At 73.0% G+C, this 57,671-nt stretch carries 44 protein-coding genes, 2 tRNA genes, 2 pseudogenes and 1 riboswitch; of the genes and pseudogenes, 32 read left to right on the forward strand and 16 right to left on the reverse strand.

The window, feature by feature from the left end; translation table 11 throughout:
• Together DEH69_RS23090 and DEH69_RS23095 are read left to right on the forward strand one after the other, a co-directional pair.
• Positions 1-134, forward strand: a pseudogene (locus tag DEH69_RS23090) (ABC transporter ATP-binding protein); the annotation flags it as partial.
• Entirely contained in the window at positions 131-2,719 is a 2,589-nt protein-coding gene (locus DEH69_RS23095) for an FtsX family ABC transporter permease (RefSeq protein ID WP_113688919.1), read from the forward strand. The pseudogene DEH69_RS23090 and the gene DEH69_RS23095, both read left to right, overlap by 4 nt.
• 104 nt (positions 2,720-2,823) lie before the next feature.
• Here DEH69_RS23095 and DEH69_RS23100 read toward each other — a convergent pair whose 3' ends face one another.
• The gene (locus DEH69_RS23100) at positions 2,824-5,085 is read right to left on the reverse strand and encodes a glycosyl hydrolase (RefSeq protein WP_113688920.1); all 2,262 of its coding nucleotides are present in this window, start codon (positions 5,083-5,085) and stop codon (positions 2,824-2,826) included.
• A 596-nt stretch (positions 5,086-5,681) separates the two neighbouring features.
• Here DEH69_RS23100 and DEH69_RS33685 point away from each other — a divergent pair.
• The 4 genes and pseudogenes from DEH69_RS33685 to DEH69_RS31735 form a co-directional block, all read left to right on the forward strand.
• Positions 5,682-6,264, forward strand: a pseudogene (locus DEH69_RS33685) (ATP-binding cassette domain-containing protein); the annotation flags it as partial.
• Positions 6,265-6,331: 67 nt separating this feature from the next.
• Positions 6,332-6,853 (forward strand): hypothetical protein, encoded by a 522-nt coding sequence (locus tag DEH69_RS23110; protein WP_113688921.1) that lies wholly within the window; start codon positions 6,332-6,334, stop codon positions 6,851-6,853.
• Positions 6,854-6,866: 13 nt separating this feature from the next.
• A complete protein-coding gene (locus DEH69_RS23115) occupies positions 6,867-7,139 on the forward strand; it encodes a hypothetical protein (RefSeq protein ID WP_113688922.1) in 273 nt (90 codons plus the stop codon).
• Between the two features lie 339 nt (positions 7,140-7,478).
• Positions 7,479-7,763: a hypothetical protein gene (locus DEH69_RS31735; RefSeq protein WP_181727569.1), complete on the forward strand. Its 285-nt coding sequence runs from the start codon at positions 7,479-7,481 to the stop codon at positions 7,761-7,763.
• A 105-nt stretch (positions 7,764-7,868) separates the two neighbouring features.
• Here the strand turns inward: DEH69_RS31735 and DEH69_RS23125 are convergent, their stop codons facing one another.
• The gene (locus DEH69_RS23125; RefSeq protein ID WP_258534896.1) at positions 7,869-8,939 is read right to left on the reverse strand and encodes a LacI family DNA-binding transcriptional regulator; all 1,071 of its coding nucleotides are present in this window, start codon (positions 8,937-8,939) and stop codon (positions 7,869-7,871) included.
• Positions 8,940-9,030: 91 nt separating this feature from the next.
• Between DEH69_RS23125 and DEH69_RS23130 the strand changes: the two genes are divergently transcribed.
• The 3 genes from DEH69_RS23130 to DEH69_RS23140 all read left to right on the forward strand — a co-directional run bounded on the left by DEH69_RS23130 (position 9,031) and on the right by DEH69_RS23140 (position 13,364).
• Positions 9,031-10,986, forward strand: coding sequence for a cellulase family glycosylhydrolase (locus tag DEH69_RS23130; protein WP_113688925.1), 1,956 nt, complete (start codon positions 9,031-9,033; stop codon positions 10,984-10,986).
• Positions 10,987-11,041: 55 nt separating this feature from the next.
• Positions 11,042-12,271, forward strand: coding sequence for a D-mannonate dehydratase ManD (gene manD, locus DEH69_RS23135; protein WP_113688926.1), 1,230 nt, complete (start codon positions 11,042-11,044; stop codon positions 12,269-12,271).
• Positions 12,272-12,392: 121 nt separating this feature from the next.
• Positions 12,393-13,364: a C45 family autoproteolytic acyltransferase/hydolase gene (locus DEH69_RS23140; RefSeq protein ID WP_113688927.1), complete on the forward strand. Its 972-nt coding sequence runs from the start codon at positions 12,393-12,395 to the stop codon at positions 13,362-13,364.
• Between the two features lie 87 nt (positions 13,365-13,451).
• On the opposite strand, the gene DEH69_RS23145 is transcribed toward DEH69_RS23140, so the two are convergent.
• Positions 13,452-14,123 (reverse strand): HNH endonuclease family protein, encoded by a 672-nt coding sequence (locus tag DEH69_RS23145; protein ID WP_258534897.1) that lies wholly within the window; start codon positions 14,121-14,123, stop codon positions 13,452-13,454.
• 204 nt (positions 14,124-14,327) lie between these two features.
• Here DEH69_RS23145 and DEH69_RS23150 point away from each other — a divergent pair, with 204 nt between their 5' ends.
• Positions 14,328-14,855: an OsmC family protein gene (locus tag DEH69_RS23150; RefSeq protein WP_113688929.1), complete on the forward strand. Its 528-nt coding sequence runs from the start codon at positions 14,328-14,330 to the stop codon at positions 14,853-14,855.
• Between the two features lie 113 nt (positions 14,856-14,968).
• Here DEH69_RS23150 and DEH69_RS23155 read toward each other — a convergent pair whose 3' ends face one another.
• Positions 14,969-16,411 carry an OFA family MFS transporter gene (locus DEH69_RS23155; RefSeq protein ID WP_113688930.1) on the reverse strand — a complete coding sequence of 481 codons (1,443 nt, stop codon included), beginning with the start codon at positions 16,409-16,411 and terminating at the stop codon, positions 14,969-14,971.
• A 428-nt stretch (positions 16,412-16,839) separates the two neighbouring features.
• On the opposite strand from DEH69_RS23155, the gene mfd reads away from it, so the two are divergent.
• Positions 16,840-20,397 carry a transcription-repair coupling factor gene (mfd, locus tag DEH69_RS23160; protein WP_113688931.1) on the forward strand — a complete coding sequence of 1,186 codons (3,558 nt, stop codon included), beginning with the start codon at positions 16,840-16,842 and terminating at the stop codon, positions 20,395-20,397.
• 35 nt (positions 20,398-20,432) lie between these two features.
• Here the strand turns inward: mfd and DEH69_RS23165 are convergent, their stop codons facing one another.
• Positions 20,433-20,681, reverse strand: a complete 249-nt coding sequence (locus tag DEH69_RS23165) for a hypothetical protein (RefSeq protein WP_113688932.1) — start codon at positions 20,679-20,681, stop codon at positions 20,433-20,435.
• Positions 20,682-21,331: 650 nt separating this feature from the next.
• Here DEH69_RS23165 and DEH69_RS23175 point away from each other — a divergent pair.
• On the forward strand, positions 21,332-21,679 hold the full coding sequence (locus DEH69_RS23175) for a hypothetical protein (RefSeq protein WP_113688934.1): 348 nt from the start codon (positions 21,332-21,334) through the stop codon (positions 21,677-21,679).
• 4 nt (positions 21,680-21,683) lie between these two features.
• Here the strand turns inward: DEH69_RS23175 and DEH69_RS23180 are convergent.
• Positions 21,684-21,755, reverse strand: a tRNA-Gln gene (locus DEH69_RS23180).
• Positions 21,756-21,900: 145 nt separating this feature from the next.
• On the opposite strand from DEH69_RS23180, the gene DEH69_RS23185 reads away from it, so the two are divergent.
• The 10 genes from DEH69_RS23185 to DEH69_RS23230 all read left to right on the forward strand — a co-directional run bounded on the left by DEH69_RS23185 (position 21,901) and on the right by DEH69_RS23230 (position 34,111).
• Entirely contained in the window at positions 21,901-23,229 is a 1,329-nt protein-coding gene (locus tag DEH69_RS23185; RefSeq protein ID WP_113688935.1) for a sensor histidine kinase, read from the forward strand.
• Positions 23,230-23,253: 24 nt separating this feature from the next.
• A complete protein-coding gene (locus DEH69_RS23190; RefSeq protein WP_113688936.1) occupies positions 23,254-24,528 on the forward strand; it encodes a cytochrome P450 in 1,275 nt (424 codons plus the stop codon).
• Between the two features lie 97 nt (positions 24,529-24,625).
• Positions 24,626-25,621, forward strand: coding sequence for a transglycosylase family protein (locus DEH69_RS23195; RefSeq protein WP_113688937.1), 996 nt, complete (start codon positions 24,626-24,628; stop codon positions 25,619-25,621).
• A gap of 332 nt (positions 25,622-25,953) precedes the next feature.
• Positions 25,954-26,087, forward strand: a riboswitch (cyclic di-AMP (ydaO/yuaA leader).
• 3 nt (positions 26,088-26,090) lie between these two features.
• A complete protein-coding gene (locus DEH69_RS23200; protein ID WP_113688938.1) occupies positions 26,091-26,759 on the forward strand; it encodes a transglycosylase family protein in 669 nt (222 codons plus the stop codon).
• Positions 26,760-26,997: 238 nt separating this feature from the next.
• A complete protein-coding gene (gene eno / locus DEH69_RS23205; RefSeq protein ID WP_113688939.1) occupies positions 26,998-28,278 on the forward strand; it encodes a phosphopyruvate hydratase in 1,281 nt (426 codons plus the stop codon).
• Between the two features lie 82 nt (positions 28,279-28,360).
• Positions 28,361-28,855, forward strand: coding sequence for a septum formation initiator family protein (locus DEH69_RS23210; RefSeq protein ID WP_113688940.1), 495 nt, complete (start codon positions 28,361-28,363; stop codon positions 28,853-28,855).
• Positions 28,856-28,954: 99 nt separating this feature from the next.
• Positions 28,955-29,476, forward strand: coding sequence for a DUF501 domain-containing protein (locus DEH69_RS23215; protein WP_113688941.1), 522 nt, complete (start codon positions 28,955-28,957; stop codon positions 29,474-29,476).
• Positions 29,473-30,447 (forward strand): Ppx/GppA phosphatase family protein, encoded by a 975-nt coding sequence (locus DEH69_RS23220; protein WP_113688942.1) that lies wholly within the window; start codon positions 29,473-29,475, stop codon positions 30,445-30,447. The genes DEH69_RS23215 and DEH69_RS23220 overlap by 4 nt, the downstream gene beginning before the upstream one ends.
• 751 nt (positions 30,448-31,198) lie before the next feature.
• The gene (locus tag DEH69_RS23225) at positions 31,199-32,626 is read left to right on the forward strand and encodes an NAD(P)/FAD-dependent oxidoreductase (protein WP_113688943.1); all 1,428 of its coding nucleotides are present in this window, start codon (positions 31,199-31,201) and stop codon (positions 32,624-32,626) included.
• A gap of 195 nt (positions 32,627-32,821) precedes the next feature.
• The gene (locus DEH69_RS23230) at positions 32,822-34,111 is read left to right on the forward strand and encodes a cyclopropane-fatty-acyl-phospholipid synthase family protein (RefSeq protein ID WP_113688944.1); all 1,290 of its coding nucleotides are present in this window, start codon (positions 32,822-32,824) and stop codon (positions 34,109-34,111) included.
• A 91-nt stretch (positions 34,112-34,202) separates the two neighbouring features.
• Here DEH69_RS23230 and DEH69_RS23235 read toward each other — a convergent pair whose 3' ends face one another.
• Positions 34,203-36,749: an ABC transporter permease gene (locus tag DEH69_RS23235; protein ID WP_113688945.1), complete on the reverse strand. Its 2,547-nt coding sequence runs from the start codon at positions 36,747-36,749 to the stop codon at positions 34,203-34,205.
• Between the two features lie 77 nt (positions 36,750-36,826).
• Positions 36,827-37,606, reverse strand: a complete 780-nt coding sequence (locus DEH69_RS23240) for an ABC transporter ATP-binding protein (RefSeq protein ID WP_113688946.1) — start codon at positions 37,604-37,606, stop codon at positions 36,827-36,829.
• Positions 37,607-38,035: 429 nt separating this feature from the next.
• Between DEH69_RS23240 and DEH69_RS23245 the strand changes: the two genes are divergently transcribed.
• Both DEH69_RS23245 and DEH69_RS23250 read left to right on the forward strand, forming a co-directional pair.
• Positions 38,036-38,117 (forward strand) — tRNA-Leu (locus DEH69_RS23245).
• Positions 38,118-38,621: 504 nt separating this feature from the next.
• The gene (locus DEH69_RS23250; protein ID WP_113688947.1) at positions 38,622-39,479 is read left to right on the forward strand and encodes a Bax inhibitor-1/YccA family protein; all 858 of its coding nucleotides are present in this window, start codon (positions 38,622-38,624) and stop codon (positions 39,477-39,479) included.
• A 92-nt stretch (positions 39,480-39,571) separates the two neighbouring features.
• Here DEH69_RS23250 and DEH69_RS23255 read toward each other — a convergent pair whose 3' ends face one another.
• The 4 genes from DEH69_RS23255 to DEH69_RS23270 form a co-directional block, all read right to left on the reverse strand.
• Entirely contained in the window at positions 39,572-39,874 is a 303-nt protein-coding gene (locus DEH69_RS23255) for a hypothetical protein (protein ID WP_113689004.1), read from the reverse strand.
• A 101-nt stretch (positions 39,875-39,975) separates the two neighbouring features.
• Positions 39,976-40,806 carry a hypothetical protein gene (locus tag DEH69_RS23260; protein WP_113688948.1) on the reverse strand — a complete coding sequence of 277 codons (831 nt, stop codon included), beginning with the start codon at positions 40,804-40,806 and terminating at the stop codon, positions 39,976-39,978.
• Positions 40,807-41,053: 247 nt separating this feature from the next.
• Complete coding sequence (locus DEH69_RS23265; RefSeq protein WP_113688949.1) at positions 41,054-42,274, reverse strand: acetyl-CoA C-acetyltransferase; 1,221 nt, start codon at positions 42,272-42,274, stop codon at positions 41,054-41,056.
• 66 nt (positions 42,275-42,340) lie between these two features.
• Complete coding sequence (locus tag DEH69_RS23270; protein WP_113688950.1) at positions 42,341-43,405, reverse strand: SGNH/GDSL hydrolase family protein; 1,065 nt, start codon at positions 43,403-43,405, stop codon at positions 42,341-42,343.
• A gap of 150 nt (positions 43,406-43,555) precedes the next feature.
• On the opposite strand from DEH69_RS23270, the gene DEH69_RS23275 reads away from it, so the two are divergent.
• Entirely contained in the window at positions 43,556-44,938 is a 1,383-nt protein-coding gene (locus tag DEH69_RS23275) for a cystathionine beta-synthase (protein WP_113688951.1), read from the forward strand.
• Positions 44,939-45,257: 319 nt separating this feature from the next.
• On the opposite strand, the gene DEH69_RS23280 is transcribed toward DEH69_RS23275, so the two are convergent.
• The gene (locus DEH69_RS23280) at positions 45,258-45,698 is read right to left on the reverse strand and encodes a hypothetical protein (RefSeq protein ID WP_113689005.1); all 441 of its coding nucleotides are present in this window, start codon (positions 45,696-45,698) and stop codon (positions 45,258-45,260) included.
• A 79-nt stretch (positions 45,699-45,777) separates the two neighbouring features.
• Here DEH69_RS23280 and DEH69_RS23285 point away from each other — a divergent pair, with 79 nt between their 5' ends.
• Positions 45,778-46,638 (forward strand): MurR/RpiR family transcriptional regulator, encoded by an 861-nt coding sequence (locus DEH69_RS23285; protein WP_113688952.1) that lies wholly within the window; start codon positions 45,778-45,780, stop codon positions 46,636-46,638.
• A 293-nt stretch (positions 46,639-46,931) separates the two neighbouring features.
• Here the strand turns inward: DEH69_RS23285 and DEH69_RS23290 are convergent, their stop codons facing one another.
• Positions 46,932-48,230 carry a diaminopimelate decarboxylase gene (locus tag DEH69_RS23290; RefSeq protein WP_113688953.1) on the reverse strand — a complete coding sequence of 433 codons (1,299 nt, stop codon included), beginning with the start codon at positions 48,228-48,230 and terminating at the stop codon, positions 46,932-46,934.
• Positions 48,231-48,359: 129 nt separating this feature from the next.
• Here DEH69_RS23290 and hutU point away from each other — a divergent pair, with 129 nt between their 5' ends.
• The 6 genes from hutU to DEH69_RS23325 all read left to right on the forward strand — a co-directional run bounded on the left by hutU (position 48,360) and on the right by DEH69_RS23325 (position 55,761).
• The gene (gene hutU / locus DEH69_RS23295; protein ID WP_113688954.1) at positions 48,360-50,018 is read left to right on the forward strand and encodes a urocanate hydratase; all 1,659 of its coding nucleotides are present in this window, start codon (positions 48,360-48,362) and stop codon (positions 50,016-50,018) included.
• 123 nt (positions 50,019-50,141) lie between these two features.
• Positions 50,142-51,338 (forward strand): allantoate amidohydrolase, encoded by a 1,197-nt coding sequence (locus tag DEH69_RS23305; protein WP_113689006.1) that lies wholly within the window; start codon positions 50,142-50,144, stop codon positions 51,336-51,338.
• Positions 51,329-52,681, forward strand: coding sequence for a formimidoylglutamate deiminase (locus tag DEH69_RS23310; protein WP_113688955.1), 1,353 nt, complete (start codon positions 51,329-51,331; stop codon positions 52,679-52,681). Before DEH69_RS23305 ends, DEH69_RS23310 begins: the two co-directional genes overlap by 10 nt.
• 10 nt (positions 52,682-52,691) lie before the next feature.
• Positions 52,692-53,939, forward strand: a complete 1,248-nt coding sequence (gene hutI, locus DEH69_RS23315; RefSeq protein WP_113688956.1) for an imidazolonepropionase — start codon at positions 52,692-52,694, stop codon at positions 53,937-53,939.
• 87 nt (positions 53,940-54,026) lie between these two features.
• A complete protein-coding gene (locus DEH69_RS23320) occupies positions 54,027-55,403 on the forward strand; it encodes an MFS transporter (RefSeq protein WP_181727570.1) in 1,377 nt (458 codons plus the stop codon).
• Positions 55,404-55,407: 4 nt separating this feature from the next.
• Complete coding sequence (locus DEH69_RS23325) at positions 55,408-55,761, forward strand: hypothetical protein (protein WP_220131332.1); 354 nt, start codon at positions 55,408-55,410, stop codon at positions 55,759-55,761.
• Between the two features lie 27 nt (positions 55,762-55,788).
• On the opposite strand, the gene DEH69_RS23330 is transcribed toward DEH69_RS23325, so the two are convergent.
• Positions 55,789-56,553 carry an MOSC domain-containing protein gene (locus DEH69_RS23330; RefSeq protein WP_258534898.1) on the reverse strand — a complete coding sequence of 255 codons (765 nt, stop codon included), beginning with the start codon at positions 56,551-56,553 and terminating at the stop codon, positions 55,789-55,791.
• 107 nt (positions 56,554-56,660) lie between these two features.
• Entirely contained in the window at positions 56,661-57,440 is a 780-nt protein-coding gene (locus tag DEH69_RS23335) for a zinc-binding dehydrogenase (protein WP_309302896.1), read from the reverse strand.
• Positions 57,441-57,671: the final 231 nt, after the last annotated feature.

A 57,671-nucleotide genomic window follows, 5' to 3' on the forward strand; every position in this document is an offset into this window, starting at 1 on the left:
CCGTCGCCGCCGCCCACGCGGACCGCATCGTCTTCCTGGCCGACGGCCGGATCGTGGACGAGATGCGGGAGCCCACGGCCGACCGCGTGCTGGACCGGATGCGGGGCTTCGACGCCCAGGGACGCACGTCGTGAGCGTTCTCAAGACATCGCTGCGCAGCTTCTTCGCGCACAAGTGGCGCATGGTGCTCTCCGGGATGGCGGTGGTCCTCTCGGTGGCGTTCGTGTGCGGCACGCTGGTGTTCACCGCCACGATGAACACCACGTTCAACGCGCTCTTCTCGGTCACCGCCTCGAATGTCATGGTCGCGCCAGCGGGCCAGGACGGCGACATGGACATGGAGGGCGCGGGCGCGGCCACCGGCCGACCCGAGACCATACCCGGTGACCTCGTCGACGACGTCTCCGCGATCGACGGCGTCGACGAGGTCACCGGCGTCGTCGCCTCCACCAGCGCGGTCGTCGTCGACGACCGGAACGAAAGCATCAGCCCCAGCACCGGGGCGCCCACCATCGTCTCCAACTGGTCGCGGATCGACGCCCGTTCCATGGAGGTCGTCGAGGGCTCGCCCCCCGAGGGCGCGGCACAGGTGATGGTCGACCTCGACACCGCCGACAACAGCGACCTGGCGCTCGGCGACGAGCTGCGCCTGGTCACCGCGTTCGGCGACTTCCCCGTGACGGTCTCCGGCATAGCCGAGTTCGAGGTCACCAACCCCGGCGCGGCCATCTTCTTCACCGACCTGCCCCGCGCCCAGGAGTATCTGCTCGGCGGCGCCGACGAGTTGACCAACATCTACGTCGACTCTGACGGCCGGATCACCGACGAGGCGCTCAAGGGCGACATCGCCGCCGCCATCGGCGCCGACACCTACAAGCTCCAGACCGCCGACGAGTACATCGAGGAGAACCAGGACGCCATCGGCGAGGTGCTGTCCATCCTCGAGTACATCCTGCTCGGCTTCGCCGGGCTCGCGCTGCTCGTCGGGATCTTCCTCATCGTCAACACCTTCTCGATGCTGGTCGCCCAACGCACCCGCGAGATCGGCCTGATGCGGGCCATCGGCTCAAGCCGCCGCCAGGTCAACCGCTCGGTGCTCATCGAGGCGCTGCTGCTCGGCACGATCGCCTCCCTCGTCGGCTTCGGCGTCGGCATCGGCCTGGCGGTCGGGCTGATGGCCGTGATGAGCGCGCTCGGCCTCAATCTCAGCACCGAGGACCTCACCATCGACTGGTGGGTGCCGCTCGTCGGCGTCGCGCTCGGCGTCCTGGTCACCGTGATCGCCGCCTACATACCCGCGCGCCGGGCCGGGAAGATCAGCCCGATGGCCGCGCTGCGCGATCCGGGCATGCCGGGCGACATCCGCGCGGGCCGGATCCGCGCGGGCATCGGGGCCACCCTCACCGTGATCGGCCTCGCCTCCCTGCTCGGCACCGCGATCACCGACGACTCCGTGGGCGCGTCGGGGCTCCTGGCGCTCGGCATCCTGGCCAGCCTCCTCGGCCTGGTCCTCGTGGGCCCCGCGCTGGTCGGCCTGGTGGTCCGCGCGATCAGCGTGGTGCTGCTGCGGATGTTCGGGCCCGTGGGCCGCCTGGCCGAGCGCAACGCCCTGCGGAACCCCAGGCGCACCGGCGCCACCGCCTCCGCCCTGATGATCGGCCTCGCGCTCGTCGCGGGCCTCTCGGTGGTCGGCTCCTCGATGGTGGCCTCCGCCACCGACGAGATAGACAACGCCCTGGGCGCCGACTACATCATCCAGACCGGGAACTTCACCCCGGTCCTCCCCGAGGTCTCCCGGGCCATCGACGAGGCGCTCGAAGGGCTCGGCGAGGTCTCCCCCGTCCACCAGATGGAGGGCGAGATCGAGGCGGCCGACGGGTCGAGCGAGGAGATCTGGCTCGGCGCCTCCCCCTCGACCTACGCGGACGCCGTCGAGATGAACGTCGCCGAGGGCGACTTCGCCGACGTCTACGAGGGCGACACCGTCTCGGTCGCCGCCGACTGGGCGGAGACCGCGGGCGTCGGCGTGGGCGACGAGGTGACTCTGACGTTCGACGGGGGCGACGCCGCCACCCTCACCGTCGCGGCCGTGGTGAACACCGGCTCCACCATGTCATTCCCGTGGAACGTCAGCCTCGACACCATGGAGAGCCATGTCCCCGAGGAGCGGCGCGCGCTGCCGTTCGTCGTCTTCGCCACCGCCGGGGACGGGCAGCAGGAGGCGGCCCGCGCCGCCCTCGAGACGGCGATGGAGCCGTATCCACAGATGGAGGTCAGGGACCAGGCCGAGTACAAGGACCTGATCCAGAGCCAGGTCGGCATCCTGCTCAACATGGTCTACGGCCTGCTCGCGCTGGCGATCATCGTGGCCATCCTCGGCGTGGTCAACACCCTGGCCCTGTCCGTCATCGAGCGCACCAGGGAGATCGGCCTGACCCGTGCGATCGGCCTCTCCCGGCTCCAGCTGCGCGCGATGATCTGCATGGAGTCCATCGTCATCGCCCTGTTCGGCGCCCTCGTCGGCCTCGGGCTCGGCATGCTCTGGGGGCTCTCTGGCCAGCAGATCCTCGCCATGGAGGGCATGAAGGTCCTGGAGATCCCCTGGGGGACGATCATCTTCGTCTTCTTCGGCGCGGCGGTGGTCGGCCTGTTCGCGGCGCTCATCCCGGCGTTCCGCGCCGGCCGGATGAACGTCCTGAACGCCATCGCCACCGAGTGACCCCGACGCCCGGGCCGCGCCGGGCCCGGGACGGCGACCGCCCGCCCACCCCGCACGGGGGTGGGCGGGCGGCGTCGCGCCGTGCGCCGTCTGTGCCGTGCTCGTCAGCCGGTCCGGCTGGCCGACGAGTTGGGGGGCACGGTGAGCTGGGCGCCGTCGGAGAAGGTCACCGTTCGCTCGGCGTCGCCGTAGTTGTGCGCGGCATAGGTGACGGTGCCGCCCTGGGAGAACGCCGCCGCCGTCGGGCTGTCCGCCGTGATCGCGGTGTCAGGGGCGCCGATGGAGTCCAGGGTGTGGATCCAGTGGTAGACGTGCGCCCATGACTCACCCGCCTCGGGCGAGCCCACGCCCCCGCCGTCCCCGTCGTAGGCCGCCCTGGCCGCGGCCGGGTCGGCGAGCGCCTGGAACTCCCACAGGATCTCCTTCCACTCCACCGGCGGGCCGCCGTTCTCCTCGACCAGCTCCTCCAGGTTGCGGACGATGGCGTCCTTGTCGCGCGCCAGGTGCAGCGAACCCCCGGTCACCGGGAGGACGTTGATGCCGTGGATCTCCTCGGGGTTGCCGGTCCACCAGGTGGAGTGCGCGCCGCCGTTGCTCCACACCATGCCGAGCGTGTTGTGCTGGTAGTCCGCGGGGAAGTTCTGCTCGTCGCCGTCGAACCAGTACTGCCTGATCGCCTCCGACTCGGTGGTCAGCAGGTAGACGCCCAGGTCGCGCAGCGAGGTGTCACCCGTCGCCGAGCCCCACAGGACGAGGCCCGCGCTGAGGTTGATCGACTCGGACGAGGACTCCTGGTTGTTCCCGGCGGCGAAGCCCTGGTGCCCCGAGGCCCAGCTGTGCCCCGCGTACACGTCGAAGCCGCGCAGGAACGGGTAGCGGTCGTCGCCGCGCACGGGGTTGGCCGCGTCCCCGATCAGCTCCTTGACCATCCCGCCCCACGCGGAGTCCGCCGCCCAGGCCGGGTCGTACTGCGCGACGATCGCCGCGGCCATCACATAGTAGGAGTAGTGGAAGTGGTGATCGTTCAGCTCGACGTCGCTGCCGTAGGAGGCCGGGTAGCCGGTGAGCGTCTTCCACTCGGAGTCATAGACGAACTGCGTGTCGCCGCCCGCCGTGAACCACTCCTCCAGGCGGGACTTGATCGCGGCGATCAGCTGGTCGCGCGCGGCCGTCGCGCCGATCTGGTCGGCGATCGGCACCAGCTGGGCGAGCCTGCCGAACTCCTTGCCGCTCCAGTAGGTGTCGGCCACCGGGACGTCGGCGGACGAGGCGACGTCGTTCACCAGGCTGGTGAGGTGCCCGGTGTCCACGCCCGAGGACTCGGGCAGCCCGGGCAGCACGCCGGTGACGTCCTGGGTGGTGGTGAACGACGCGCCCTCCCGCACCCGCATCGTGCCGCGCGGCGAGACGTACTCGTGGGCGGTCAGCTCGTCGTTCGTGTACTGCCACTGGTGCGGGTAGAGCGCCATGACGCTGCCCGTCTCCGAGCCCTCGCGCGCCTCGGTCTCCAGGGCGTAGGTGGCGCTGACGCTGCCGCCCGCCTCGTCGTAGTCCCACGTGACGGTGGAGCCGGTGACGAAGCTGTAGGCGTAACGGGCGTAGAGGTCGAGGGCGTCGCGGCTGGGCAGCACCGCGAGCGAGTAGTAGTCCTGGCCGCCCAGGTCGGCGGTGATCTGCGAGCCGGAGACGGTCCAGTCGCTGCCGCTCGGGGCGAAGAGGGCGTAGTCGTGGCCGTTGACGGAGATGCCGAGCAGGCTGCCCTCGTCGGCGAACACCTCGGGCGCCGACGCCGCGGTGACCTGCGCGGCTCCGCCGGTGGTTTCGGCGTACACATACGGGCTGCCGTGCCCGATGGTGGCGCGGAGGGTGGCGCCGCCGCCCTCCCAGTAGGGGCTGACGGTCCAGTCGGACCAGCCGTCGGCCTTGGTGTCGGGGGAGTTGAGCCCGGCCACGCCGACGGTGAGATCGGCCTGGTGCGGGAAGTGGTAGGAGACGCCGCTGACATCGGGCTGGGTCGGATAGCCGACCTCGAGCCCGGAGTCGACCGCCTGGTAGCTCAGCGGGTGGCCGAACATGGGCTGGGAGTGGGGCTGGTCCGCGTAGCGCTTGAAGACCAGCGATGACCACCAGTCGTTCGTGGGTATGGGCTGACCGGCCATGGCCTCGGTCACCTGGGGCGTGACCGCGGCGCCCTGGGAGTTCTGCGGGCCGTTCGCGCCCGCGGGCCTTTCGTCCGAGTAGCTGCCGCTGCCGACGGGCACCTCCGCGGCGTTCGCGGAGCCCGGCACCAGCGCCAGCCCCGCCACGGCGGTGGCCGCGGCGGTCAGCGTCAAGGCGGTGCGTCGAAGAGGAATGTGGGGCCGCATGTGCTGGGGTACCTCGCAACCGGTGGGGGGCGGATACGGCTGAGAGCGCTCTCATGCTGTGCGTTGAACTTAGAGATGCGGGGTTTTTGTGTCAATGCTTCGCACGCGAACCGGGACTTCTCCCCGTTCGGCCCGCGACAGCCGTCCGGGCGAGGGGAGTTGGGCGGGGGAGCTCGGCGCGTTGGGAGTCGGTGTGGTGGGCGTTGGACGCGGGTGCGGTTTGGGGGCGGGGGAGCTGGGCGCGGTGCCCTTCGGCTCGGCGCGCGCTGTCCTGGTGGGCCGTTACCCTGCGAGGGACGGGCGTTCCGCGCTCAGCGTGGCCCGTTGATCCGTTGCGGAGGGAGACCCAGCGTGGCAGGTGACGACGACATCTCCGGGTGAGATCCGGAGCTGGCCGGTGGTGGGTGCGCGTGTGCGCGCCGCCGTTCCGGCTGCCTTGTCGTCCCCCTGTTCCCGCCCCCCGCCGGGCGCCTCAGGCGCGCCCGCGTCCGCAGCGAGGTCTCATCGATGTCCGACGCCCTCATCGTCTGTTCCGGCCTGTCCTTCTCCTAGCCCGACGACACCCCCGTCTTCGCGGGCCTGTCGTTCACCGCGGGCCGGGCCGCACCGGGCTCGTCGTGCCCAACGGCGCAGGGAAGAGCACCCTGCTCAAGCTGATCGCCGGGGAGCTGCGGCCCACCCGCGGCGCCGTGACCGTGCACGGCGAGGTGGGGTATCTGCCCCAGACCCTGCCGCTGACGGGCGGGGGGACGCTCGCCGACGTGCTCGGCGTCGCGCTCCGCGAGGCCCGCGCCGAACTCGCCGAACTCGCCGAACTCGACCGGCTCACCGAGGCGTTGGCTGCCATCCCCGAGGGCGCGCCCGGCCACGCCGAGACGCTTGACGCGTATGGGCGCTGCCTCGAACGCGCCGCGGCGCGTTCGAGGCGTGGGACGCCGACCGGCGCGCGGAGCTGGTGCTCGACGGCCTTGGGCTCGGGGGCGTGGCCCACGGCCGCGCCCGGGGTCGCTCTCCGGTGGGCAGCGCGGGCGGCTGGCGCTGGCGGCACTGCTGGTCCGGCGCTCCACCGCGCTGCTCCTCGACGATCCCACCAACCACCTCTCGCCCCGGCTCGCCGACGAGCTCGAGGAGGCCCTTGGCACCGGGCCTGGCGCGGTGGTCGTCGCCACCCACGACCGCTGGCTCCGCACTCGCTGGCCGGGCCGCGTACGACGGCTGTGAACCTCCTTTGCCATCATGCTCCTTCATGGATGCCCCGACGGAACCGAGCCCGCCCGGCGAGGACGGCGCCGACGAGTGGACCGAGGACATCACCCTCCCCACGGTCGACCGCGACGGGGCCGCGGCCCGCGACGTCACCATCCGCGTCGGCGCCCCGGCCCTGGCCGTGATCCTGCTGATCGACGGCGGGACCGAGACGCGCATCGGCGGCAACGACTACCTCGCCTGCCTGACCCGCGCCCGTGACCAGCTGGAGCTCCAAGGCCGCCTGCTCTGCTGCCAGGGCGCCGGGCCCGAGGTGCAACCCTCCGGGCTGCTGCGGCAGTTCTCCCACGGTCGGGAGGCATACGTCCGCGGCTCGGGCTGGCCCGGTCGCCCCGACGATGTGGTCGACATCTTCGCCCCGGCACCGGAGGGGTCGGTGGTCGGCCTCGCCGAACAACGCGACACTGCCATGGCCTTCTTGACGGCCCTCCGCGACGCGAGACGCGACCGCGACGCCAGACCGGACCGGGGCGCCAGACGGGACCGGGGCGCGCGGCCGTGATGGGGTGCGTGCCATGGCGCGCGTCCACCTCGACACCGACCGGGGCAGTGACCCGGACGGCGCCTGTGCCCTGGCCATGCTGCTCGGTCGGCCGGACGCCGGACTCGTCGGCATCACCACCACCCTCGACCCCGAAGGGCGCCGCACCGGATGCGCCGAGCCGGATATGCCGAGCATGTGCTCCGGCTGGCGGGCCGCGACGACACCCCCCATGGTGGCCGGGGCCGCGACGCCGCTGGGCAGGCGGGAGGATGCAGAGCCCGCCACCGGCGACCTACGGCACTGACCCCCTCGACCTGCCCGCCAGGCCCGCCCCCGCAGGAGCGGCCTTCGACGTCCTTGGGTGCGCGATCGACCTCTGCGGGGCCCTGGTGACCATCGGCCCTTTGGCCAACCTCGCCGTGCTCAAGGCCATCCGCCCCGGGGCACTCGCCCGTGCCAGCGTGGTCACCATGGGCGGCTGGGGGCACCGCCCGAGGAGGGGCTGCCGCTCTGGTGAACCCGCGCGGGACGGGAACATCCAGTGGGACACCCACACCGCCGCGACCGTCGTCGCGGCGCCCGGACACCTGACGCTGGTCACCCTCTCCCCGCCACGCTCTCCACCTGGCTCACCCGGCGCGACATGCCCCGGCTGCGCCGCGCGAGCGCGGTGGGCCACCTCCTGGCGCGGCAGGCGGGGGCTCGCGCCATCGATGCCGATATGTCCACCCTGGGCCGTGACCACCCGGGTCCGCCCGATGACCTCCTCAACTTCCCCTATGGCCCGGTGACATATGCGATCGCAGCGGAATGGCCCGGCGCCGAGCGCCCCGTCACCGTGGTCACCCGGATCGACGGGCGGGCGTTCGGCCCTCTGTGGCTTGACGCCGTCGAGGCAGCCGCAACGGCACGCGGCGCCCGGTGGTGAACGCTCCAGGTCGGCCAGCCGCCCGCCGATCAACGGGCGGTCGCTCCACGCGGTCGCGTCCGACGGAGGTGCCCCCACGGAGGTGCCTCACGGAGTCGCCCCGCCTCAACTCCCGTCCGCCACGGGCCCCGTGGACTCCCGCGGGATCAATGTGGGTGGGCGTATCGCCGGGGGCGGCGAGTGCGGGAGGTCGAGCTGCCGGAACATTTCGACCGCCGCCGCCCGGCCCAGGGCCTCCACGTCCTGGGCAACGGTGGTCAGCTGCGGAAACACCAGCTCACCCAGCGGCAGATCGTCATGGCCGAGCACCGACAGATCCCCCGGCACGTCGAACCCCAGGCGCCTGGCGGCGTTCATCCCGGCGACGGCCATCGTGTCGTTGGCGAAGAGGATCGCCGTGGGCCTCTCGGCCGCGTCCGCCGCCAGCAGCTCCCGCGTCGCCGCCACCGCGTCCTGGGCCGAGAAGTCCGAGACCAGCACCCGGAACGGCCGCAACCCCCGCTCGGCCAGCGCCGACGTGAACACCCGCCGCCGATATACCGTGTGCACCCGATCCTCGGGCCCGGACACATAGGCGATCCGGCGATGCCCCCACTCCAGCAGGTGGCGCACGGCCTCCCGTAGGCCCGCCTCCTGGTCGTCGGCCCCCACCGAGGCCACCGGATCCTCCTGCCAGGGCTCGCCCACCAGGACGGCGGGCAGCCGCAGCTGGCGCAGCAGCTCGAACCTGGGGTCCCCTATCCGGGACTCCGTGAGGATCACCCCGTCCACCCGCCGTTCCTCGGCCAGGCGCCGGTATGCGCGCTCCTCCGCCCCCGGCTCCTCGCCCACGATGTGCAGCAGGAGCCCGAAGTCGGCCGGGGCCAGCTCTCGCTCGATGCCGGAGATCAGCAGCGTGAAGTGGGGGTCGGTTGCCAGGACATCGGCCGACCGGCCCGCGACCATCCCGATCGCCCGGGTGCGGGCGCCCCGCAGCGCCACCGCCGTCGCCGAGGGCGACCACCGCAGCTTGGCGGCGGCGTCCAGCACTCTCTTGCGCGTCGGCGCCGAGATCCCGCCCCGGTCGTTGACCACCTTGGAGACGGCCGACACGGACACCCCGGCGAGCGCCGCGACATCGGCGATCGTCGGCTTGGCCGCCTTGCCGGGCTTGCGCCGCTCCATCCGTCCCGCCACGGAGGAGAGCGTAGCCACCGGTGGCACATCTGCCTCCACCCCCACCTCCCGACTGTCGACAATGAGTTGGTAAAACGATATACCTGGGCCTATGAAGCGCAACGCGGCGAAGATCGACGGCTCGACGGTCTGGGTCGGGGTCAACTACTGGTCCCGCACAGGCGGCCCCCTCATGTGGCGGGACTACCAGCCCGATGTCATCGACGAGGAACTGCGTGTCATGCGGGATCACGGCATCACGCTGACCCGCTCCTTCTTCTACTGGCCTGACTTCATGCCCGCCGAGAACACCCTCGACCCGGACATGCTCGCCCGCTACGACGACTTCCTCGACCGGCACCACGCCCTGGGCATGACCACCATCCCGACCTTTCTCGTCGGCCACATGTCCGGCCAGAACTGGGATCCGGCCTGGCGCCGAGGCCGCGACATCTTCGGCGACGCCTCCTTCGTCGCCCAGCAGGAGTGGTATGTCCGCGAACTGGCCGGGCGCTGGAAGGACCACCCGGCCGTCGCCGCCTGGCTCCTCACCAACGAGATCCCGATCTATGGCCACTGGCAGTCCCGCGGCATCGGCACGCTCGACCCGGCGGCCGTCACCGCCTGGGCCGCCACCCTGATCAACGCCCTGCGCGAGGCCGGAGCCCGGCAGCCCGTCTCCATCGGGGACGGCGCCTGGGGCGTCGAGGTCACCGGCGCGGACAACGGCTTCCGCATCCGCGACCTGGAGCCGCTGATCGACTTCCACGGGCCGCATGTCTACCGCATGGAGACCGACCCCGTCCGCCAGCACCTCGGCGCGGCCTTCATCTGCGAACTGCTCGGCCCCATCGGCGGCAAGCCGGTGATCATGGAGGAGTTCGGGGTGACCTCGGACTATGTCTCCGAGCAGAACGCCGCCCACTACTACCGCCAGGTCCTCCACAACACCCTGCTGGCCGGGGCCACCGGCTGGATGCCATGGAACAACACGGACTACGACGCCCTGTGGAACCAGGAGCCGTACAGCCACCATCCGTTCGAGATGCACTTCGGCCTCACCGACGACCAGGGACGGCCCAAGGAGCAGCTGCGCGAGGTGCGGCGCTTCACCGATGTGCTGCGCGCCGTGGACGCCCCCGGCCTGCGCCGCCCCGACACACAGGTGGCGCTGGTCGTCTCGTCCTACCTCGAGAAGCCCTATCCCTTCACTCAACCCGAGGATCACACCAGTGTCTTCGCCCACACCCGGCAGGCATATGTCGCCGCCAGGGAGGCCGATCTGCCGGTCGGGGTGGCGCGCGAGGCCGACGGGCTGCCCGACGACTGCGCGCTCTATCTGCTGCCCTCGGCCAAGCAGCTGACCGCTCCCGGCTGGCGGCACCTCGTCGAGCGGGCGCACGCGGGGGCCACCGTCTACGCCTCCTACTTCGTCGGCGAACACGGCGTGCAGCGCGGACCGTGGTGGCCCAAGCTTGACGAGACCTTCGGCGTGGTCAAACAGCTCCGCTACGGGCTGGTCGACCCCATCGAGGACGACGAGGTGCGCGTCACCTTCCACCGGGACTTCGGCACGATCCGGGCCGGTGAGGAACTCGTCTTCCCCGTCGCCGGGACGGAGAACTCCCGCTCCTACCTGCCCGTCGAGCCCAGGGAGGCCGAGGTCGTCGCCACCGACGCGCATGGCCGCCCCTTCCTGCTGGAGAACGCGGCGGGCAGCGGACGCCTGGTGCTGTGCACCTACCCGATCGAGCACATGGCGGCCCTCACGCCCCGGGTGAACCCGGAGCCGACCTGGCGGCTGTACGCGGCACTCGCCGAAGTAGCGGGCGTCGCGCCCGAGGTGACCGTGGACGATCCACGGGTGCTGGTGGGGAGGATGGAACATGAGGACGGACGCTCCTTCGTCTGGTTCGTCAGTCAGCACCCCGAACCCCTGACCGTGCGGCCGAGGATCGCGGAGAAAGCGGGCTCGCTCCGTGACCTGACCGGCCAGAGCTTCCCCGCCATCGAGCTGTTCCACTATGGCGTCGTCGTCACCGAGCTCACTACTGACGAAAGTCAATGACCTTCCTTACGAAGGTCAGTACCGAAGATCACAGGACTCCTGGAAGCTGGATGCCATGAAGATCGAGTCAGCGGAGACGGTTGTCACCAGCCCCGGCCGGAATTTCGTGACCCTCCGGATCACCACCGCGGACGGCGTCACCGGCCTCGGCGACGCCACGCTCAACGGCCGGGAGCTGGCCGTCGAGTCGTATCTCCGCGAGCATGTCGTCCCGTTGCTGATCGGCCGCGACGCCCACCGCATCGAGGACACCTGGCAGTACCTCTACCGCGGCGCGTACTGGCGTCGCGGCCCCGTCACCATGGCCGCCTCGGCCGCCGTGGACATGGCCCTGTGGGACATCAAGGCCAAGGCCGCGGGCATGCCGCTGTACCAGCTGCTCGGCGGTGCCTCCCGCACCGGCGCGCTGGCCTACGGGCACGCCTCGGGGCGCGACATCCCCGAGCTGCTCGACTCCGTCCGCGCCCACCAGGAGGCCGGGTACCGCGCGATCCGCGTCCAGACCGGCATCCCCGGCCTCGACTCGGTCTACGGCGTTGCCTCCTCCTCCGCGGGCGGGGGACAGCGCTATGACTACGAGCCCGCACGCCCCACCGCGCTGCCCGTCGAGGAGACCTGGGACACCCGCGCCTACCTGCGCCACATCCCCGCGGTCTTCGAGGCCGTGCGGCACGAGTTCGGCCCCGAGCTGCCCCTGCTCCACGACGGCCACCACCGCATGACACCCATCCAGGCCGCCAAGCTCGGCAAGGCCCTTGAGCCCTATGACCTGTTCTGGCTCGAGGACGCCACCCCGGGCGAGGACCAGTCCGCCCTGCGCCTGATCCGCCAGCACACCACCACGCCGCTGGCCATCGGCGAAGTGTTCAACTCCCCGCATGACTACACCCTGCTCCTTCAAGAGCGGTTGATCGACTATGTCCGCTCCGCTGTCACGCACACCGGCGGCATCACCGCGATGAAGAAGCTGCTCGACCTCGCGGCGCACTATGGCGCCAAGTCCGGCATCCACGGACCCACCGACATATCGCCGGTCGGCATGGCCGCGGCCCTCCATCTCGACATAGCCATCCACAACTTCGGCATACAGGAGTACATGCGACACTCGCCCGAGACGCTGGAGGTCTTCCGCACCAGCTACACCTTCACCGACGGCCTGCTCCATCCCTCCGACACCCCGGGGCTCGGCGTCGAGCTGGACGACGCGGCGGCCGCCCGCTTCCCATACCGACCCGCCTACCTCCCGGTGAACCGCCTCACCGACGGCACCGTGCACGACTGGTGACACCGACCGGATGTCACCGGTGATCGGCCGACAGAGCCACCCCGGAATCACCAGGAGGAGGACTACGGTGGCGCGCAGTTGGGCCCTCAGCGGCCCATGACGAAGAGGGGGAGGGTGGAGCATGAGCCACTCCTTGATCTTTCACGCCGTCGAGGTTGGTGACGGCAGCGACGGCCGCTGGAGCGGCAGGCTGTATGGCGAGCTGCCTGCACTGATCGACCGCTGGGCGACCGACGAGGCCCGCACACCCGAGGGGGCCGCGGCGGCCCGGGAGCAATTCGGCGCGTACATGCCGGAGTTGCTGCCCGCGCTGGACATGTTCGCCGACCAGGGAGGCCACCAGCCCGGCCTGGTCCCGCTGTTGGCGATGATCGGCCTCAAGAGCCCGTTCGCCAGCTGCACCCAGATAGGCGGCGTCGGGGGGACGCTCCTGCGGAACTACGACTGGGGTCTCCAGGACACCGAGCACCTCATCCTCTCCTCCACCCTGCTCCGGCCGGTGATCGGCAAGGCGGAGGGACTGTGGGGGCTGCTCGACGGGATGAACGACGCGGGCCTTGCCGTCTCGCTCACCTTCGGCGGGCGACTCGTCCAAGGCCCCGGGCTCGGCATACCCATGGTGGTGCGCTACCTGCTGGAGACCTGCGAGACGATCGAGCAGGCGATGGCCCTGCTGGGCCACCTGCCCGTCGCCACCGCACAGAACCTCACACTGGTCGACCGGGAGCGGGCCGTGACCGTTCATCTCGGACCCGACATCGCGCCGATCGTCTCCACCGACGCCAGCGCGGCCAACCACCAGCACTGCCCCGTCCCCGCGGAGCAGGAGCGCGGCAGCCGCACCCAGGAGCGGCTGGCGGCCATCAGGACCGTGGGAGCCGAGGGCGATCCGGACGCGGTGGTCGAGGCGTTGCTGCGGCCCCCGCTCTACCAGACGGGCTACGAGGACGGCCTCGGCACGTTGTACACGGCCGCCTACCGGCCAGCGGAGGGCCGGGTGACCTATCACTGGCCGGGGGAGGAGCCGTGGGGGCAGTCGTTCGGGGCGTTCGCGCCGGGCAGCCGGAAGGTCGTTCTCGGCGGCCGAGCCTGACCCCGTGACGGGTGACCCCTCCTCCGGCGCCCACGAGTTGTGAGCACGGAAGGGCGGCGGAGGAGGGGAGTCTTCCCGAAGGGGGGATCAGCAGCCGTTGAGGATGCTGGTCAGGGCGCTCTTCTCGGCCGAGTCGACCGACAGGCCGTAGTGGTACTTCACCTGCACCCACGCGCGGGCGTAGACGCAGTGGTAGCCGCTCAGCGGCGGCAGCCACTCGGCGGGGTCCTGGTCGCCCTTGGACTGGTTGACGTTGTCGGTGACGGCGAGCAGTTGGGGCCTGGTCAGGTCGTTGGCGAACGCCTCGCGCTGGCTCGTCGACCACGAGTCGGCGCCCGAGTCCCAGGCTTCGGCGAGCGGGACCAGGTGGTCGATATCCACGTCGGAGGCGGCCGACCAGGTCGCGCCGTCGTACACGGAATACCAGCTGCCGCTCACCGCAGCGCAGCTGGAGTCGGTCTCGACGTTGTCGCCGTCGCGCTGGAGGACGACCTCACGGGTGTTGCAGCTGCCGCTCTGGGTGCTCCAGTGGGGGAAGAGGTCGCGGTCGTAGCCGGTGCGGTCCTCCGTTGCGACCGAGAGAGAGGCGAGATAGGAACGGGCCGTTGCCGCGCTGACCGGCGTCGGCAGCGCCGCCTGCGCCGCGGGACCGGTGAACAGGGCGGCCAGGGATATGAGACCGGTGAGGGCGGCGAGGACACCCAGACGTCGACGCGCGTAGACTGAACGCGCGCGGCTGGCGTTGCGCAACTGGATCACGCGAACTCCCTGTGTGTGGGGGTGGGGTTCGGCTCGGCAGAGCCGCGTGCCATGCGTCCGCCATGCTTCCGGCGGAACGTTTCTTCGCGGCATGCGGCAGGTAACGGTTTGACGGCATGCCCACGTCATTCCTGCCGAAATCGGGCGTTGCCGGTCGTGGCCGCGGAACCGGTAGCGTCACGGGCGGACGAGAGGGAGCGTGAGATGGCCAGGAGCCGAGAGCACGAGTACGACGTCAGCGTGCGCTGGACGGGCAACGCCGGGGCGGGGACGGCCGGTTACCGGGGTTACGGTCGGCAGAACGAGGTGGTGGCGCCCGGTAAGACGGTGACGATCCCGGGCAGTGCGGACCCGGCGTTCGTCGGCACCCCCGACCGTTGGAACCCCGAGGAACTGCTGGTCGCTTCCCTCTCCCAGTGCCACATGCTCAGCTATCTGGCGCTCTGTTCGCTCCAGCGGATCGTCGTCACCGCCTACGAGGACGACGCCCATGGCGCGATGCGGGAGACGCCGGGCGGCGGGGGCCGGTTCACGGAGGTGGTGCTGCGCCCCGTCGTGACCGTTGCCGAGGAGGGCATGGTCGCCAAGGCCACCGAGCTGCACACGCGGGCGCACGAGATCTGTTTCGTCGCCTCCTCGGTCAACTTCCCCGTGCGCAACGAGCCCACCGTCCGCGTGGCGGGCGCGAACACGGAAACGAGCGCGAACACGGAAACGGACGCGGGTGCCTGAGGGGAGTCAGCCGGTGAACAGCTGGGTCGCCTTGCGGATCAGTTCGACCAGTCCGTAGGCCAGCGGCAGCCCGGCCCAGAGCCAGACGAGGACGAGCAGGGTGCGTCGGTTGTTCATCGCCGGGCCGCTCCTTCGTGTCCCTCGCGACCTTCGTGTCCCTCGCGACCTTCGTGTCCCTCGTGCCGTTCGTGCCCTTCGTGGCCCTCACGTTCCGCCCGCGGCCGCGGCGGCGGGGGTTCGTGGTGCTTGGCGTTCACCGGTCGCACCAGCTCGTTGGCGATGAAGCCGACCACCAGCAGCGCGATCATCGTGACAAACGACAGCACATACAGGTCGGGCCCGGTCCGCCCCGCCTCCTCCTGGCTGTCCGCGATCGCGTTGACGATCAGCGGCCCGAGGACGCCCGCGACCGACCAGGCCGTCAGCAGCCTCCCGTGGATCGCGCCCACCTGGTAGGTGCCGAAGAGGTCCTTGAGATACGCGGGGATGGTCGCGAAGCCGCCGCCGTAGAAGGACAGCAGGAGCAGCGTCGCCGCGATGAACAGCGGCCGCGACGTGTCCCCGGCCAGCGCGAGCGTGAGATAGAGGAGCGCGCCCGCGCCGAGGTAGAGGCGGTAGACGTGTCTGCGCCCGACCAGGTCGGAGGTGGAGGACCAGACGATGCGGCCGACCATGTTGGCGAGCGACAGCAGCGCGACGAACCCCGCCGCCGCGGTCGCCGTGACCGGGGCGGCGGTGTCGGCGAAGAAGTCCTGGATCATGGGCGCGGCCTTCTCCAGGATGCCGATGCCCGCAGTGACGTTGCAGCAGAGCACGATCCACAGGCACCAGAACTGCGGGGTGCGGATGGCGTTCCGCGCCGAGACCTGCCCGGTGGTGACCATCCGGTCCGCTGAGGCGGCGGGCGGCTCCCATCCGGCGGGGCGCCAGCCGGGTGCGGGGACGCGCACCAGCCACACGCCGAGCGACATGAACGCCGCGTACCCGGCGCCGTGCACGGCCATCGTCGTGGCGATGCCCCCGGTGTCGGTGCCGAACGCGTCCAGCATCTCGCTCGACCACGGCGAGGCGATCAGCGCGCCGCCCCCGAAGCCCATGATCGCGATGCCGGTGGCCATGCCGGGCCGGTCGGGGAACCACTTGATCAACGTGGACACCGGCGAGATGTACCCGATGCTGAGCCCGACGCCGCCGACGAAGCCGTAGCCGAGCACGATCAGCCAGAACTGCTCGGTCCACACGCCGAGCGCCGAGATCAGAAAGCCGCTGGAGAAGCAGACGGCCGAGACGAACATCGCCCAGCGCGGCCCCCTGCGCTCCACGAGCGTCCCGCCGAACGCCGCCGAGAGGCCCAGCATGACGATGGCGAGCTGGAACGGCAGCGCGCTCTGGGTGCCGCTGAGGTTGAGCGTCTCCTCGAGCGGCGGCTTGAAGACGCTCCACGCGTACGCCTGCCCGATGGCCAGGTGCACCGAGAGCGCCGCGGGCGGGACCAGCCAGCGGCTCCAGCCGGGCGGGGCGACGATCCGTGAACGGTCCAACAGGCCAGGCCCCATGGGCCACCTCCGGGCTGCGGCGATGTCGGCGTCCCGCGAATGTAGTTGAGGGTTCACGGGGAGACACCCGGGGCGCCTGGGGAGGTCTTTGGGAGGTTGTGGAGTTCTGGGGACTCCCGGTCGATCCCGCCCCCGACCCACGGGTCTCCTCGCCCCTACCCCCGACCCCGCCCCCGCGACCCCCGCGTCCACCCCGCGCGCCCGGCGCCCCGGGCACCGGCCAGGGCGCGTGACGGAGCGCCCGGCGCGTACCCTGGAACCCCCGGCCCGCGGCGCGTGCCGGGCGCTTCGCGTTGCCTCCCCGCCCTCACCCGCCACCCCCGCCCCCGTTCACCCGCCCCCGTTCACCCACCACCCGCCGGAACCCAAGCCCGCCCCCGGCCCTCCGCACCCGCCCCCGTCGACCCCCCCCGGATGGAAAGCCCGCCATGAGTCTGTACGGCCTCCTCGACGCCGTCACCCACGAGCCCGCCCTCGCCGAGGCGGTCGCCGCCGCCGCCGAAGGCAGGCGGCGCCAGGTGGACCTGGTCGGCCCGCCCGCGGCCCGCCCGTTCGCCATCGCCGCGCTCGCCCGCGCCGCGGGCCGCCCGGTGCTCGCCATCACCGCGACGGGCCGTGAGGCCGAGGACCTGGCCGCCGCGCTGCGCTCGCTGCTGCCCGCGGACGGCGTCGTGGAGTATCCGGCGTGGGAGACCCTGCCCCACGAGCGGCTCTCGCCCCGCGCCGACACGGTGGGCCGCCGCCTCGCCGTGCTGCGGCGGCTGGCGCACCCCACCGCCGACGACCCGGGCGCCGGGCCCGTCTCCGTCGTGGTCGCCCCGGTCCGCTCGGTGCTCCAGCCGCAGGTCGCTGGCCTCGGCGACCTCGAGCCCGTGGCGCTGCGCAACGGGCAGACCGCCGATCTCGCCGACGTGACCGAGCGGCTTGCCGCCGCGGCCTACGCCCGCGTCGAGCTGGTCGAGAAGCGCGGCGAGTTCGCCGTGCGCGGCGGCATCCTCGACGTCTTCCCGCCCACCGAAGAGCACCCCCTGCGGGTGGAGTTCTGGGGGGACGACGTGGAGGAGATCCGTTACTTCAAGGTCGCCGACCAGCGTTCCCTCGAGGTCGCCGAGCACGGCCTGTGGGCGCCGCCGTGCCGCGAGCTGCTGCTGACCGAGGACGTGCGGGCGCGCGCCGCCGCGCTGCGCCGCGAGCACCCCGGCCTCGACGAGCTGCTCGGCAAGATCGCCGAGGGCATCGCCGTCGAGGGCATGGAGTCGCTGGCCCCCGTTCTGGTGGACGACATGGAGCTACTGCTCGACGTGCTGCCCGCGGGCAGCATGGCCGTGGTGTGCGACCCCGAACGCGTCAGGTCGCGGGCGGCCGATCTGGTCGCCACCAGCCAGGAGTTCCTTCAGGCGTCGTGGGCCGCCGCCGCGATGGCCGACACGGGCCAGGCCCCGATCGACGTCGGCGCGGCCTCGCTGCGCGGCCTGGCCGACATCCGCGAGCACGCCGCCGAGCTGGGGATGCTGTGGTGGTCGGTCTCGCCGTTCTCCCAGGACGCGGCCGACGACTCCGATGACGACACGGTCCGCCTCGGCCTGCGCGCCCCCGAGACCTACCGCGGCGACACCGCCCGCGCGCTCGCCGACACCAAGGGCTGGCTCGCCAACGGCTGGCGCGTCGTCTATCTCACCGAGGCCCAGGGCCCGGCCGCCCGCACCGCCGAGGTGCTTGGCGGCGAGGGCATCGCGGCGCGCCTGACCACCCCGCTCGACGGCGAGATCACGCCGTCGGTCGTCCAGGTGGCGTGCGGCGCGGTCGAGCACGGCTTCCTCGCGCCCGCGCTCAGGCTCGCGGTGCTCACCGAGACCGACCTGACGGGCCAGAAGGCGGCGGGCCGCGAGGGCGGGCGGATGCCCGCGAGGCGCCGCAAGACGCTCGACCCGCTGACCCTGGAGCCCGGCGACTTCATCGTCCACGAGCAGCACGGCGTCGGCCGCTATGTCGAGATGGTGCAGCGGACCGTGCAGGGCGCCACGCGCGAGTACCTGGTGGTCGAGTACGCCCCGGCGAAACGCGGGCAGCCCGGCGACCGGTTGTTCGTGCCGACCGACCAGCTCGACCAGGTCACCAAGTACGTCGGCGGCGAGGCGCCCTCGCTGCACCGGCTCGGCGGCGCGGACTGGACGAAGACGAAGGCGCGGGCGCGCAAGGCGGTCAAGGAGATCGCGGCCGACCTGATCAAGCTGTACTCCGCGCGCATGGCGGCGCCAGGCCACGCGTTCGCGCCTGACACGCCGTGGCAGCGGGAGCTCGAGGACGCGTTCCCCTATCTGGAGACGCCCGACCAGCTCACCACGATCTCCGAGGTCAAGGAGGACATGGAGAAGTCCGTGCCGATGGACCGCCTGGTGTGCGGGGATGTCGGCTACGGCAAGACGGAGATCGCGGTGCGCGCGGCGTTCAAGGCCGTGCAGGACGGCAAGCAGGTCGCGGTCCTGGTGCCGACGACGCTGCTGGTGCAGCAGCACTTCGGGACGTTCTCGGAGCGGTACGCGCAGTTCCCCGTCGAGGTGCGCCCGCTGTCGCGCTTCCAGTCGGATGCCGAGGCCAGGGCCGTGACCGACGGGCTGCGCGAGGGCACGGTGGACATCGTGATCGGCACGCACCGGCTGTTCTCGTCCGAGGTGAAGTTCAAGGACCTCGGCCTGGTCATCGTGGACGAGGAGCAGCGGTTCGGCGTCGAGCACAAGGAGCAGCTGAAGAAGCTGCGCGCCAACGTGGACGTGCTGACCATGTCGGCCACGCCCATCCCGCGCACCCTGGAGATGGCGGTGACGGGCATCCGTGAGATGTCCACGATCACGACGCCGCCCGAGGAGCGCCACCCGGTGCTGACGTTCGTCGGCCCGTATGAGGAGCGGCAGATCGGGGCGGCCGTGCGGCGCGAGCTGCTGCGCGAGGGCCAGGTCTTCTACATCCACAACCGCGTGGACTCCATCGACCGGGTCGCGGCGCGGCTGCGGCAGGTCGTTCCCGAGGCGCGGATCGCCACGGCGCACGGGCAGATGAGCGAGTCGGCCCTCGAGCAGGTGGTCGTGGACTTCTGGGAGAGGCGCTTCGATGTGCTGGTCTCCACGACGATCGTGGAGTCGGGGATCGACATCTCCAACGCGAACACCCTGATCGTCGAGCGCGGCGACACGTTCGGCCTGTCGCAGCTGCACCAGCTGCGCGGGCGGGTGGGGCGCGGGCGGGAGCGCGGGTACGCGTACTTCCTCTATCCGCCGGAGAAGCCGCTGACCGAGACCGCGCACGAGCGCCTCGCGACGATCGCGCAGCACACGGAGATGGGGGCTGGCATGTATGTCGCGATGAAGGACCTGGAGATCCGCGGCGCCGGGAACCTGCTGGGCGGCGAGCAGTCGGGGCACATCGCGGGCGTCGGGTTCGACCTGTATGTCCGGATGGTGGGGGAGGCCGTCGCCGACTTCCGCTCGACGCTCGACGCGGGCGGGGGCGGGGGCGAGCCGGACGAGTCGCTGCTCGAGGTCAAGATCGAGCTGCCGGTGGACGCGCATGTCCCGCACGACTACGCGCCGGGCGAGCGGCTGCGGCTCCAGGCGTACCGGGCGATCGCCGCGGCGAACACCGAGGACGACATCCGCGCGGTCCGCGAGGAGCTGGCCGACCGCTACGGCCCGCTGCCCGAGCCGGTGGAGAACCTTCTGCTGGTCGCGGGCCTGCGGATGCTGGCCCGCTCGTGCGGCGTGACCGATGTGACGCTCCAGGGCAGCCGCGTCCGGTTCTCGCCGGTCGAGCTGCGCGAGTCGCAGGAGCTGCGGCTGAACCGGGTCTACCCGGGCTCGGTGGTCAAACGCGCCACGCGCCAGGTCCTGGTGCCCCGGCCGACGACGGGCCGGATCGGCGGCAAGCCGCTGACCGGGCGCGAACTGCTGGCGTGGACGGGGGAGTTCCTGACGACGATCCCGGGGGCCTGAGGGGTGACGGCCCGCCCCTCGGACCGGTCGGTCGGTCAGCGCCGGGCCCGCCCGGCCGCCTTGACCTCGCGCGCATAGCGGTTGGTCGCAGGCAGCCAGCAGGCGATCAGGCTGGCCAGGCTGGCCAGGGCGCCGAACGCCGCCGACGCCACCAGGGTGCCGCGCGTGTCCCCCGCTGTGATGGCGAGGAACGCCAGGAGCGTGACCGAGGCCGTCAGGGTGACGAGCACCCGCGCCCAGGTCACGGCCTTCAGGCTCAGCAGCACGCAGATGGGCAGCGGCACGGCGACGATGATCAGGACGACGCCGAGCGCGGCCAGCTTGGACTGGCGCTCGTCGACGAGCAGCGCGGTCAGGGCGTCGAGCTCTCCCTCGGCGGGCAGCGCGGTGCCGAGCGCCCACGCCGCGATGCTCGACGACGCCCCGACCGCCCCCGAGCCCGTTCCGCACCCGGCGCCGCGGCCGACCGGCTACGCCGCCCCGCACGGCTACGGCTACCCCCCGCCCGCCGCCACCCTCCCCCGGCACCGGCACCGGCACCGGCACCCGCACCGGCACGCTGCTCGGCACCCCCGTCTACATGGCGCACAGGCCGTCGGCGACCCGCCCGTCGGCCCGTCCGCCGACCTCTACGCGCTGGGCGCCATCGGGTACGAGCTGCTCACCGGGCAGGCGCCGTTCACCGCGCCCAACGCCGCGGGGCTCCTCTACAAGAAGCTGCACGAGGACCCCGTTGCGCTGACCAGCCTGCGGCCCGACGCCTCGCCCCGGCTCGCCCCGGCTCGCCGCGCTGATCCACCGGCTCATCGCCCGCGACCCGGGCGACCGGCCCGCCGACGCGCACGAGCTGTTTGCGGCGCTGATCCCGCTGCTGCCCGCGAACCCCGCGGGCACCACCGCGCCGCTCGACCCCACCCGCCCGTTCTGGCACCCGATGGCGCCCTGGCCGCCCGCCAGGCCCGCCGAGCCCGACCTCACCACCGTGCTCGACGAGGTCAGACACCTGGTCGCGCTCGGGCGGTACCCCAGCGCCGCCGACCTGCTCAGCCGCACCCTGCCGCTGGCCACGAGGCGCTACGGCGAGGCGTCCCCCATCGTGCGAGGTCTGCGCAAGCCGTACGCGGCGACGCTCATGCACATCGGCGACTACGCGCACGCCCTGCCGGAGATACGGCGGCTCGCCCATGAGTTCACGCTGGAATGCGGCCCCTACGACTCCGTCGTCCTCCAGCTGCGGGCCGATGAGCAGCTTTGCCTGCGTCACCTCGGCCACGCCTCGTGAGAGGCTCCCCCGCCAGGACTTGAACCTGGACAATACGATCCAAAGTCGTATGTGCTGCCGATTACACCACGGGGGACTGCCTGTCGGGCGAAACGGCTGGCGGACCAGGCCCCTGCCGACCGGCACCCCACACTATGCCAGGCGATCCGCCACCGGTGCGACGGTACAACGGAGCGGTACCGGACTGAAAAGCTGTGGATCCCGCCCTTAGTCTGGTCAATATGAAAGCGACGGGGGCCGCGGAGACGAGTGAGCGGGGGTTCAGACTGCTCTGGTGGACGCGGCGGCGCAGCGTCCTGCTCGACGGCGCGCTCGCCCTGGCCTCGGCCGCCGAGTGCGGGGGGCAGGGCGTCGTGTTCGCGGGCCGCACGGGCCTGCCCGTCTGGCTGGTCGTCGTCCCCTGCGCGCTCGCCGGGCTGGCCCTCATCGTCAGACGGCGCTGGCCGCTGGCCGTGATCCTCCTCTCCATCGGCCTCCTCCCGGCCAACATGGGCGCCATGCTCGCCCTGGTCGGCCTCTACACCCTGGCCAGCACCGAGGCGCCCCGCCGGATCATCGGCACGCTCGCCGCGATGCAGGGCGTGGGCTCGGTGATCGTGGTGGCCCTGCTCATGGAGAGCGACGAGGGCCTCAAGCAGCAGGCGCTCCCGGCGTGGTTCACGCCGCTGGTCTCCGTGCTGTTCGGCGTGGCCTCCGTCGTTCCCCCGGTGCTGCTCGGCATGTATGTGCGGGCCAGGCGGCGGCTCGTGGAGTCGCTGCGCGACCGGGCGCACGGCCTGGAGCGCGAGCTCGCGCTGCTCGCCGAGCGCGCGGAGGAGCGCGCCGAGTGGGCCAGGGGGGAGGAGCGCCGCCGCATCGCCCGCGAGATGCACGACGTGGTCGCGCACCGGGTGAGCCTGATGGTCGTGCACGCGGCGGCGTTGCAGGCCGTGACCGCCAAGGACCCGGAGAAGGCCGCGAAGAACGCCGCGCTCATCGGCGACATGGGCCGCCAGGCCCTCACCGAGCTGCGCACCATGCTGGGCGTGCTGCGCGCGCACGAGAAGAACAGCCGCCAGGACGCGCCGTCCCGGCTCGCGGAGATCGCCGCGTCCGCCCGCGCCCAGGCACCGGCCCCCGGCGCCGAGCACGCCGGCGCCCAGGAGCGCGGGCCCTCGCTCACCCAGCTCGCCGCGCTCGTCGACCAGTCGCGGGCGGCCGGGATGACGGTGGACCTCAGCGTCGAGGGCGAGCCGCGCGGCTATGCCGAGCAGGTCGAGTCGACGGCGTACCGGGTGGTCCAGGAGGCGCTGACCAATGTCCACAAGCACGCGGCGGGGGCCTCGGCCGAGGTGCGCCTGGCGCACCGGGACGGCGAGGTCGCCGTCCTCGTGCAGAACGCCCCGCCGAGCGGCGGCGGCGGGGCGCGGCTGCCCAGCGGCGGCAACGGCCTGATCGGCATGAAGGAGCGCGTCACGGCCCTGGGCGGCGGCTTCGTCTCGGGCCCCACGGACGCGGGCGGCTTCCGCGTCTCGGCGGTGATCCCCGACCGGCGGCCCGCCCCCGACTGAGAACGCCCATGACTGAGAACGCCCATGACTGAGAACGCGGCGAACGCCGCGGCCGCGCCCGCGCCCGCCCTGTTCGGCGACGGCTTCGCGGCCGACCCCTACCCCGCGTACGCGTGGCTGCGCGAGCACGCGCCCGTGCGCCGCGAGGTGCTGCCGAGCGGCGTCGCGGCCTGGCTCGTCACGCGCTACGCCGACGCCCGCCGCGCGCTCGCCGACCCGCGGCTGAGCAAGGACCCCGGGCGCCACCGCGCCGCCGACCACGCGTCGGGCCGCGTGGGCATCCCAGGCGAGCGCGGCGCGAGGGTCATGACCCACCTCCTCAACATCGACCCGCCCGACCACACGCGGCTGCGGCGCCTGGTGTCCACGGCGTTCACGCCGCGCAGGGTGGCCGCGTTCGAGCCCCGCGTGCGCGCGCTCGCCGACCGGCTCGCCGACGGGTTCGCGGGGCGCGGAAGCGCCGACCTCATCGACGAGTTCGCGTTCCCGCTGCCCATCTACGCGATCTGCGACATGCTCGGCGTCCCGCCCGAGGACCAGGACGACTTCCGCGACTGGGCCGGGATGATGCTGCACACCGCGGGCAAGCGCGGGGGAGTAGGGCGCGCGGTCAGGCGCATGCGCGGCTACCTGGGGGAGTTGATCCACCGCAAGCGCGGCGCGCTGGGCGACGACCTGATCTCCGGGCTGATCCGCGCCTCCGACCACGGCGAGCAGCTGACGGAGGAGGAGGCCGCGGCGATGGCGTTCATCCTCCTCTTCGCGGGCTTCGAGACCACGGTCAACCTGATCGGCAACGGCATGCTCGCCCTGCTCCGCGACCCCGCCCAACTGGTCCGGCTGCGGCGGGCGTCGGACGAGGGCGACGGGAGCCTGCTCGACGCGGCCGTGGAGGAGCTGCTGCGCTACGACGGCCCGGTGGAGCTGGCGACCTGGCGGTTCGCCACCGAGCCGCTGACCCTGGGCGGGCAACGCGTCGCGCCGGGCGACCCGGTGCTCGTGGTCCTCGCGGCGGCGAACCGCGACCCGGCGCGATTCGCCGACCCCGACGCCCTCGACCTCGGCCGCGGCGACAACCCCCATCTCGGCTTCGGCCACGGCATCCACTACTGCCTGGGCGCGCCACTGGCCAGGATCGAGGGCAGGACGGCGCTCGAAACGTTGCTGCGCAGGCTTCCTGACGTCCGGTTGGCCGCCGACCCCGGAGCGCTGCGCTGGCGGGGCGGGCTGATCATGCGCGGGCTGCGGTCACTGCCCGTCGAGTTCACCCCCGAAGGTGACGCCCCGTCACGGGTGTGATCTACGTGTGATCTGGGCGGGATCGGCTTGTGATCGTGTGTGGGGAGGGCTAGGTTCCCCCTCAACCGCATCACTGTTCGCATGGGAGGCCCATCAGATGCGCTCCGGGACTGGTCGTCATCGTCGTCCGCGACAGGCTCCGGCCTTTCTTGTCGCCGCCGGCGTCACGGGCGCGGGCATCGCCCTGCCGCTGCTGAGCGGGGGGCCCGCCCAGGCCGTGTCGGACGACACATGGGATCTGGCCGCCGAGTGCGAGAGCGGCGGCGTGTGGAGCGCCAACACGGGCAACGGGTACTTCGGCGGCCTCCAGTTGACCATCGGCATGTGGGAGGAGTACGGCGGCCTCGAGTTCGCGGGCAGGCCCGACCTCGCCAGCCGCGCCCAGCAGATCACCGTGGCCGAGCGGATGCTGCTGGCCCAGGGCAAGGAGGCGTTCCCCTCGTGCGGCGTGCTCTCGGGGCTGTGGCCCGAGTTCCGCGAGGAGCGCGACGACCCCGACCGCGCGGAGGAGGCCGAGGAGGCGCAGGCCGAGGAGGAGATGGGCGGGCCCGAGGAGTCGGCCGCCCCCGAACGCACGCCGGGCGCGGACGAGGAGAGCGCGTCCCCCGACGGCGAAGCCGAGGACGGCGCCGAAGGCGAGGCGGAGGTGGGGGCAGGGGAGGAGCCCAGCACCTCGTCCCCCTCGCCGCGGCCGCCGTCGGGCGAGGCGACGGACGGCGGCGCCGACGACGCGAACGGCACGGACGACGCGAACGGCGCGGGCGACGCGAACGGCACGGACGGCGCCGACGGCGACGCGAACGGCACGGACGGCGCCGACGGCGACACGGACGGCACCGACCGCACGGGAAGCGGCCGCCACCGCGGCGACCCCGATCCCGCGGAGGCGGATCGCGCGGGCGAGGCGGGCTCGGGGCGCCACGCGGAACGGCATGAGGTCCGCAGGGGGGACACGCTGTCCGCCATCGCGGTGGACTACGGGGTACCCGGCGGCTGGCCCGCCCTCTATGCCGAGAACGAAACGGTCATTGGTGATGATCCGGACTACATACTCCCGGGGCAGCGCCTCGACTTGACGGTCACGGGGCGTTAGTTCGCCGTTCGCCAGAGCAATGTCGCGGTCGGATAAGTGTGACCATCATCTCCCTTCATTTCTGGAGTGTCCGACTCGTCCGGCCTGTCCGTGGCCCCGCTGACCTGCGTAGATAGGGCACTTGGCGCGTCAAGCCCCGCCACGCCGACGATCTTCATCGTTCTTGAACCGTTAGCTGGCGTGTGTTTAGTGTCCCTCCGCCCGGCGCCTCGTCGGGTGCCGAGGCCGTCAACGCCGAATCCTGCCGTCGGCCCGGGAGACCACCATCGCGCACCACCGTAGGCAGGAGCGGGGGACCCGAACCCGCGACCCGGAGCGCACCGCACCGGGCCTCGGACGCCGCGCCGGACCCACAGGTCCGAGGGCGGCTTGGGGTGAAGTCCCGGGGGCACAGGCGCCCTTGGGGCCGGGCACTCACCTGGCCCGAACCCGACAGCTCACCTCGCAGGCGTCGGTGAGAAGGAACGACATGCTGTTCACGGGCAAGGGCCGTCATCGCCGTCCGTCCAAGCCGACCCGTCTCGCCGCGGCGGCCTCCGTCACCGGCGCCGCGGTCGCCATCCCGCTGCTGAGCGCCACCGGCGCGAGCGCCGCCTCCGTCGACACTTGGGACTCCGTCGCCCAGTGCGAGTCGGGCGGCGACTGGTCCATCAACACGGGCAACGGCTACTACGGCGGGCTCCAGTTCTCGCAGTCCAGCTGGGAGGCCGCGGGCGGCACCCAGTACGCGGAGCGCGCCGACCTGGCGAGCAAGGACCAGCAGATCGCCGCCGCCGAGGAGCTGCTGAGCATGCAGGGCCCGGGCGCCTGGCCCGTCTGCGGCGCGCAGGCCGGACTGTCCGCGGGCGGCCCCGCCGCCGACGTGGACACCGGCGGCGCCGCCGAGGAGCCCGCCCCGGCCCCCGAGCCGGAGCCCGCTCCCGAGCCCGAGCCCGCCCCGGCCCCCGAGCCGAGCGTTGAGGCGCCCACCGGCTCGGCCGAGTCCTCGGGCGACCTGTACACGGTCGTGCGCGGCGACACGCTCTCCGCCATCGCCGACGCGTTCGGCACCACGTGGTACCAGCTGTACGCCGACAACACCGGTGTGGTCGGGGACGACCCCGACCTGATCATCCCCGGTCAGGAACTCACCCTCTGACGCGAGGCCGCGGTGGGCTGACCCACCCTCACCCGGTGCGGGGCGCCGCCCCGCACCGGGTTTTCTTCACCTTGTAAACAAAAAGATCGCACCGCCTCTGAGCTGCGGCGAAGGGGCGTCCCCCGCGGGATCGCCACGACCGTGCGCGAGCGCCGGTCCGCGGGGCGGTTAGGCTCAGAGGGCTTCACGACGCCAACGACAACAGCCACCCAAGCCACCTGGACCTAAGGAGAACTCCGTGCCGTCCATCGACGTCGTCGTCGCCCGCGAGATCCTTGACTCGCGAGGCAATCCCACGGTCGAGGTCGAGGTCGGCCTCGACGACGGCAGCACCGGCCGCGCCGCGGTGCCCTCCGGGGCCTCCACCGGGGCGTTCGAGGCGCTGGAGCTGCGCGACGGGATCGAGGACCGCTACCTCGGCAAGGGCGTGGAGAAGGCCGTGCTCGCCGTCATCGAGCAGATCGGCCCCGAGCTGGTCGGCTACGACGCCACCGAGCAGCGCCTCATCGACCAGGCGATGTTCGACCTGGACGCCACCGCGGACAAGTCCTCACTTGGCGCCAACGCCATCCTCGGCGTCTCCCTCGCCGTCGCGCACGCCGCGTCCGAGTCCCGCGACCTCCCGCTGTTCCGCTACCTCGGCGGGCCGAACGCGCACCTGCTGCCCGTCCCCATGATGAACATCCTCAACGGCGGGGCGCACGCCGACTCCAACGTGGACATCCAGGAGTTCATGATCGCCCCCATCGGCGCGGAGTCGTTCTCCGAGGCCGTCCGCTGGGGCGCCGAGACGTACCACACGCTCAAGAAGGTCCTCAAGGAGCGCGGCCTGTCCACGGGCCTGGGCGACGAGGGCGGCTTCGCCCCCGACCTCGCGTCGAACCGCGACGCGCTCGACCTCATCGTCGAGGCCATCCAGAAGGCCGGTTACACCCCGGGCCAGGACATCGCGCTCGCGCTCGACGTGGCCGCCACCGAGTTCCACTCCGACGGCGCCTACACCTTCGAGGGCAAGTCCCTGTCCGCCGACGAACTCATCGCGTACTACGCGGGGTTGGTCGAGTCCTACCCGCTGGTCTCGATCGAGGACCCGCTGAGCGAGGAGGACTGGGACGGCTGGGCGGCCGTCACCGCGAAGCTCGGCGGCAAGGTCCAGATCGTCGGCGACGACCTCTTCGTCACCAACCCCGAGCGGCTCCAGCGCGGCATCGACTCGTCCGCCGCCAACGCCCTGCTGGTCAAGGTCAACCAGATCGGCTCCCTGACCGAGACCCTTGACGCGGTCGAGCTGGCCCAGCGCAACGGGTTCAAGTGCATGATGTCCCACCGCTCGGGCGAGACCGAGGACGTCACCATCGCCGACCTGGCCGTCGCCACCAACTGCGGCCAGATCAAGACCGGCGCCCCGGCCCGCTCCGAGCGCGTCGCCAAGTACAACCAGCTGATGCGGATCGAGGAGATCCTGGACGACGCGGCGGTCTACGCCGGGCGTTCCGCGTTCCCCCGCTTCCGCGACTGACCGCGGCCCTATCGCCGTGTCCCCGCCATCCGTCCCGTACGGTGGCGGGGACAGGCACTCGGGCGGGCGAACAGGAGGCGTCGTGGCCGCGGACCGGGACCGTTTCTCGACCGCCACCAGGATCAGGGCACTGGGCGAGCAGGCGGCGGCGCGCGTCTACCGCGCGCAGACGCGGCGCCTGCGCCGCCCGCCCCGCCGCAGCCGCCTCACCGGCAGGGCCGCCGTTCTCGCCCTGGTCGTCTGCTCGTTGATCGTCGCCCTCGCCTACCCCCTGCGCCAGTACGTGCAGCAGCGCGCCGAGGTGGACGACCTGCGGCGCCAGGCGGAGGAGGAGCGGCAGCGCGTCGAGGAGCTGCGCGACGCCAAGGCCCGCTGGCAGGACCCGGCCTATGTCGAGCGGCAGGCCCGCGAGCGGCTGAACTTCGTGCGTCCCGGCGAGACCGGTTACATCCTGCCGGGCGCCGCGGAGGACGACAGCGGCGACCGCCTGTCCACCCGAGGCGCCCCGGCCGCCCGCCCCTGGTACGAGAACCTCTGGGAGGGCCTCGACGCGGCGGACGGCGCCGACCAACGCTAGAGCGGGGGCACACCAGTGCCACGGTCCGGCACCACGGGCCCGGCACCACGGGCCCGGGGCCGTTCCCAGGGCCGACGATTCGACAGAGAGCACCCTTCCGTGAACATCCCCACCCCGCGGGACGCCGCGGCCGTCGAGGCCCAGCTCGGCCGCTCGCCCCGCGGCCTCAACGCCGTGGCGCACCGCTGCCCTTGCGGCAACCCCGACGTGGTCGAGACGCTTCCGCGGCTGCCCGACGGCACCCCGTTCCCGACGACGTACTACCTCACCTGCCCGCGCGCCGCCTCCGCGATCGGCACCCTCGAGGCGGACGGCGTGATGAAGGAGATGACGGTCCGCCTCGGCGATGACCCCGAGCTGGCCGCCGCCTACCGCGCCGCGCACGAGGACTACCTCGCGCGCCGCGACGCCCTCGGGCCGCTGCCCGGCTTCCCCAGCGCGGGCGGCATGCCCGACCGCGTCAAGTGCCTGCACGTCCTGGTCGCCCACGCCCTCGCTGCGGGCCCGGGCGTCAACCCCCTGGGCGACGAGGCGCTGGCGATGCTGCCCGAGTGGTGGCGCAAGGGGCCGTGTGTGAGCGCGGATGTGAACGCGGACGGGCCTTCCGAGGTGACCCGGTGACCCGGGTCGCCGCGATCGACTGCGGCACCAACTCGATCCGCCTGCTGATCGCCGAAGCGGACCCGGCGACCGGGCGGCTGGCCGACCTCGACCGGCGGATGGAGATCGTGCGGCTGGGGCAGGGCGTGGACCGCACGGGCCGCCTGGCGCCCGAGGCGCTGGAGCGGACGTTCGCCGCGTGCCGCGCGTACGCCGCCGCGATCCGCGGGTACGGCATCACGCCGGACCGGACGCGTTTCGTCGCCACGTCCGCGTCGCGCGACGCGTCCAACCGCGACGACTTCACCCGCGGCGTCCAGGACATCCTCGGCGTCGTGCCCGAGGTGATCACGGGCGACGAGGAGGCGGAGCTGTCGTTCACGGGCGCCACGCGCGAGCTGCGCGGAACGGTCCCGCCGCCCTATCTGGTGCTCGACATCGGCGGCGGCTCCACGGAGTTCGTGCGGGGCGACACGGCGGTGCGGGCGGCGCGCAGCGTGGACATCGGCTGCGTCAGGCTGACCGAGCGCCATGGCCTGTCCGACCCGCCGACCGGTGCCCAACTCGCCGCGATGACCGCCGACATCGAGGCGGCCCTCGACCTCGCGGCGGAACGCGTCCCGCTCACCGGCACCCACACCCTGGTCGGCCTCGCGGGCTCGGTCACCACCGTCGCGGCCATCGCCCTCGGCCTGCCCGCGTACGACTCGGCGGCGATCCACCACTCCAGGGTCACGGCGGATGGCGTCCGCGAGGTCACGGCCCGCCTGCTCGCGGCGACCCACGGCGAACGCGCCGCGATCCCGGTCATGCACCCGGGCCGCGTGGACGTGATCGGCGCGGGGGCGCTGGTCCTCCAGCAGGTCATGAAACGCACTGGCGCGCGCGAGGTCGTGGTGAGCGAGCACGACATCCTCGACGGGATTGCGCACAACGTCGCAGACGAGGTCGAGCAGTCAGGCGAGGGGGATGACCAGGGAAAACACGGTTGACAAACAGCGGCGCCGCCCATCCAGGCTACTCCGGACCGGTGCCGCCGCGTGTGCCCTGGACCGGCCGCTGAGTCGTCCGCGCGGCACCGCCGCGCCTGCTGCTGCACATGCCGGGCGCGCACGCTCCCCGCGCGGTGCGCGTCCGTCGTCAGCGCGACCGGCGCGGCACCCCAGCCCGGTGACGCGCTCGGCCCGGGTGAACCAGCCGCGCGGCCGGTCGCCCAGCGGCCCCACGCCGCCGTCCGGGGCGTAGTACGTCACCGCAGCCCGCCTCAAGTCCGCCAAGGGACACGCCCCCCTGCCGCAGCAGCGCCAGCGGCGGCGCCGCGGCCATCCACCGCACCAGGCGCGGCAGACGGTGCGAACGCACCCCCGTTGGGGAGCGGGATCGTGGCGGACAGGCCCGTGGTGATCCCGCGGAGGGTATCGGTCAGGCCCGGCACCTCGGACCTGATGCCCCGCATGTCGTGCCCCGCGCGGGAACCCTCGTGAAGTTTTTCACATGATGCGCGGGCCGTTGGCGTGTCCGAGTCGCCAGGAAGGCCCCCCGAGGACCGGGAACGCGCCGGGTGCGTCGCGGGGCCATCGGCGTCCCCGGCGCCCGGCTCGCGTGCGCACCGCTCCCACCTGCGGCGTTACCCTCGCGTCGCGTCACCCCACCCAAGCGGGTGCGGGATTTTAGCACAACCCGCGACAAACCTTGTGAACCCCCTCACGAGCTGGCCCCCGAGACGGGTGGATACTCGACGATATGAGCACCACGGAGCGTCCCCGAATTCTCGTCGTTGGTGGCGGGTACGTCGGTCTGTACGCAGCCCGCCGCATCCTGAAGAAGATGCGCTACGGCGAGGCAACCGTCACCGTCGTCGACCCGCGTTCGTACATGACCTACCAGCCGTTCCTGCCCGAGGCGGCGGCCGGAAGCATCTCCCCCCGGCACGTCGTGGTGCCGCTGCGGCGCGTGCTCCCCAAGGCGGAGGTGCTGACCGGTCGGGTCACCTCCGTCGACCAGGACCGCAGGGTCGCCGCCGTCTCCCCGCTCGTCGGCCAGCCCTACGAGGTCCCCTTCGACTACCTCGTCGTCGCGCTCGGCGCCGTCTCCCGCACGTTCCCCATCCCGGGCCTGGCCGAGCAGGGCATCGGCATGAAGGGCGTCGAGGAGGCCATCGGCCTGCGCAACCACGTGCTTGAGCAGCTCGACAAGGCCGACTCGACGACCGACGAGGACGTCCGCCGCAAGGCGCTGACGTTCGTCTTCGTGGGCGGCGGCTTCGCCGGCGCGGAGACCATCGGCGAGGTCGAGGACATGGCGCGCGACGCCACCAGGTACTACCCCGGCATCCGCCGCGAGGACATGCGGTTCATCCTCGTCGATGTCGCCGACAAGATCCTCCCCGAGGTCGGGCCCAAGCTCGGCGACTGGGGCCTGGAGCACCTCAAGAGGCGCGGCATCGAGGTCCACCTCGGCACGTCGCTCGTCTCCTGCGTGGACGGCCATGTCGAGCTGAGCAACGGCGTCACCGCCGACTCGAGCACCATCGTGTGGACCGCGGGCGTCAAGCCCAACCCCGCGCTCGCGCACTACGGTCTGCCGCTCGGCCCGCGCGGCCACGTCGACACCCAGCCCACCCTCCAGGTCACCGGCACCGACCACATCTGGTCCGCCGGGGACAACGCCCAGGTCCCCGACCTGGCCGCCCGCGCCGCGGGCCAGGAGAACGCCTGGTGCCCGCCCAACGCCCAGCACGCGCTGCGGCAGGCCAAGCTCCTCGGCGACAACGTGATCGCCGGGATGCGCGGCTTCCCGCAGAAGGAGTACAAGCACTCCAGCCTCGGCGCCGTCGCCGGGCTCGGGCTGCGCAAGGGCGTGGCCATGATCAAGCTGGGGAAGCTGACCCTCCGCTTCCGCGGCAGGCTCGGCTGGTATCTGCACCGCAGCTACCACGGCATGGCGGTCCCCACGTGGAACCGGAAGATCCGCGTCTTCGCCGATTGGACCCTGGCGCTGTTCCTCAAGCGCGAGGTCGTGGCGCTCGGCGCCATGGAGCGCCCGCGCGAGGAGTTCTACGAGGCGGCGGCCCCGGTCTCGGCCGCGGCTGCGCCCGCCCCGCCCGCCGAGGGCGGCGGGAGCGGGGGAGGCGGCGGCAGCCGCGAGAAGGAGCGCGCCGCGGCGGGCTGACGCGGCGTTCGACGCCTGACACGACGAGGCGGGTGGCCACATGGCCGCCCGCCTCGCCGTTCGTCCCCCGGTCCGCACCTGTCTGCCAAAAGGGGCCCACCGCGGGAATCGACGGCGGCTTGAGGGCGTTCAGCCCTCACTGGGTGCCAAGGTTGATCGACACCGACCTGTCCTCATTCATGGAGGTGTGTCCCCATGCCCTTCGCCCCCCGGCTCGCCACGGTCGTCGAACGTTTCCTGGGATCCCCGCTGCCCGTCAGGCTGCGCGCGTGGGACGGCAGCGAGGCCGGGCCGCCGGGCGGGCCCGTGATCGTGGTGCGGCACCGAAGGGCCCTGCGCCGGGTGCTGTTCAGACCGGGGGAGCTGGGTCTCGCCCGCGCCTGGGTGGCGGGCGAGATCGACGTCGAGGGCGACCTCTACGCCGTGCTCGGCCGCATGCTCGAGCCGATCCAGGCCGAACGCTCCACCCCGGCCCGCCATACGCTCGCCGCGGGGCGCGACCTCATCCAGCTCGCCGGGCCCCGGATCCCCGTGCCGCCGCCCCTGCCCCCCGAGGAAGTGCGCCGCCGCACCGGCCCGTTGCACTCGCTGCGCCGCGACCGGCAGGCCATCAGCCACCACTACGACGTGGGCAACGAGTTCTACGAGCTGGTCCTGGGCCCCTCGATGGTCTACTCGTGCGCCGTGTGGGGCGAGGAGACCGCCGATGGCGCGGGCCTCGACCAGGCGCAGACCGCCAAGCTCGAGCTCATCTGCCGCAAGCTCGGCCTGCGCGAGGGCCAGCGGCTCCTCGACGTCGGCTGCGGCTGGGGCTCGCTCGTGCTGCACGCCGCCCGCCACCACGGCGTGCGCGCCGTGGGCATCACGCTCTCCGCCGAACAGGCCGCGTACGCGCGCGACCGGGTCGCCAAGGAGGACCTGTCCGACCGCGTGGAGATCCGGGTCCAGGACTACCGCGAGACGGCGGACGGCCCGTTCGACGCGATCTCGTCCGTCGGCATGGCCGAGCACGTCGGCGCCACCCGCTACCGCGCGTACGCCGAGCAGGTGTTCGGGCTGCTCCGGCCCGGCGGGCGGCTGCTCAACCACCAGATCGCCCGCCGCCCGATGCCCGAAGGCAGGACGTACAGGCCCGACCCGTTCATCGACGCCTATGTCTTCCCCGACGGCGAGCTCGCCCCCGTCGGCCGCACCGTCGCCCTGCTCGAACGCGCGGGGTTCGAGGTCAGGGACGTCGAGTCGCTGCGCGAGCACTACGCCCTGACGCTGCGCCAGTGGGTGCGCAACCTGGAGCGCCACTGGTCCGAGGCCGTCAGGCTCACCAGCCCCGGGCGCGCCCGCGTCTGGCGGCTCTACATGGCCGCCTCGGCCCTGGCGTTCGAGCGCGGCAGCATCGGCGTCAACCAGACCCTCGCCGTCCGCCCCACCCCCAGGGGCGCGTCCGGGCTGCCGCTGCGCCCCCGCGTCTGGACCGAGGCCAGCTGACCCCCTGACCGGCCCCCCGACGACCGCGAGGGGTGGTGGCGGGCCGCCTCAGGCCCGCCACCACCCCTCGTTCCGCGGGCGGAGCCCCGCCTCACTCGGCCTTGATGGCCTCCAGCATGTTGAGCCGCGCGGCCCGGCGCGCGGGCCACAGCGCGGCCATCACGCCCACCAGGCCCGCGATGCCGAGGAAGATCATGATCCGCGCCCAGGGCAGCACCGTGTCATAGGTCGTCAGATAGTCGCTGATCAGCTCGCCGACGGCCCAGCCGAAGAAGAGCCCGAGCCCGACGCCCAGCACCCCGCCGAACAGCGCGATCACGATCGACTCAAGGCGCACCATTCGCTTGGTCGCCCGGCGATCAAGACCGATCGCCCGCAGCATGCCGATCTCCTGCTTCCGTTCGAAGACGGACATCGCCAGGGTGTTGACCACCCCGAGCACCGCCACGATGACCGCCATGGCCAGCAGCGCGTACAGCATGTTGAGCAGGAGCGTGAAGACATGGGCGATGTCCTCGGAGACGTCCTCCTTGTCCTGCACGAGCACCGCGGGGTTGTCGCCGAGGACGCCCTCGAGGGCCGACTTGGTCGCCTCGCTCGCCCCGCCCTCGGTCTTGAGCAGCACCTCGAAGCTCTGCACGCGCTCCATGTGCGGGTCGAGCGTGGCGCTGTCCAGCACGACGCCCGTGAACAGCTGGTTCCCCGAGAAGACGCCCGAGACCGTCAGCTCCTGGGACGCGCCGTCCTCGAACGTCGTGGTGAACGTGTCGCCGGGCGCGAGGCCGAAGTCGTCCGCCGTCGTCTCGTCCATCAGGACGCCGGTGCCGCCGAAGCCCTCGAACGAGCCGTGCTCGAAGTCGAGATCGGTCAGCTCCTGGAACGCGGCCGGGTCGGCGCCCGTCAGGATCCGCGCGTCCGGGTCGTCCGCGATCAGCGCGGGCGAGGTCCGAAGACCGGTGATGACCGTGACCTCGGGCCGCTCGGCCAGAATCTGCTCGACCTCGGTCGAGAGCGGACCGAAGTTGGCCATGGAGACGAGGTAGTCGGACCGCAGCGACTCGCTTGCCATCCGCTCGATCGCCTTGGACATCGAGTCGGCGATCACGGTCATGCCGGTGATCAGCGTGAGCCCGATCATCAGCGCCGACGCCGTCGCGGCCGTCCTGCGGGGGTTGCGCACGGCGTTGAGCCTGGCCAGCTTGCCCGAGACCCCGAAGACCGCGAGCAGCGGCCTGGTCGCGGCGATCACCGGGCGCGACAGCAGCGGCGTCAGGATGAAGACGCCGATCACCAGCAGCCCCGCGCCCGCGCCCATCGTCGCGCCCTTGTCGTCCGAGCCGATGCCCGCCACCGTGAGCGCGGCGCCGCCCGCCGCGAACAGGGCGCCGATGCTGTTGCGCACGAGCAGGCCGCGCGATGTCGCGGGGGCGTGCACGCTGTTCATCGCGGCGACCGGCGGGATCTTCGCCGCGCGCCTGGCGGGCAGATACGCGGCCAGCACCGTCACGACGACGCCCACGCCGAGCGAGGCGCCCACGGCCGAGCCCGAGACGACCAGCGGCCCGTCCGGCACGGTGATGTCCATCGCGTTCATCAGGGAGCGCAGGCCCGCCGCGATCCCGATGCCCGCCGCGAGACCCGTGGCCCCGGCCACGACGCCCACCGCGAGCGCCTCGATCAGCACCGAACGCGTCACCTGGCGGCGGCTCGCGCCGACCGCGCGGAGCAGCGCCAGCTCCCTGGTGCGCTGGGCGACCAGCATGGTGAAGGTGTTGGCGATGATGAAGACGCCGACAAAGAGCGCGATCCCGGCGAACGCCAGCAGCGCGGTCCGCATCCCGCTCGTGGTCGCCTCGATCGTGTCCGCCTGCTCCTGGGCCAGCCGCTCCCCGGTCAGCGCCTCGGCGTCGTCGGGCAGCAGCGGGGCCGCGGCCGCGCGCAGCTCCTCCTGCGACGCGCCCTCTTCGGCCGTGACGGTGATCCTCGTGTACGCGCCGGGCGCGGTGAACAGCTCCTGCGCCGTCGCCGTGTCGAAGAGCACCAGAGTGCCGCCCGCGGCGACGTTGCCGTCGTCGGTGGTGAAGACGCCGGTGACGGTCTCCTCGCGCACCGGGCCGTTCACCGAGACGCGCGCGGTGTCGCCCACGCCGTACCCGGTGCGCTCGGCCGTCGTGGCGTCGAGCGCGATCTCGCCCGCGCGCTCGGGGGCGCGGCCCTCGGCCATGGGGTAGCGCTCGTCCTCGGGCGTGCCGTCGCTGCCCGCCGTGTAGTTGGCGCCGTTGGTGGCGAAGCCGTCGCCGACGAGGTCGCCTTCCCGGTCGGCCAGGGCGGCGAAGCCGGTCACCTCGCCGATGGCCGATGCCACGCCGGGCAGGGCGGCCACGTCGTCGAGGAGCTCCTGGTCGAGGTTCCGCGCGCCGCCTGGCGTTGACTCGGCGGCCTCGCTGTCCTCGTCCGGCTGTATGGCGAGGTCGACATGGGTCAGGCCCTCCTCCGAGCTGCGCTGGAACGCCTCGGAGAGGGTCGCCGTGAAGACCAGCGTGCCTGCCACGAAGGCCACGCCGAGCAGCACCGCGAGGGTGGTCATCAAGAGCCTGGCCTTGTGCGCGAGCACGTTGCGCAGGGCGGTTCTGAACATGGAGCGGCACCTAGGGGGTGTATGGGGGTGAGACCGGTGAACGGTGGGCGTGGGGCGGCGCCGGGGCGGCGCGCGTGTCAGCTGGTGCGTCCCTTGGCGTCGAAGCGCTTCATGTGCTCAAGCACCAGCTCGGCGGTCGGGTCCGGCATGTCGTCGACGATCCGGCCGTCGGCCAGGAAGATGACGCGGTCCGCGTAGGAGGCGGCGACGGGGTCGTGCGTGACCATGACGACGGTCTGGCCGAGCTCGCGCACGGAGTTGCGCAGAAAGCCCAGGATCTCGGCCCCGGCGCGGGAGTCGAGGTTCCCCGTGGGCTCGTCGCCGAAGACGATGTCGGGCTTGCCCGCCAGCGCGCGGGCCACTGCCACGCGCTGCTGCTGGCCGCCGGAGAGCTGGCTCGGCCGGTGCTTGAGCCGGTCGGCCAGGCCCACGGTCGTGATGACCTGGTCCATCCACGCCTGGTCTGGCTTGCGGCCCGCGATGTCCATGGGGAGCCTGATGTTCTCGAGGGCGTTGAGCGTGGGCAGCAGGTTGAACGTCTGGAACACGAAGCCGACGCGGTCCCGGCGCAGCTGCGTCAGCTTCTTGTCGCCCAGGTTGGTCAGCTCGGTGTCCCCGATGCGGGTGGAGCCGCTGGACACCGTGTCGAGCCCGGCCATGCAGTGCATCAGCGTGGACTTGCCCGACCCCGAGGGGCCCATGATCGCGGTGTACTGGCCCTGGACGAACTCCACCGAGACCCCGTCGAGCGCCACGACTCTCGTCTCCCCCTCCCCGTAGACCTTGGTCAGGTCCGTGGCTCGCGCGGCCGCCACGGCGGTCGCGTGGGCGGGAGGCGGAGCGGGGAAGGTGGACACGGGTCTCTCCTGTCGTTCGTCGAACGGCGGCTTTCGGACGGGTCGGTGGCCGGACCACCATCCTCGCGGAGGGCGTCGGGGCCCGGGATCCCTCCGCGTGTGGGTTCGGTGGCGTTCTTCAGAGGTACCCGCGCCGCCCCCGAGTCCTCCTCAGGTAGGAGACGAGCGCGACCCGCCTGGTGGGCGCGGGCGACATCCCTGCGTACCTAAGTGGATGCGGAGGGTTGATTTGCGTCATTCCTCGAACGGCGGAACAGGGCCTTCCAGCGGCCCGATCGGCCTGTGACCGGCCTCCGTGATGGTGATGCGCCATCAGGGGCTCATAAAATCAGACAACTTCTGTCTAGGGCACCGGTGTTCAGGGGAAGTGGCCGGATAAGCTCAGTACAGAGACTGGCGCGGACGCGCCCGGTACGGCTTGGGATCTGTGCCCGGATGGTGGAATGCAGACACGGTGAGCTTAAAACTCGCTGGCCTTCGGGCCGTGCCGGTTCAAGTCCGGCTCCGGGCACCCAGAGCCTTGCCTCTCTGACCAGCAGAGACACCCCCTTCTCTGACCGAACCCCGCGTCGCGCGGGGGCCCGTGGGGGCCCACAGATCTACGCTCACCCCCGGGTGGCGGGCCTGCGCCCCGCGCACAAACGACGCGGGCAGGGATCGCCAGGTACCAGGTCACGTGGCGCGAACGATTCGAGGACCCGACGCGGCCGCGCGATGTGTGTCGCGCGGGCTCCCTGCCTCGGTGGCCCACGGCGCCCGCCGACGCGGTGGCGCACGCGACCGGCCCGCCCACCTGGCCGAACGGCCGCACCGCCACCCCTGACCCCACTGGCCCGCGAGAAGCTGGACGGGCGGGGGGAATTCGCCGCCCGGCCCGCTCGTTGAGCGGGCAGGGGCGTGCAGAGGGAACCAACACACCCCTACCGCTCGTTTCTACGAGTGCACTACCCTGCAGTCTTTGCTAACGCATTACTCTGGTAGGCAAGGCCGTGCCGTGCGGCCATGGAGGAGTGAGATGAGGAGCAGCAACCCGGTCTTCACGCGTCGGGGGTTCAGTCGGGACGGTGGCTACGCCGGCTTCAACGCCGGACCGCAGCCGCAGACCGGGAATCCGTACGCTGGGGCACCGACCAATCCTTACGCGCAGCCGGGGAACCCTTACGCGCAGCCGCAGGTGGGTCCCCAGGGCGGAGCTGTGCCACCGGCGCCCACGCGCGCCGGCGCGATGACGATCGACAGCGTCGTCTCGCGCACCGCGCTCACGCTGGGCACCGTGGTCGCCGCGGCGACGGTCGCCTGGGTCACCGACATGCCGGTGGGCCTCGGCGTTCTCTTCGCCCTGGTCGCCCTCGGCCTCGGCCTGTGGCAGTCCTTCAAGCGCGAGGCGTCCCCCGCGCTGATCCTTTCCTACGCGGTGTTCGAGGGCCTCTTCCTTGGCTCCATCAGCAACGCGATCAACGCTGCCGCGCCAGGCGCGGCGATGCAGGCCGTGATCGGCACCATGGCGGTCTTCGCCGGCGTGCTGTTCATGTACAAGCAGCGGATCATCCGGGTCACCACCCGCTTCATGCACTTCGTGATGGCGGCGGCGCTCGGCTTCATCCTGCTGTCCCTGGTCAACGTCGTGGTCGCCATGATCGGCGGCGGCAACGGCCTGGGCCTGCGGGACGGCGGCCTCGGCGTCGTCTTCGGCATCATCGGCGTCGTCCTGGGCGCGTGCTTCCTCGCCCTTGACTTCAAGATGGTCGAGGACGGCATCGCCTATGGCGCCCCGGAGAAGGAGTCCTGGCTGGCGGCGTTCGGCCTGACCCTGACCCTGGTCTGGATCTACCTCGAGTTCCTGCGCCTGATCGCCATCCTTCAGGGCGACTAACGCGCGTGCCGCCCCTGGCGGCAGGACATCGACACAGCCGGAAGGGCCCCCGCCGACGCGGGGGCCCTTCCGGCTGTCCGTATCCCTCGGCGTCAGCCGCGCCGCCGGGGCAGCAGCGCCAGGGCCTCGGCCAACTCCCGCCGCGCCCGCGCCTCCTCGCCCACCGCCCGCAGCGCCTCGGACAGGTCGTGCCCCGCGACCGCGAGTTGGTCGCCCACCGTGTGGATCCCCGCGTCGGGGAAGGGCCGCGGCGGGAAGCCGGGGCGTTCGAGGCGCTGCGCCCGGTCGGCCAGCGCGCGGGCCAGCGCGAGCGCCTCGGCCGCCGCGCCCCGGCGCAGCCTGCTCTCCGGCAGGCGCCGCAGCCGGTCCGCCTCGGCGTCGACCGCCGCGTCCAGCGGCCCCGTGTCCACGCCGCCCGCGCTGCCCACCCCGTCCACCCCGTCCACCCCGTCGTTCACGCTCTCCGCGCCGTCCACGCGCTCCACCGGGCCGCTCCTCACTCGCTCAGGTACGACGACGCGACCACGCGGTCGGCCAGCAGGTACACGCTGTCCGCGCCGCACGAGAACGTCAGCGCGAACGCCCCCGACACCGCCGAACCACCCATCAGCACCGGGCAGTCGCCCTCCCGCACCGCCATGGCCAGCCGCTCCGCCGCCTCCTGGTGGCTCGGCGAGAGACACAGCGTCGTGCCGTCGGCGAACAGGAAGATGTCCAGCGTGCCCAGCGGCCCACGCCGCACGTCCGCGAGCGGCGTGTGCGCGTCCGCGAGGCGCGCCAGCCGGTCGGCCGTGCGCCGGTACTCCTCCGCCTCGCCGCGTTCCACGGGCTCTCCCGAGAGCGTGAACCCCGGGTGCGACGGGTGGCGGCGCCGGGCCGCGGCCAGCTCGGGCGAATCCCCGCTCCCGGCCTCGGGCTCGCCACGCTCGCCAGCCGGATAGCCCGAATCGCTCAGCAGATAGCGTTCGAGCAGGGCGTCGAGCAACTCCTCGTCGGCGTCCGCGACCTCGTATCCGAGCCCGCGCCCGGCGAGCAGCGCCCCTGGACCCTCGTGCTCCCTGGCCTCCTGCTCGGCCCAGTACGCCCGCGCCTCGGCCAGCTCGCGCTCCCGCTCGTCGGCCAGCGCCTCGGCCACCGCACGCCTGATCTCCTGCGCGGGGATCGCGGCGGGCGCGGGGCGCGCTTCGTCGTCGGCGGCGCGCTCGGCCAGCTCGCCGGTGAGCGTGGCCAGCTCGGCGCGCAGGTGAAGGGTGGTGCGCAGGGCCATGGCGCCCAGGGCAAGGGCGGTGCCTGTCGCCGCCAGCAGGATCACGGATATGGCGCTCACGGAGTCGCTCCCAGTGCTCTTGGTCCCTGACTTCTTATCCCAGGTTTCCGGGGCGCGGCCACGGCGTGCAGTGCGCAAGGTCATGAATGGGACGGGTCTTTCGTCCTGAACACGCCCCCCGCACCCCGCCGACCTGCGGCTTCGTCCTGGGTGCCGACATGGATCACATCCCGGGCCCGCTTCGGTATCGCCCGGATATACCGGGTGACGGGAGTCACTTGTCTACCATGCGCACCGCGCGCCCCGCTCAGGAAAGGCGCTCGAGCACCATCGCCATCCCCTGCCCGCCGCCCACGCACATCGTCTCCAGGCCGATCTGCTTGTCGTGCCAGCTCAGGGAGTTGATCAACGTGGTGGTGATGCGCGCGCCCGTCATCCCGAAGGGGTGACCCACGGCGATGGCCCCGCCGTTGACGTTCAGCCGGTCGAGGTCGATCCCCAGCTCGCGGTAGGACGGGATGACCTGGGCGGCGAACGCCTCGTTGATCTCCACCAGGTCGATGTCGCCGATGGACATCCCCGCGCGGGCCAGCGCCCTGCGGCTGGCCTCGACCGGGCCAAGGCCCATGATCTCGGGGGAGAGCGCCGAGACGCCGGTGGAGACGATCCGCGCGAGCGGGGTCAGGCCCAGCTCGCGCGCCCTGGTGTCGGACATCACCACGAGCGCGGCGGCGCCGTCGTTGAGCGGGCAGCAGTTCCCCGCGGTGACCAGGCCGTCGGGGCGGAACGCGGGCTTTAGGCCCGCCACGCCCTCCAGGGTGACGCCGGGGCGCGGCCCGTCGTCCGCGGCGACCACCGTGCCGTCGGGGGTGGTGACGGGGGTGATCTCGCGCTGCCAGAAGCCGTCCGCGATGGCCTTCTCGGCGAGGTTCTGCGAGCGGACGCCGAACGCGTCCATCTCCTCGCGCGTGACACCCTTCGCGCGCGCCAGGTTCTCGGCGGTCTGGCCCATCGCGATGTAGACGTCGGGGAGTTCGCCGGTGAGCCGAGGGTCCTCCCAGCCCTGGCCCCCGTGTTCGGCGCGCTCGGCGGTCCTGGCCCCGGCGGCGGCGAACAGGGGGTTGTGGGTGCCGGGCTGGCCGTCGGACGAGCCGTTCACGCTGCGCGAGACCGTCTCGACGCCCGCCGACACGAAGACGTCGCCCTCCCCGGCCCTGATCGCGTGGAACGCCATCCGCGTGGTCTGCAACGACGACGCGCAGTACCGGGTGACCGTGCAGCCCGGCACGTCGTCGAGGCCCAGGGCGACGGTGACCACGCGGGCGAGGTTGTGGCCCTGCTCGCCGCCCGGCATGCCGCAGCCGAGCATCACGTCGTCGATGTCGCCCGGGTCGAGCTCAGGCACCCGGTCGAGGGCCGCCCGCACCATGGCGGCGGTCAGGTCGTCAGGGCGCAGCTCCTTGAGCGATCCCTTGAACGCCCGCCCGATGGGGGAGCGTACGGCGGAGACGATCACTGCTTCTGGCACGGTGCCTCCCGTTGGCTGTGCGGTGGGCCGCGCCGGGTGCCGGCGCGGCCGTCACGTGCCTGGCTATCACATGGGGGTCATCTCGCGGTCCTGCTGACCCTCTTCGTGACGGCCCTCGTCCTGGTGCTCGGGGTGCCGCTCCTCCTCGGGGAGCGGGCGGCGCCTGCGCCGGCGCATCAGCGCCCAGGGCGCGCGCCTGCCGCCCGAGTCCGCCGCGCTCACCTCCGTGCCGCTCTCGGACGCCGCGCGCACCGCCGCGGCCGCCACGGGGAGCAGCCGCTCGCGCCGCCTGGCCTCGGCCCGCTCCTCGGCGGGCCACGCGGCCACCGCGTCGCACACCGTGGGCAGCAGCGCCATCGCGGCCGTGGCATAGCCGTCCGCCGAGGGGTGGTAGCGGTCGGGGCCGAACAACTCCCGTGGATTCGCGGCGAATTCGGGCCCGAGCAGCGCCCCGAGCGACACCGTCCTGCCGCCGAGCTCGACCACTGCGATGGTCTGCGCCGCGGCCAGCTGCCGGCACAGGCGTCGCGCGATCCACCGCAGCGGCTGCCCGATCGGCTCGACGGACCCCAGGTCGGGGCAGGTCCCCACGACGACCTGGCAGCCCGCGGTGCGCAGCCTGGCCACCGCCTCGGCCAGGTGCTTGACGGAACGCGCCGGGGGAACGCGCCCGGTGATGTCGTTGGCGCCGATGATGATCACGCACACATCCGGCACGGGCGCCCGGCCCGGCTCGGTCAGCAGGAGCGACACCTGCCGCTCCAGGTCGGACGACTCGGCGCCCGAGAGCGCGACGCTGTGCAACTCGACGGGGCGCTCGGACACCGCGGCGAGCCCCGAGGCGAGCAACGCGCCCGGCGTCTGCCCCGCGCGCCGCACTCCGAGGCCCACCGCCGTCGAGTCGCCCAGCATCGCAAGCCGCCAGGGCGGCCCCGGCGCTGACGCGAACGCCGTTCCGTAAATGCCCTCGGCCACCGGTGGCTCCTCGTCGGTGCCCTTGCCGACGCGCCAGCGCGTGTACCGCACCTCGGTGAGCACCAGGCCGGCCGCCGCGCCGCCGAGCAGCCCGAGCCCCCCGCCGCCGTACGCCGCGGCGGTCGCGATCCTTCGCGCCACCCTCGCCCTCGACATCCGCGTTCCACGCCTCCCGTCCGTGCCGTGCCTCCACTTGTGTCGTGCCCAGCGCGGCCCGCCGCGCAACGCAATAGGGTTCAAGCTCCGGTGGGCGGAAGAACCCGTCCCCACCCCGTCCCCAGTGAATCCCTGAGGTCCGGAGAACCAGTGCAGTATTACGAGTCGATGATCGACCTTGTCGGCAATACCCCGTTGGTCAAGCTCTCGGCGGTGACGGAGGGCATCTCCGCCACCGTGCTGGCCAAGGTGGAGTACTTCAACCCCGGCGGTTCCGTGAAGGACCGGATCGCGCTGCGGATGATCGAGGCGGCCGAGCGGTCGGGCGAGCTGCGCCCCGGTGGCGTCATCGTGGAGCCCACGTCGGGCAACACCGGCGTCGGCCTGGCGATCGTGGCCCAGCGCAAGGGCTACCGCTGCGTGTTCGTCTGCCCTGACAAGGTGTCCCTTGACAAGATCAACACCCTGCGCGCCTATGGCGCCGAGGTCGTCGTGTGCCCCACCGCCGTCGACCCCGAGCACCCGGACTCGTACTACAACGTCTCCGACCGGCTGGTCAGGGAGACGCCGGGCGCCTGGAAGCCCGACCAGTACAGCAACCCGGAGAACCCCAGGTCCCACTACGAGACCACGGGCCCCGAGCTGTGGCGGCAGACCGAGGGCCGCGTCACCCACTTCGTCGCGGGCGTCGGCACCGGGGGCACGATCACCGGGACGGGGCGCTACCTCAAGGAGGTGAGCGAGGGTCGCGTCCAGGTCATCGGCGCCGACCCCGAGGGCTCGGTCTACTCGGGCGGCTCGGGCCGCCCCTACCTGGTGGAGGGCGTCGGCGAGGACTTCTGGCCGACCGCCTATGACCCCGATGTCGCCGACGAGATCGTCGCCGTCTCCGACAAGGACTCCTTCCGCATGACCCGCCGCCTGGCCAGGGAGGAGGGCCTTCTGGTGGGCGGCTCGTGCGGCATGGCGGTCGTCGGCGCGCTCACCGTCGCGCGGCGGCTCGGGCCTGACGACGTCGTGGTGGTCCTGCTGCCCGACGGCGGCCGCGGCTACCTCAGCAAGATCTTCAACGACGAGTGGATGGCCGACTACGGCTTCCTCGAGGACGGCGGCCCGCAGACGCGCGTGGCGGATGTGCTGCGCGGCAAGGAGGGCGGCATGCCGTCGCTCGTCCACATGCACCCCGACGAGACGGTCGGGGCGGCGATCGACGTGCTGCGCGAGTACGCCGTCTCGCAGATGCCGGTGGTCAAGCCGGGCGCGGGGCACCCGGACGTGATGGCCGCGGAGATCGTGGGCTCGGTGGTCGAACGCGAGCTGCTGGACGCGCTGTTCACGCAGCGGGCGGCGCTGGACGACCCGCTGGAGAAGCACATGAGCGCGCCGCTCCCGCACGTCGGGTCGGGCGAGCCGGTGGGTGACCTGATGGCCGTCCTCAAGGGCGCGGACGCGGCGGTGGTGCTGGTGGAGGGCAAGCCCACGGGCGTCGTCAGCCGCCAGGACCTGCTGGCGTTCCTGGCCGGGGAGAGGTGACGCGGGGGCGCGGGCCGCTGGCCGGGGGCGCGGGTGGCGCGCGGGGGCGCGCGTCGCGCGGGGAGAAATAGCGACGTGGCGTAAGAGATCCTGAAGTGTCACGGCCGGGCAACGCGTCGTTAACACCGCTCCGGCAGAGTTCTGGGTGTCGGCACCAGAGACCTCCGGAGCGGCTCCCGGACCTCCCTGGTCGCCCGGACGCGAGGCCCCGACCCGGCCCGCGTCCCCGCGGGGACCGCCGTCGTCCCGCCCCTGGCGCTCGCGCCGGGGTGCGGCGGTCCCCGCCAACCTCTCCCCGCCGCCCGGCCCCGACCCCGGCTCAGTCCCAGCCCTCGCGGTCGCCGCCGCCCAGGCCCCGGCGCAGCACGTCGCGCCCCGCGTAGCAGGCGTTCACCCCGACGATGCCGCCCCAGCAGATCAGCAGCCCGGCGAGCCCCGTCTGCACGGCGGCGATGGCGGACAGCGGTATCGCGAGCACGAGCGACAGCGCGGCCAGGCCGAACGCGGGCCCCGGGCCGCCGCCCTCGTCACCGGCCGCCGGGGAACGCCCGCCGCGCGCGATCACCATCTGCTGCTCCGCGAGCTGCCGACGCACCCGCTTGTCGACCGTGCTGTCGATGTGCTGCTCCACTTTCTCAAGGAAGGACTCCACGAGCTCCGTCTCGTAGGTCTCGCCCAGCTCCTTGCGAGTCTGCACGGCGGCCTCGAGATCCCGCTTGAGATCGGAGTCCTGGTTTAGGTCGGCGTCTCGGCCACTCATCATGACTTTCACCGTACGGGTAGCTGCCCCCCTTGACACTAGGGGTAGCCCCCCAATTCCGGCGCATAGAATCTGCCGGATGAGCGAGGCGAGCGCACGGCTGGCGGCGCTGTTCGACGGCCATCGGCTGACCCCCACCCAGCGGCGCATCGCCCAGTGCGTGCTGCGGGCGGGCGACGAGGCGCCGTTCCTCTCCAGCGTCGAGCTGGCCGAGCGGGCCGGGGTCAGCCAGCCTTCGGTGACCCGCTTCGCGGTGGCGCTCGGCTTCGACGGCTACCCCGCGCTGCGGCGGCGGCTGCGCGAGCGCCTGCGGAACGGCAAGGGCGTCGCCGCCGAAGGGCCGGGGCCCGCCGAGCCGGTCAACGCCCACCAGCGGGCCGTCCTCGCCGAGATCGACCACCTGCGGCTGCTCGCCGCGGCCCTCGCCGAGCCCGATCTGACCGACCGGATCGCCGAGGCCGGGCGGCTGCTCGCCCGCTCGCGCCCGCTGCCGGTCCTCGGCCTGCGGGCGGCGGCGGCCGAGGCGTACGGCTTCGCCTACTTCGCGGCCAAGGTCCACCCGGACGTGCGGCTGCTCGACACGGGCGGCTCGGTGCTGATCGACCGCATCGAGGCGGCGGCCGAGGCGGGCGCGGGCGCGCTGCTGTGCTTCGCGCTGCCGCGCCACCCGCGCGAGGTGGGCGACGCGCTCGACGCGGCGCGGGGCGCCGGGCTGCGGGTGGTGACGGTGGCCGACAGCGCGGTGGCGCCCGTGGCGCACCCCGACGACCTGCTGCTCTCGGCCCCGGTGAGCACGGCGTTGTCGTTCGACACGGCGTGCGGGCCGCTGCTGCTTGGCCGCCTGGTGCTCGAGGCGCTGTGTGACGCCCTGCCGGACGCCCAGCCGCGCCTCGACCACTTCGACGTCCGCGCGGCGGAGCGCGGCCTGTTCCTGGAGTGAGGCCCCCGCTGGCGCGGTGCCCGGGGTATTCGCCCGCCCCTGGGGCGGGGCGGCCGAGGTCGTGGAGGGCGGGGGCCACGCGCCGGTGCGCCGCGGAGCGCCCGGGGTGCGGCGGGCGCCGTGTGCCACCGGCTCCACGCCCGCCACCGCGAAGCGGTGTCCAGGGCTCCTGCCCGCGCCGTCCTGCCCGCGCCGTCCTCCCCGAGCGGTGCTCCTCGCGACGTGAGTCGGCCATTCCGCGCCGCGGTGCGCGCGGCCGTTGTCCGACGGCCTTCGGCGGGCACGCGGTGCGTTCAGCAGTCGCCGCCGTACTCCTGGACCAGCTCGGACAGTGTCTGCGGGCGGCGCAGGGTGGTGAACGTCGTGGGGGTGGCCTCATCCGCGTGGTAGCCGTAGATGCCGGGGCGGGGGAGGGCGTTGTAGCCGAACGGGGTCGAGGCGTAGTACGCGCCCGTGTCGAGCAGGGCCACCAGGTCGCCGGGCTCGAGCGCGGGGAGGGCGCGGTCGCGGGCGACCAGGTCGCCCGCGAAGCAGCACGGGCCCGCCACGTCCTGCCGCACCGCGGGCCCCCGCTTCGGCGCGCCGGTCGCGTCGTAGGCCGCGATCCGCAGGGGCCACGAGGCGGGCGCGAACACCGTGCGCACCGCCACCTGCGCGCCCGCGTGGGTGATCGCGATCGGGCGGCCGCCGGTCGTCTTCGTGTACTCGACGCGGGCGAGCACCAGGCCCGACTTGGCGAGCAGCGAGCGGCCAAACTCCGTGACCAGCCCGTATCGCCCGTCGAACAGCCCCGGCACGGTCTCCCTCAGCAGCCGCGCGTACGTGGCGAACGCGGGCGCGCTCTCGTCCGACGCGAAGTCCACGGGCAGCCCGCCGCCGATGTCCAGCGTGTCCACACGCCGGGTGCCCGCCGCTTCGTTGATCTCCTCGGCCAGCTCGTACAGGGCGCGCACGCCCGCCGCCATCCGTTCCAGGGCCATGCCCTGCGAGCCCACGTGGCAGTGCAGGCGCGTCAGCCAGGGCCGGTCGACGAACGCCCGCACCACCCACTCCCTCGCGCCCGGGTCGCGCAGCCCCACGCCGAACTTGGCGGTGGGCGTCGCCGTGCTCATCGCGTCGATCGTGCCGCCGCCGAGCTGGGGGTTGATCCGCAGGCCGAGCGGGGGCGCCGAGGTCGGCTCGTCCGCGATGAGCGCGTCGAGGCGGGCCAGCTCCTGGGCGCTGTCGGCGTTGAGCGCGATGCCGAGGGCCAGCGCCTCGCGCAGCTCCGCCTCCGTCTTGGCGGGGGAGTCGAGCACGATGCGGTCGGCCGCCAGGCCCGCCGCGCGGGCGAGCGCAAGCTCGCCGGGGCTCGCCACCTCGCAGCCGACGCCGAAGCCGTCGAGCAGCCGCAGCACCGGCACGAGCGAGGCCGCCTTCACGGCGAACGTGTGCAGCACCGGCTGGCCGGGCGCGGTCACTTCGGCGAAGGCCGAGTGCAGTGCGGTGGCCGCTTCCCTGACCCCGTCAAGGTCGAGCAGCGCGGCCACCGGGCGGTCGGGGGTGAGCAGGCGGCGTTCGAGCGCCGCCCTGACTGCCAGGTCGCGTCGCATGGACAGAACCCTGCCCGAAGACAAGCATGACAGTCCGACGATCTGCCCAGGCGTGGTTGACTGAAATTATTCATGACCTAAGGTGAGTGAATATTCAGCCCACCGCCGCCGAGACAGGGGAGGCTGGCCATGGCAGGACCCCGACCCGTCCGCGCGCCCAGGGGAAGCGCGCTCAGCGCCCGCGGCTGGCCGCAGGAGGCGGCGCTGCGGATGCTCAAGAACAACCTGGACCCCGAGGTCGCCGAGCACCCCGACGAGCTGGTCGTCTACGGCGGCACCGGGCGGGCCGCGCGCGACTGGCGGTCGTTCGACGCCATGGTCGCCACGCTGCGGACGCTGGGGCCCGACGAGACGATGCTCGTCCAGTCGGGGCGGCCCGTGGGCGTGATGACGACGCACGAGTGGGCGCCACGCGTTCTGATCGCCAACTCCAACCTCGTCGGCGACTGGGCCACCTGGGAGGAGTTCCGGCGGCTTGAACGCCTCGGGCTCACGATGTACGGGCAGATGACCGCGGGGTCGTGGATCTACATCGGGACCCAGGGCATCCTCCAGGGCACCTACGAGACGTTCGCCGCCGTCGCCGCCAAGCGCTTCGGCGGCTCGCTCGCCGGGACGCTGACGCTGACCGCGGGGCTCGGCGGGATGGGCGGCGCCCAGCCGCTGGCCGTGACCATGAACGGCGGCGCCGCCCTGTGCATCGACTGCGACCCCAGGGCGCTGGAGCGCCGCATCGCGCACGGCTATCTGGACGAGCGCGCCGACTCGCTCGACGAGGCGCTCGCCATGGCGGCGCGGGCGCGCGACGAGCGCAGGGCGCTCTCGGTCGGCGTCGTGGCCAACGCCGCCGACGCCGTGCCGCGCCTGCTCGCGTCCGGCGCGCCCGTGGACATCGTGACCGACCAGACGAGCGCGCACGACCCGCTGGCGTATCTGCCGGTGGGCGTGCCATTCGAGGACATGGCGGACTACGCGGCCAGCGACCCCGAGGGCTTCACGCGGCGGGCCAGGGAGTCGATGGCGCGGCACGTGGAGGCCATGGTCGGCTTCAAGGACGCGGGGGCCGAGGTCTTCGACTATGGGAACTCCATCCGGGGCGAGGCCCAACTCGCCGGGTACGCCCGTGCGTTCGACTTCCCCGGCTTTGTGCCCGCGTACATCAGGCCGCTGTTCTGCGAGGGGAAGGGGCCGTTCCGCTGGGCCGCGCTGAGCGGGGACCCGGCCGACATCGCGGCGACGGACCGCGCGGTGCTCGACCTCTTCCCCGACAACGAGCCGCTGGCCCGCTGGATCACGCTCGCCGGGGAGCGCGTGCGCTTCCAGGGGCTCCCCGCGCGCATCTGCTGGCTCGGATACGGTGAGCGGGAGCGGGCGGGGGAGCGGTTCAACGCCATGGTGGCGGGCGGCGAGCTGGCCGCGCCCGTGGTGATCGGCCGCGACCACCTGGACTGCGGCTCGGTCGCCTCCCCGTACCGCGAGACCGAGGGCATGCGCGACGGCTCGGACGCGATCGCGGACTGGCCGCTGCTGAACGCCATGGTGAACGTCGCGTCCGGAGCCTCCTGGGTCTCTCTCCACCACGGCGGCGGGGTGGGCATGGGCCGCTCGATCCACGCGGGGCAGGTGACCGTCGCTGACGGCACCGCCCTGGCGGGCGAGAAGATCCGCCGGGTGCTCACCAACGATCCCGGCATGGGTGTCATCCGGCACGTCGACGCGGGGTACGAGGAGGCGGAGGCCGTGGCCGAGACGCGCGGCGTGCGCGTCCCGATGCGCGAACGCCCGTGACCCGAGCGCCCGTGACCCGAGCGCCCGTGACCCGAGCGCCCGTGACCCGCGCGCCGGTGACCCGCGCGCCGTGCACGACCGAACCGACGAGGGAGGCACCCGGTGACCGAGGCGTTCGCGGAGATGTGGCGTGACCTGCTGCCGGTGGGCAGGGCGGGCGGCCCCGGGGCGGGATACCGCCGCTACGCCTGGACGGGCGCCGACCGCGAGCTGCGCGTCTGGTTCGCCGGCGAGGCGCGGGCGCGCGGCCTCGCCCACGAGGTCGACCGCAACGGCAACCAGTGGGCCTGGCTCGGCGACCCCGCCGCGGGCGACGCCGTGGTCACCGGCTCGCACCTGGACTCCGTGCCGGACGGCGGGGCGTTCGACGGGCCGCTCGGCGTCGTCTCCGCCTTTGCCGCGCTCGACGCCCTCAGGGCCAGGGGCGCCCTGGCCCCCGGGCACCGGCCGCTCGGCGTGGTGGCGTTCGCCGACGAGGAGGGCGCGCGCTTCGGGGTGGCGTGCGTCGGCTCGCGGCTCAGCTGCGGGCTGCTCGCCCCCGAACGGGCCCGCGCGCTGACCGACGCCGACGGCGTCAACCTCGCCGACGCGATGGAGCGCGCGGGGCACGACCCCGGCGTCATCGGGCCCGACCCGGAGCGCCTGGCCCGCATCGGTGCGTTCGTCGAGCTGCACATCGAGCAGGGCCGGGCCCTGGTCGACCTTGGACGGCCCCTCGGCGTGGCCTCGGCCATCTGGCCGCACGGCCGCTGGAGGTTCGACTTCCACGGCGAGGCCAACCACGCCGGGACCACCCGCATCGAGGACCGGCGCGACCCCATGCTCACCTACGCCCATACCGTCCTCGCCGCCCGCAAGCGCGCCAGGCTCGCCGGGGCCCTGGCCACCTTCGGCCGGGTCACCGTCGACCCGGGCGCGGTCAACGCCGTGCCCTCCCTGGTCACCGGCTGGCTCGACTCCCGCGCCCCCGACGCCGGGACCCTGGACGACCTGGTGGCCGGGATCGAGGCCACCGCCACCGAGCGCGGGGGCCGGGACGGCGTGCGGGTCGCCGTCACCCGCGAGTCCCACACCGAGGGCGTCACCTTCGCCGCCAACCTGCGCGACCGGGCCGCCGCGCTGCTCGGCGGCGCCCCCGCGCTGCCCACCGGGGCGGGACACGACGCCGGGATCCTCTCGGGGACCGTCCCCGCGGCCATGCTGTATGTGCGGAACCCGACCGGGGTCTCGCACGCCCCCGCCGAGCACGCCGACGAGGGCGACTGCCTGGCCGGGGTGAGCGCCCTGGCGGACGTGCTGGAGGGCCTGCTGTGCCGCTGACCACGCAGACGTACTGGGCCGAACACGCCTGGCTGGGCGCCACCGTCGAGCAGGGCGTGCTGATCACCACCTCGCCCTCGGGCCACATCACCGCCGTCCGCCCCGGGACCGCGACCCCGCCCGTCGGCGCGGTCACGCTGCGCGGGCTCACCCTGCCGGGGCTTGCCAACGCGCACAGCCACGCCTTCCACCGCGCCCTGCGCTCCGCCACCCAGGTGGGCGGCGGTACGTTCTGGACGTGGCGGACCGCGATGTACGAGATGGCCGCCGCACTGACCCCTGACAGCTACTACGCCCTCGCCCGCGCCGCCTATGCCGAGATGGCGCTCGCGGGGATCACGTGCGTCGGTGAGTTCCACTATGTGCACCATGGCCCCGGCGGCATCCGCTACGGCGACCCCGCCCTCATGGCCAAGGCGCTCGTCGCCGCGGCCACGGCAGCGGGCATCAGGATCACCCTCCTCGACACGTGCTATCTGGCCGCGGGGTTCGGCGAGCCGCTCTCCGGCACCCAGCTGCGCTTCTCCGACGGCACGGCCGAGGCGTGGGCCGAACGCGCCGACACCCTGAGCGGCGGCCCCACCGCGCGGCTCGGCGCGGCGATCCACTCCGTGCGGGCCGTCCCCGCCGACGGGCTCGCCACCGTCGCCAGCTTCGCGCGGGAGCGGGGGCGGCCCCTGCACGTCCATCTCTCCGAGCAGCCGAGGGAGAACGAGGACTGCCTGCGCGCGCACGGCCGTACCCCGACCCAACTCCTCGACGACCACGGCGTGCTGGGCCCGCGCACCACCGCCGTGCACGCCACCCACCTCACCGGGGACGACATCGCCCTGCTGGGCCGCTCCGCGACCGCCGTATGCCTGTGCCCCACGACCGAGCGCGACCTGGCCGACGGCATCGGGCCCGCGGGGCCGCTGCGCGCCGCGGGCAGCCCGCTGTGCGTCGGCAGCGACAGCCACGCCGTGATCGACCTCATCGCCGAGGCCAGGGCCGTCGAGGAGCACGAGCGCCTGCGCACTGGGGCGCGCGGCCACTTCACCGCGGGCCAGCTTCTGCGCGCCGCGTCCGACGAGGGGCACGCCGCCCTCGGCTGGCCCGAGGCAGGACGCCTCGAGCCCGACGCACTCGCCGACTTCACCACCGTCGCCCTCGACAGCGTCAGGACCGCGGGCCCGCCGGGGCGGATGGCGCTCGAGGCGGCCGTGTACGCCGCCACCGCCGCTGATGTGCGGCACACGGTCGTCGGCGGCCTGCACATCGTCAGGGACGGCGCCCACCAGCTCGTCCACGACGTCCCCCACGCCCTGCGCGAGGCCATCTCCGCGCTGCGGGCCACTCGGTGAGGACCGACCCATGCCGGAGCAGCGCGCCACCCAGCCAGGGACCACCGCCCCCACCAGCGCCCCCACCCCCAGCACCGCCCCCACCCCCAGCACCAGCACCGCCATCGTCAACATCGGCACGCTCGTCACGAACGACCCCTCCCTCGGCTCAGGACCCCTCGGCCTGATCCACGACGCGGCCGTCGTCATCGACGGCGGCCGCGTCGTCTGGACCGGCACCCACAGTCAAACACCCCCCACTGACAGTCACCATGACGCGGGCGGCCGGGCGGTCGTCCCCGGCTTCGTCGACTCCCACTCCCACCTGCTCTTCGCGGGCGACCGCACCGACGAGTTCAACGCCCGCATGTCGGGCCGCCCTTACACCGCGGGCGGCATCCGCACCACCGTCGCCGCGACCCGCAGGGCCACCGACGCCCAACTGGCCGGTAACCTCGCCGCGTTGCTCACCGAGATGCGCCGCCAGGGCACCACGACCGTCGAGGTCAAGTCCGGCTACGGCCTCACCGCCGAGCACGAGTCCCGCGCGCTGCGCGTCGCCCGCGAGCACACCGATGAGACCACCTACCTCGGCGCCCACGTCGTCCCCGCCGAGTACGCCGCGGACCCCGACGCCTATGTCGCCCGCGTGACCGGCCCCATGCTCGACGCCTGTGCCCCGCACGCCCGTTGGGTCGATGTGTTCTGCGAGGAGGGCGCGTTCGACGCCGACCAGGCGCGCGCCGTCCTCACCGCGGGCCGCGCCCGCGGCCTGCTCCCGCGCGTCCACGCCAACCAGCTCACCGCGGGACCCGGCGTCCGGCTCGCCGTCGAGCTCGGCGCCGCCTCGGCCGACCACTGCACCTACCTCACCGACGCCGACGTGGAAGCCCTCGCCCAGGGCCCCACGGTGGCGACCCTGCTGCCGGGGTGCGAGTTCTCCACCCGCGCCCCCTATCCCGACGCGCGCCGCCTGCTCGACGCGGGCGCCGTCGTCGCGCTCGCCACCGACTGCAACCCCGGCTCGTCGTTCACCAGCTCCATGTCCTTCTGCATCGCCGTCGCCGTTCGCGAGATGGGCATGACCCCCGACGAGGCGCTGTGGTCCGCCACCGCCGGGGGCGCCGCCGCGCTCAGGCGCGCCGACATCGGGCGCCTCGCGCCCGGCGCGCGCGCCGACCTCGTGCTCCTCGACGCGCCCTCACCCATCCATCTCGCCTATCGCCCCGGCGTCCCCCTGGTCGCCGCCGTCTGGCAGGGCGGCCACCGCGTGGCCTGACGCTCCGTTCGGCGAAGGCTTAGGGTCGACGGGCCGGGGGATGGGCAGCAGGGAGGGGGAGCGGGGATGATGGAGGGGGGAGCGGGGATGAAGGACACCGAGGACCTGTCCGGGGACAGGGCCGGGGAGCGTGCCGAGGCGCGCGCCGGGGACGGGGCGGAAGGGGAGCGTGAGCGCGGCTTCGGCGCGCCCTTCTGGAAGCTGTGGTCCGCCACCACCATCACCAACCTCGGCCAGGGCGCCACCGGCATCGCCTTCCCCTGGCTCGCCACCGAGCTGACCACGGACGCCTTTCTCGTGGCGCTCATGGGCCTGGCCCTGCGGCTGCCCTGGCTGGTGTTCAGCCTGCCTGCCGGGGTCCTGGCCGACCGGCTCGACCGGCGGCGGGTGTTGCTGGCGATGAGCCTGGCGCGCGCGGCCGTCGTCGGAACGGTCGGGCTGCTCGTCGCGTTCGACGCCATGACCCTGCCGCTCCTCTACGCCTGCGCCCTCGCGCTGGGCTTCGCCGAGGTGCTCTTCGACAACACCGCGCAGGTGCTGCTGCCCTCCGTCGTCTCGCGCGAGCGGCTTTCCGAAGCCAACGGCCGCCTGATGGCCGCCCAGATCGTCTCCGACGACTTCCTGGCCGGGCCGCTCGGCGGCGTGCTGATCGGTCTCGCGCTGGCCGTGCCGTTCGCGTTCGACGCGGGAACGGCGCTGGTCGCGGCGGTGCTGCTGCTGACTCTGCGGGGGACGTTCCGCGCGCGCGGCGCCCCCGCGGACAGCGTCGCCGACGGCGCCGCCGCGCCCGTGCGCCGCTCGATGCGCGCGGAGATCGCCGAGGGCGTGCGCTGGCTCTGGCACAACCCGGTGCTGCGCCGACTGGCCATCGCGCTGGCCCTGTTCAACGCCGGTGGCGCGGGGGTCGCGGCCATCTATGTGCTGTACGCCCAGGAGGTGCTGGGGCTCGGGGCGCTCGGCTTCGCCCTGCTGGTGTCGGCGGGTGGCGTGGGCGGCTTCCTCGGCGGCACGCTGGCGGGCCGGATCACCCGCCGCGTCGGTGCGACCGGCTCGCTGCTGACGCTGTGCGCCCTCGACTTCGTGGCCCACGTGGTGGCGGGGTGTGCGTCGAACGCCTTGCTGATCGGAACGGTTATGGGAGCGACCGGGTTTGGCGTGGTGCTCTGGAATGTGACGACCGTTTCGCTTCGCCAGACGATCATTCCGGATCATCTGCTGGGCCGGGTCAACAGCGTCTACCGGCTGCTCGGCTGGGGCGCGATGCCGCTCGGCATCCTGGCGTTCGGCGGCCTGGTGGCCCTGGTCGAGGCGCAGGTCTCGCGCGAGGCGGCCCTGCGCGCCCCCTTCTTCGCCATGTCGGTGATCAGCGTCGGACTGGCCTTCTACATCCGCCGCCACCTGCACGCCCGCGCGCTCGCCGAAGCGCTCGAGGGCGCCCAGCCCGCTCAGCCGGATGGAAGGTGATGCCGTGAGCTTCGATCTGGCGGTTCTCGCGATGGACGATGCGGCCGACGCCGCGACGGCGCGCGCGATGTTCGAGCGGTGCGCGTCGGGAGCCCACGACGAGGGTGAGCTGGACGAGCGGATCGTCGGGTTCTACGAGCGGGTGCGCTCGCGGTTCCCCGACCACCCGCCCGGCGCCGCGGGGTCGCCGTGGATGTCGACGCCGTTGGCGGTCGGCATCGACCACGTGATCATGAGCCTGAGCTTCTCGCCGATGAGCGACGCGGCCGTCGAGGCGATCGAAGGGCTTGCCGCGGAGTTTCGCCTGGTCATCTGGGACCCCCAGGCCCAGGCCGCCTCGGTGCCCCGGCGCGGATGACCGGTCGTTCGCCCCGGCCCGGACGCCTCACGCCGTCGGCGCCGCCCCTGCGGTCGGAGCCCCTGCGGTCGGAGCCCCCGCGGCCGGAGCCCCCGCGGCCAGTGCCCCCGGGCTCGGCGAACCCCCCGCCTGCGCCGCCCACGTGGCGGCCAGCGCCCGCTCCTCCGGGTGCAGCGCCTCGCCCGCCGCGATGAGCCGGGACCGCAGCTCGGACGCCGTCGTGAGCGCCCGGAACAGGAAGGACACCGACACCTCGTGCTCCGGGCGGTACAGCACCTCCACCTGGTCGCCCGCGCGGATCGTGCCGGGCTGGAGCACGCGGAAGTACCCACCGGGCCTCGCCTCCTGGGTAAAACGCTTCACCCAGCCCCGCTCGCCCAGCCAGTCCGCGAACGTCCGGCACGGCACGCGGCAGCTGCTCGCCTCGATCACCAGGTCGGGGCCGATGCGCCAGCGCTCGCCGATGCGCGTGTCGTTGACGTCGATGCCCGACGTGGTCAGGTTCTCCCCGAACACGCCGCCCGGCAGCTCGCGCCCCAGCGCGCGCCCCCAGTGGTCGAGGTCTTCGCGCGCGTACACGTAGACCGCCTGGTCGTAGCCGCCGTGGTGGCGGAGGTCGCACACCGCGTCCCCCGCGAGGCCGCTGCCCCCCACCCCCTTGGGGCCCGGGGCCGCGACCGCCACGGGGCCGTCGGCCGGACGCTTGTCGATGCCGGTGAGGCCGCTGGCCGAGTCCGTCGGCGCCGCCGCGCTCGCCCTGCCGAGATTGACCGAGAGAACCATCCGCTCCATGCCGGGCACACTAACCACCGCGGCCTTTCCACCGCGATGATTATTCATCTCTCGCACACCCGTTCCCCCCGTGTGCCTCATGCGCGCTCATGCGCCCCCCGCGCGCCTCACGCGCCCGACGGCAGATCGAGCACCGCCTTGCCCGGCACCTTGCCCGTGGCCAGCGCCGCCAGGGCCTCGGCGCCCCCGGTCCAGGGCCCGCGCCAGCCGACGCCCGCGTCCAGCTCGCCGCGCCCGAGCAGCCCGGCGAGCCACGTCAGGTCGGCGCCGATCCCCACGTGGTCGTGCAGCAGGAAGAACGTCGTCAGGGCCCGGTCGTGGCCGAGCGGCCCCGCGAAGTCCCCGTGCGGAAACGTCTCGGCGGCCCCCGACGAGTGGCCCATGGCGATCAACGTCCCGCCGGGCGCCACCGTCCGGTACGCCGCCACCCTGATCGACCCGCCCACCATGTCGATCACCCCGCGCACGGGCCCGTCGGAGAGGCGTTCCACCAGCCATGTGCCTCCGCTCGCGCCGCGGTCGGCGACCACCACCTCGTGCGCGCCCAGCGCGCCCAGCGCGTCCTCCTTGGCAGGGTCGGTGGTGAGCGCGATCACATGCGCCCCGCCGCGCACGACCAGTTGCGGGGTGTAACGCCCCACGCCGCTGCCCGCGCCCGTCACCAGGACGCGGCGGCCCAGGATCGGGCCGAGGCGGCGCGGCCCGCGCAGCGCCGAGCCCGCCGCCACCGGCAGCGTGCTGGCCTCCCCCAGGTCCGCGCCCTCGGGGAGCGTGCCGATCCAGTCCGTGTCAACGGCGCGCAGCTCGGCCCACGCGCCCCCGCCCCCCAGCGTCACCACCCGGGTGCCCACCGGGGGCCCCGAGCCGTCCGCCGCCGCGCGCACCACGACGCCCCGCCGCGTCCCACCCGGGCACCGTGCCGTTCTCGCCGTGCGGGACGGCGCTGACGGCCTCGCCGTAGTTGAGCGAGAACGCGGCCACCTCGATCAACGCCTGGCCGGGGCCCGGCGTCGGATCCGGGCGCTCGGCCAGGGCGAGGTGGTCGGCCAGGGCGAGGTGGTCGGGGCGGAGTGGTCGATGGTCCAGGCACGCATGGCTGGCTCCTCGGGGCGGTGCCG

Source organism: Streptomyces sp. PT12, from assembly GCF_003311645.1.
Classification (GTDB): Bacteria; Actinomycetota; Actinomycetes; order Streptomycetales; family Streptomycetaceae; genus Streptomyces.

Coding starts and splice junctions, on each gene's coding strand:
- hutU (WP_113688954.1), top strand. CDS start 48,360: ATGGCAGGACCCCGACCCGTCCGCGCGCCCAGGGGAAGCGCGCTCAGC.
- DEH69_RS23320 (WP_181727570.1), top strand. CDS start 54,027: ATGAAGGACACCGAGGACCTGTCCGGGGACAGGGCCGGGGAGCGTGCC.
- DEH69_RS23115 (WP_113688922.1), top strand. CDS start 6,867: ATGGCGCGCGTCCACCTCGACACCGACCGGGGCAGTGACCCGGACGGC.
- DEH69_RS23110 (WP_113688921.1), top strand. CDS start 6,332: ATGGATGCCCCGACGGAACCGAGCCCGCCCGGCGAGGACGGCGCCGAC.
- DEH69_RS23150 (WP_113688929.1), top strand. CDS start 14,328: ATGGCCAGGAGCCGAGAGCACGAGTACGACGTCAGCGTGCGCTGGACG.
- DEH69_RS23290 (WP_113688953.1), bottom strand. CDS start 48,230: ATGCGACGCGACCTGGCAGTCAGGGCGGCGCTCGAACGCCGCCTGCTC.
- DEH69_RS23285 (WP_113688952.1), top strand. CDS start 45,778: ATGAGCGAGGCGAGCGCACGGCTGGCGGCGCTGTTCGACGGCCATCGG.
- DEH69_RS23230 (WP_113688944.1), top strand. CDS start 32,822: ATGCCCTTCGCCCCCCGGCTCGCCACGGTCGTCGAACGTTTCCTGGGA.
- DEH69_RS23200 (WP_113688938.1), top strand. CDS start 26,091: ATGCTGTTCACGGGCAAGGGCCGTCATCGCCGTCCGTCCAAGCCGACC.
- DEH69_RS23175 (WP_113688934.1), top strand. CDS start 21,332: ATGGCGCCCTGGCCGCCCGCCAGGCCCGCCGAGCCCGACCTCACCACC.
- DEH69_RS23235 (WP_113688945.1), bottom strand. CDS start 36,749: ATGTTCAGAACCGCCCTGCGCAACGTGCTCGCGCACAAGGCCAGGCTC.
- manD (WP_113688926.1), top strand. CDS start 11,042: ATGAAGATCGAGTCAGCGGAGACGGTTGTCACCAGCCCCGGCCGGAAT.
- DEH69_RS23250 (WP_113688947.1), top strand. CDS start 38,622: ATGAGGAGCAGCAACCCGGTCTTCACGCGTCGGGGGTTCAGTCGGGAC.
- DEH69_RS23225 (WP_113688943.1), top strand. CDS start 31,199: ATGAGCACCACGGAGCGTCCCCGAATTCTCGTCGTTGGTGGCGGGTAC.
- DEH69_RS23195 (WP_113688937.1), top strand. CDS start 24,626: ATGCGCTCCGGGACTGGTCGTCATCGTCGTCCGCGACAGGCTCCGGCC.
- DEH69_RS23155 (WP_113688930.1), bottom strand. CDS start 16,411: ATGGGGCCTGGCCTGTTGGACCGTTCACGGATCGTCGCCCCGCCCGGC.
- DEH69_RS23190 (WP_113688936.1), top strand. CDS start 23,254: ATGACTGAGAACGCGGCGAACGCCGCGGCCGCGCCCGCGCCCGCCCTG.
- DEH69_RS23270 (WP_113688950.1), bottom strand. CDS start 43,405: ATGTCGAGGGCGAGGGTGGCGCGAAGGATCGCGACCGCCGCGGCGTAC.
- DEH69_RS23100 (WP_113688920.1), bottom strand. CDS start 5,085: ATGCGGCCCCACATTCCTCTTCGACGCACCGCCTTGACGCTGACCGCC.
- DEH69_RS23130 (WP_113688925.1), top strand. CDS start 9,031: ATGAAGCGCAACGCGGCGAAGATCGACGGCTCGACGGTCTGGGTCGGG.
- mfd (WP_113688931.1), top strand. CDS start 16,840: ATGAGTCTGTACGGCCTCCTCGACGCCGTCACCCACGAGCCCGCCCTC.
- DEH69_RS23185 (WP_113688935.1), top strand. CDS start 21,901: ATGAAAGCGACGGGGGCCGCGGAGACGAGTGAGCGGGGGTTCAGACTG.
- hutI (WP_113688956.1), top strand. CDS start 52,692: ATGCCGGAGCAGCGCGCCACCCAGCCAGGGACCACCGCCCCCACCAGC.
- DEH69_RS23280 (WP_113689005.1), bottom strand. CDS start 45,698: ATGAGTGGCCGAGACGCCGACCTAAACCAGGACTCCGATCTCAAGCGG.
- DEH69_RS23305 (WP_113689006.1), top strand. CDS start 50,142: ATGTGGCGTGACCTGCTGCCGGTGGGCAGGGCGGGCGGCCCCGGGGCG.
- DEH69_RS31735 (WP_181727569.1), top strand. CDS start 7,479: ATGCCCCGGCTGCGCCGCGCGAGCGCGGTGGGCCACCTCCTGGCGCGG.
- DEH69_RS23330 (WP_258534898.1), bottom strand. CDS start 56,553: ATGGAGCGGATGGTTCTCTCGGTCAATCTCGGCAGGGCGAGCGCGGCG.
- DEH69_RS23140 (WP_113688927.1), top strand. CDS start 12,393: ATGAGCCACTCCTTGATCTTTCACGCCGTCGAGGTTGGTGACGGCAGC.